Origin of the sequence: Paenimyroides baculatum (assembly GCF_008629655.1) — a bacterium.
Lineage (GTDB): Bacteria > Bacteroidota > Bacteroidia > Flavobacteriales > Flavobacteriaceae > Flavobacterium > Flavobacterium baculatum.
Genome location: NZ_VWSG01000001.1, coordinates 173,015 through 230,685, shown reverse-complemented (window position 1 = coordinate 230,685; position 57,671 = coordinate 173,015). Strand labels below are relative to the sequence as shown.

Sequence of the window (57,671 nt, the reverse complement as noted above, 5' to 3'; positions counted from 1 at the left end):
ATTACGGAGTAAAAGTTGACAAACAACTGCACAAAGAAGTGTTGGAACGAAGCAAAAAATTCAACACGGCACCTTACCGCGGTTTTGTAAATCCGGTATTGGTTCCAATTACGAACGACAAAGGAGAAATCACCGATATTGTGGTAACTTACCCTAAAACGTTTGCAGAACAAATGTTGTATTATTCTAAAAACTACAATTTTCTTCCGTTAGAAAATTAATCATAAAAATACCGCTCATAAAAGCGGTATTTTTTTATTTTATCAAATGAATACTGATGTTTGAACGTTCATCGGCAGGATATTTTCGAGTATAATTATCATCAACAGATAATCCCGAACGTTTTACACATTCTTCAAAAACGTCCAATTCCAAAATATACTGATCCGAAAAACCGTGCGTAGCATCATAAGCTGTGGCGGCTGTTAATCCGATATTTTTGGATGTTATTGCAGAATCTATCGTATGAAGTTCAATCACCAACAATCCGAATTTAGAAATAAAAGGTTGCCATTTTTGTAAATGTTCTACCAAACTTTGTTCCACCCATTCATTCGGTAACAATAGTCCGTTGGTTGCATAAGCTCCGGTTGAAAGACTTTCTTCCAAACCTTCAGTCTTTACGGGTTGCTCCCAAATTCTGTTATGGTCTAAAAAGGTTCGCATATTCAACAAATCGTTCAGTTCAATATTGTACTCGTCTTTTAAATCGGCAGCCAATTGTACCGGATTTCCAATATCGCCCCAAATAACTTTTGCCCAAATATCGTTGGCAATTAAATTAGCACGCGTAATTTTCAAAGCTTCCTGATTATAATCGGCACCAACCAAAAACAACGGATGTGTTTCCAAATGTTTTCCACGCAAGGTTCGGTTTTCAATTGTTTCGAACAAATGTTCCAGCAAAGCACCGTTACCGCAGCCCATATCTAAAATTCCTTTTGGCTGTTCATTTAACGGTTTGTTGAAAATTTCAATGATCAACTCATCAACCGCTTTAAAATAAGTTGCGTGTGCACCACCACTTCCCCAAACATTCATGGCTCTGTCAACATGAATTTCCTGCTGTCCTCCTTTGTCTTGTTTTACTTCTGAAACATTTCCGAACAACAGATGCTGCATTTGAGACAACATTGGCAAATAAGAAACCGTAACGCCGTACGAAGTTGCTCTTCGTGCAAAAAACAAGCCTTGATCTGTGAAACTGTAGTTATTGTTTTTCTTGTTGAACCAACATAAATGCGTCAAAAAATCGAGCAATTTTTCAAAGCTTTCTGGATCTTTATGATATTCTTCTGCCTTAAAACTCGATTCCATAAAATATTTGTGGAACATTCCGTTCATTCCCAAACGAACAATTGTGGGTCCAACCAAACAACCTTCTACATAATAATTCAGCTGTTTGCGAATTTCATTGTCTTCATCATTCAATGCCGAAGGTAAAAGTGTATCGTTCTGATAACTTTCTAACAACGGTTTCAGTTTTAAAAATGGTTCTTTTTCGAACAAACGATTATGAAATCCTTGCGAAAATTGGATCATTTCCATGACCGGTTTCAATGAGTCTGCATAACGCAACATTTGATTGAACTTTGATGTTTTTTCAACAAAAAGCTTCGGTTTAACTTGATAATTCAAGAAACCTTGCGATGCTAATACGCGTAATGCCACATTTAAGTAGCCTTCATTCGCATTAAATTGCGTAGCCAGTTCGCTCAAAGTTACTTTATCATTGTTCGAAATAAACTGTAATATATCAGCATTATGAAGCGTAACCAAAATCGGCAACGTTACAATTCCGTCTAAATGACGAAAAATAACACTTCGTAAATCTTTTTTATCCATAAATATGTAAATCTTCTTTCATTTCACTACTCGAATAAATTTGTAGCGACGACTATTTTTTAATCTTCACAAAATTAATAAACTTTATTTTACAACGATCTTTTTTATGATTTTTTTTAAGGTTGATCCACTCCTAATCTATAACAGCAAGAACAATTTTATTATTTTTGCAAAAAACTAATCATGAAAAACATACTACTTTTACTTTTTGTAATTGTTTTCTCTTTAAAAATAGAAGCACAAACTGTTGAAGCTTCAACAACCATTCCCACAAACGAGTATTTAGATCTATTGGCTGCCAATCTGGAAATTCCTGAAGAAATTAACAAGAAATACCAAAACAGTTCAATTGACATCACTTTTATTCTAACAATTACCAAAGACGGATCAGTTTTTAATCCGAAAATTCAAAATGATTCACTTCAATTAGAATCGAACCTTAAAAAAGCAATTGAAAAATTACCAAAATGGAATCCTAAAACCGAAGATGGTATTACAGTTGTTTCTAGAAAAGCTTTTAATTTGGTTATACCTGTAGATCAAATCATTGAAGAACAACCAATCGCTGGAAAAATTTACACGAAAGCTACACCAAAAGATGGCTTGGAAAAATTCATGAAACGATTTATGGAAGAATTTAAATTTGATAGTAAAAAGGTGGACTATGATATTAAAATGCGATTAAGATTCTTTGTTGAAAAAGACGGCACACTTTCAAACGTAGAAGTAGTACAAGCTAATACTCCATTGTTTCATTCAGAAGCAATAAGCGTAATAAAATCAACTAGATGGAATCCCGCAATTGAAAATGGCAAACCGGTTCGATCAAGTTTTACTATTCCAATTACAATTAAATATCAAAATTAACCATGAAAAACACACTACTTTTACTTTTTACAATTCTTACCAACGTCGTTTCATCTGCTCAAGACTCAAAAGCTACACCACCTTACGAAGCCACACAATACGTTCAAAACATTATTCAGGAACTAAATATACCCGATGAAACTTTTGATAAAATGCGCGGCAAAGACAATATTATTCAGGTAAAATTGTTTTTAAACGATAAAGGCGAAGTTACAAAAGCAAGTATTCCAAAAGATGAATTTGAGCTTGAAGCATTGATCGTTCCTATCATTAAACAACTTCCAAATTTCAATCCTGCAATAGTAGACGGTACAGCTAAAGCGAGTTTATACAACTTATCTTTTGTGATAAACGAATACAATTATTACAAAGCCGTACGCTATAAAGCAACACCAATAAACGGCATGAAAAAGTTTAGTGAAAAAGTTAGCAACAACTTTTATATAACCGATCAGGAACGTTCGAATTTAAGTGTGGCGAAAACTAAAACGACGCTTGATATTGCTATTGATTTTATTATTGAAAAAGACGGATCGGTTTCCAACTTTAAAATGGTTGATCCGGAATTGGAATATTTTCAAAAACGGATAATGCAAGCAGTAAAACGCGCAGCTAAAAAATGGATTCCTGCAACAATAAACGGATCGCCTGTTCGTACAAAATTCACTTATACGCTAACAATCAGAGTTGATTTTCATTCTTTAAACATATAAAACCGATATAAATACTTATTTTTGTAAAAATTTTTCTAACATGAGTACACACGACACACAACAAGCACACAAAGAGGTAAAGCCTATTGCACCGAAAGTAAAAGAATTGGTTGCAAATTCAAAATCGATCATTTTAGGAACGGTTGATGCAGAAGGTAATCCAAATTCAAGCTACGCACCTTTCGTAAAAATAGACAATACGTTCTACATTTTGGTTTCTTTCATGGCGCGCCATACTAAAAACTTAAGAGATCAGAAAAAAGTTTCTATGATGTTTATTGCAGATGAAGATGCTTCTAAACAGATTTATGCTCGCGAGCGTTTAACTTTTGATGCAACTACAACGCAAATTGAAAGAGATTCTGACCAATGGAACACTGTTATTGCGCTTTTAAAAGAAACACACGGAAAAGTTGTTGAAGTAATTGCACCAATGGAAGATTTTATCTTAATCGCTGTAAACCCTTTAAAAGGTGCTTATGTAAACGGTTTTGGTAGTGCTTATTTTGTTGACGAAAACTTGGATGTTTTAGAACACAGAAACGATATTAATCACGGTCAAAAACAAGATTAATCACATATAAAACTCCTTCAAATTGAAGGAGTTTCTTTTTTATAGCACTTTATAAATTACGGGTTTGCTTGGCGATGCATCATTTTCGAACGATGCAATCTGTAGGTTTAAAATGTACGAACCATCTGCAACTTCATTGTCAATAAAAACCAACTCGGTAATCGTACAGTTAAAACGCGCATCGGCATTCACTTCGTCTACATTTTTTACATTCCAAAAGGCTTTGTGAGCCAATAATTTACCTTCGTCAACTTCTTTATCAACACTTGGCAAATCAATAAGCAAATGTTCTACACCTATTTCCCTTATAAAAACAGCCGCTTCTTCTGATAAATAAGCCGGATTTGTATTAGAATAATTTTTATGTTTCTTTTCGTTTGAATTTGGAAGCGTTCTTATGATTAAAGCTTCAGATATTTTACCATTCAATGCCTTTTCAATCTGATTTTTTGTGATAACAAAATCATTATCAATCATTTCAGGTTCAATAGAAATTAATTCGGCTGTAAAAAAGAAGGTTTTTAATGTTTGATTGATTGAATAAAAATCTTTTGTAATATGACCCAAACATTCGGTATGCGTTCCATGTCCGTGCGGATTGAACAAAATATTATTAAAGTTTGTAGATGATTTTCCCGATGCTACACTGCCAACAAAATCGCCCATAACCACCGGATTTATTTCGGGCTGATCTAAATACCACGCAATTGGGTTTTGTTCGTTATTTTGAATAGGTAAAGAAATATCGATTGGTTTCGACAGATCAATTTCGTATGTTGTGTTGTTATGTTGTATGGTTGTTTTCATTTTTATATTTTTTGTTTGCCACAGATGCCCGGATTAAATTATAATTATTTTTTTCTAAAATAATAACTATAATCATCATGTAACAAGCTTTCAAAGTCTAATTTATAAATCTCGTTTACAAAATCAATCATATCCAAATTATATAAATTATTTTCTAAAGTTAAAACTTTACAATATTTAGTTTCTATGCATCTAGAATTAATTATAAGCTTATCATTTCTTTCCGCTAAATTGAATTTATATTGTTTATTACCATTTGTTATTAAAGTAATATCTATTCCAATTGAATATCCATCACCAAATTCATAAAAAAGTATAGCTCCAACTTCATAAATATCATCATCTTTTTTTTCTAGATTTATTCCTCTGCGATCAATTCTTATTTCAAAGTAAGAATTTTTCTGTTTATCATGTATTAAAACGTAACCTCCTGAATTATATCCTCCAAAATCTTTATTTTTTAAATTATGATCTATAATTACGGGAAGAAATATTACAAAATTATCAACATTAGCTAATTCAACAAAACTGAAATTATTTATTGTTATAACATCATTCCCTGAAAAAGTTTTTCCTTTTTTTAAAATCGTTTCAAATCTTCGAAAGGATAAATTTTCTTGACATATTGCATCAAAACTACATAATGTAAATAATACTAAAATAATAAATTTCATCTTTTTAATTTTAAAATCATCCGTGCATCTGTGGGAATTTCATCAATCAATCCAAAATAATTCACTTGCAATTCCGTCACAAAAGAATTTACCTTTTAAAGTCGTTTTTAAAATAGTATTTTCAATAATAAGTTTTTCGTTTGTAAGAAATATGTCGGCATTTTTCAGCAAATAATCTAAATAATCACTTCCAAAATCGGTTTTAATCTTTTCTAACGATACACCCCAAACCGTTCGTAAACCGGTCATTACATATTCGTTGTATCGATCATTTTTTGATAGAACTTCAACTTCGTTTGGTAATTTATCTTGCTGAATGGCGTTTATGTACAGTGAATTATTGGCGATGTTCCAAGATCGGTTTTCGCCGTTAAAACTATGCGCAGACGGACCAATTCCTAAATATTTTTTCCCTAACCAATAGGCAGAATTATTTTTTGAGAAATAATCGAGCTTACCAAAATTAGATAATTCGTAATGAATAAACCCAGCTTTTTCTAGCATTTCAATCATCAACAAAAAATGTTCGTGTGCAATTCCGTCGTCTGGTGTGGGGATTTTTCCGTTTTTAATTAAGGTAGCCAATGCCGTTTTCGGTTCAACCGTTAATGCATAACTCGATATGTGCGGAATATTTAAATTTAACGCTTTTTGTACGTTTTGTTGCCAACGATCAACTGTCATTTCGGGAATTCCGTAAATTAAATCAATCGAAATATTATCAAAATACTTTTTGGCTTCCTGTAAAGAATTCCATGCTTCATTTGCATTGTGCGCCCGATTCATCATTCTTAAATCTTCATCAAAAAACGATTGTATTCCGATACTTAAACGATTTATTTTAGATAGTGAAAGCTCTTTAATTCGATCTGCAGATAAATCATCAGGATTGGCTTCCAACGTAATTTCAGGATTTTCTGCAACATCAAACAACTGATAAATTTCATCAATTAAGAGATTAATTTCATTGTTAGATATAACGCTTGGAGTTCCACCACCAAAATAAATGGTTTCTATTTGGTTCTCGACTCCGCTCGAACTGACAAATTCATCTTTTCGTAAGAAAAGTTCTCGACGCAAAGCCGAAATCATCTCCTCTTTCTTTTTTAACGAGGTAGAAAAATGAAAATCGCAATAATGGCACGCCTGCTTGCAAAAAGGAATATGTAGGTAAATGCCCGCCATTATTTTTTAATTACACGGTCTGTATTTTGACTTACGAAGGCATCCCAACCCGAATAACTTTTGCCAACAACGGTTTTGCCCGAATTAAAAAAGTGACAAACTGCTGCTGCCAAACCATCGGTAGAATCAAGGTTTTTAGGTAGTTCTTTTAAACCCAACAATTGCTGTAACATTTTCGCAACCTGTTCTTTACTGGCGTTTCCGTTACCGGTAATTGCCATTTTAATTTTCTTGGGTTCGTATTCTGTTACTGGAATTTGGCGCGACAATCCGGCTGCCATAGCAACACCTTGTGCCCTACCCAATTTTAACATCGATTGCACATTTTTTCCAAAAAACGGAGCTTCGATCGCAATTTCATCGGGATGATGTGTATCGATCAGTTCAATGGTTCGTTCAAAAATGCGCTGTAATTTTAAGTACGGATCGGTCATTTTGGCAAGATTCAGTTCGTTAAGCTGTATAAATTCCATAGAATTTTTTACAACCTTAATTAAACCAAAACCCATAATTGTAGTTCCGGGATCAATCCCTAATATAATTCGTTCTGCAGCCAAAATAGTCTTTGTTGATTTACATAATGTAAAATTTAAAACATAATCCATTCATTATCAAAAAGATAATAAATTAAATTTTACCAACGAAAGTTACAACTATTATTTAAAGATTTTGCAATGATTTGATTTCTATTTACTGAAAAACCTGTTCATTAACACCATCAAAACTAGCGAAAACCATACTTGGATGCGAATCTTGATGCAGCATATTTCCATTATTATCAATGGCTATTGCACCGGCAAAACCATCGTAAGGTTTTAATTCGGCAAAGGTTTTTTCAAACGCTTTTTCTAATGAAAATCCATCGGTAACGCGGGTTACAATTTTTGCAGCTACGGCTCCGCTTACAATATCTTCACCAACACCCGTTAAACTTACACCACAAAATTCGTTAGCATAATTTCCTGCTACGGTTGCAGAATCGGAGATTCTTCCCGGAATTTCAAAACCTTTTCCGCCAGTTGAAGTCGCTACTGCAATTTTTCCGTCTTTATCTAAAGCAACGCAACCAACGGTTCCTGTTCCTAACGATTTTACTTTTGCTTCGTATTCACTTCTTCGCTGAGGAATTTCAGTTGAAAACGCTTCAAATCCATTTTGTCTGGCAAAGTTTGTAGCTCCGCTTCCACCTAAAATTCGATCGTCAACCTTCATCAACACTTGCGCTACCTGAATCGGATTTTTTACTTCTTCGATATTAATAACACCGCTCATTTTCTGCGATTCGCCATCCATTAAAGAAGCACTCATTCTGATTTTTCCGTCAGATTGAATTTGCGAGCCAATTCCGGCATTAAACAATTCATCGTCTTCTAACTGCGAAACCGCGTAAACCACCGTTTCTAATGCCGAATGATTTAGCAGATACGCATACGAATCTTTCACAATGCGTAAAAGTGCTTGTTGCTTTGCAATTTTTGTTTCTGAACTTGTAGATGATTCAGAAAAAAAACCGCCATGTATAATGATTTTCATTACTTAGTTGTTTGTGATTAGGTGTATTGAGAAGAATGAATGCTCATTTTGTTGGTAGTCAGATCAAATGTATCGTAATGACTCATTACATGCGTAATTAAATGATTGATTGAGATTGGCTGACCTAATTCTACCTGCGTTAAACTGGTATCTTTAACCTCTCGTCCATCTACCAAAATCACCAAACCTGAACCTATTGCTTCCATTTGATTTCCGTTCGTAATCAACAATCCGGTATCTTCACCCAAACCAATACCTAATACTTTTGGATTGCTAACAACCGCCTGAAACAAACGACCGATTCGTCCTCTTTGCACAAAATGCGTATCAATAACTACATTATCAATTAAGCCTAAACCCGATGTAATTTTAACTTCGCCTTTTAGCAATGCTTCAGAACTGCTTCCTTGGTAAATCATATTATTTGAAGCTGCTGCTGCACCTGCCGATGTTCCTGCATAAATAAATTCGGTATTTTTGTATTTCGAAATCAACAAATCAACAAAAGGTGTTCCGCCTAAAATCGACGTTAAACGCAATTGATCACCGCCGGTAAACATAACCACATCTGCCGCATTTAATCGTTCTAAAACTTCGGGATCGTTTGCCTGCTCACGTTTTTCTATATATAAAACATCTGCATTTTCAGCTCCTAAATAACTGAATGCCTTTACATATTCCGGACCAATTTCTCTTGGGATTTTTGAAGCCGTTGTAATGACTTCGATACGAGATTGTTCTTTATGTTTTGATTCTTTAATGATTCTTTTTAGAATTCCTGCTTCAAAAAAATTCAGATTTTTCGATGCATCTTTATCCAAATTGGTCTCTGTAAAACTTCCCTTATCTACAGCGCCACCTATAATTATTAATTTTCCTAATATTTCCATGCGGTAAAAATAACTATTTCTTTAAACTAGACAAATCAAATTGAATAAGAAAACAAGAAAAAAGTTTGCATACTTCTCAAGAAATCATTCAATAAGCAGTAAAATTCTGATAAAAAAACAGCCAAAAGCACATCTTAAAATTTATTTTGTTTTTTTTGATAAAAAAAGTACATATGTAATATTATTTTCTATTTTTAACAAAATAGTTCTTATATTAAAAAAAAATTATTGTTTTATATGAAAATATTAAAAATACAAGCATTAAGAGGGCCAAACATCTGGAGTGTTCGCAGAAAAAAGTTAATCCAGATGCGTTTGGATTTGGAAGAAATGGAACAATTTCCAACAAACAAAATTGAAGGATTCAGAGAACGTATTGAAGCTATGTTCCCAACAATGATCGAACACCGTTGTTCTGAAGGTTGTAGAGGTGGTTTCTTTTCGCGCGTGGAAAGAGGCACTTGGATGGGGCATGTTATAGAACACATTGCTTTGGAAATACAATCATTAGCCGGAATGGAAACTGGTTTTGGTAGAACACGAGAAACCAAAACTCCCGGTGTTTACAATGTGGTTTTCAGTTATACCGAAGAAAGTGTAGGTATGTTTGCTGCCGAAAGTGCCGTAAGAATTGCCGAGGCTTTAATTGCTGGTACTGATTACGATTTTGAAACGGATATTCAGAAAATGAGGGAAATTCGTGAGCGTGTTCGTTTAGGCCCTTCTACAGGAAGCATTGTGGAAGAAGCGGTTGCGAGAGATATTCCTTGGATTCGTTTAGGAACTAATTCGTTGGTGCAGTTGGGTTACGGAATCAATCAAATGCGTTTCCAGGCAACAATAACCTGCAAAACAAGCAATATTGCTGTGGATATCGCATGCAATAAAGAAGAAACCAAACGTATGTTAGAATTAGCTTCGATTCCTGTTGCAAGTGGCGGAATTTGTGTTGATGAAGAAGATTTAGAAGAGGTAATCAAAAAAATAGGCTATCCGATTGTGATTAAACCTTTAGACGGAAATCACGGAAAAGGTGCATCTATCAATGTAAAAAAATGGGAAGATGCAGTTACAGGACTAGCTTACGCAAAAAATTACAGTCGAAGAGTTATTGTAGAAAAATTTATTACCGGATTTGATTTTCGTGTGCTCATCATCGATCATAAACTCGTTGCTGCTGCAAAAAGAGAGCCTGCCCATGTAAAAGGCGACGGCACACAAACCATTCAACAATTAATCGATGAAACCAATAAAGATCCAAGACGCGGTTACGGACATGAAAATGTTTTAACCCAAATTGATGTTGACAGAGATACAACAGATCTATTAGAAAAATTAGGTTATACGTTAGAAACCGTTCCAAACAGAGGAGAAATTGTTTATTTAAAATCGACAGCTAATTTAAGTACCGGCGGAACGTCTGTTGATGTTACCGATATGATGCATCCTGAAAACATTTTTCTTTGCGAACGTATTTCGCGCGTGATTGGTTTAGATGTTTGCGGGGTTGATATTATGGCAGAAAATTTAACGCAGCCTTTAAAAGAAAACGGCGGCTGTATTTTAGAAGTAAACGCAGCTCCCGGCTTTAGAATGCATTTGGCACCAAGTGAAGGTTTACCAAGAAACGTAGCTGCGCCGGTAATCGATATGCTATATCCACCAGGAAAACCAAGCCGTATTCCTATTATTGCAGTAACCGGAACCAACGGAAAAACCACTACTACCCGATTAATCGCTCATATTGTAAAAAACAACGGTTACAAGGTTGGTTTTACAACATCGGATGGAATTTATATTCAGAATCATATGATGGAAAAAGGCGACACCACCGGACCAATTTCTGCAGAATATATTTTGAAAGATCCAACGGTAGAATTTGCTGTTTTAGAAACTGCACGCGGAGGAATTTTACGATCAGGTCTTGGTTTCAGCCGCTGTGATATCGGAATTATCACCAACATTCAGGAAGATCATTTAGGTATAAGCGATATTGATACATTAGCTGACTTGGCGCGTGTAAAAGCAACGGTTGTGCAGAGTGTGAAGAAAGACGGCTGGGCTATTTTAAATGCCGATGATGAATATTGCATGAAACTGGCAAATGATTTAAGTTGTAACATTGCTTATTTCAGTATGGACGAAGATTCTACAATTGTAAAACAATTAAGCAAAGAAGGAAAAATTGTAGCAGTTTACGAAAACGGTTTCATCACCATAAAAAAAGGCGAGTGGAAAATAAGGGTAGACAGAGCCACACAAGTTCCATTGACATTAGGCGGGAAAGCAAAATTCATGATCGCCAACGTATTAGCAGCAACTTTAGCAGCTTATTTACAAGGATTTAAAATTGAAGACATCAGCTTATCGTTACAAACATTTATCCCAAGTGCAGCACAAACTCCGGGAAGAATGAACATTTTCGATTTCAAGAAATTTAAAGTATTGATTGATTTTGCTCACAATCCGTCGGGGTACAAAGGTGTAGAAGAATATTTAAGTACGGTTGAAGCTATCAAAAAAATCGGAATTATCGCTGGTGTGGGCGATCGTAGAGATGAAGATATTAAAGAATGTGCCATGATAGCTGCGAGAATGTTCGATCATATCATTATTCGTCAGGAAAAACATTTGCGTGGAAGAACCGAACAAGAAATTATCGATTTAATTATGGAAGGAATTTCGGCTTCAGAACGAACGGTTACCTACGAAATAATTTCTAAAGAAATCGATGCCATAAAACATGCCATAAACAGTGCCGAAGATGGAACTTTTATTACAGCTTTAAGCGATGTAGTTACCAACGCCATTGACATTGTTCAGGAATATTTGGATAAAGAAAATGAAGAAGTTATTTAAATTCGTTATCAAAATATATTGAAGAAATTCAAAATTATAACAAAAATGCTCCAATTAATTTTGGAGCATTTTTTATTTCATTCAAAGCCAATCGTCAATATAATTCGTTAATTTAGTATGCGTATGCTTAAAAAAATCATTCCTTTGCAATATGAAATTTCTGTCGCCCCAACTTAAAAAAATTTTATTATTGCTGCTTAAGTTCTTGGTAGTAGGCGGCGCTTTTTACTTTATTAAAAATCAGCTTACAGAAAAAGATTTCAATTGGGATATTATTTCGCAAACCTTACAAAAACCAAATGCTTGGATTTTAGTTTCGATACTTTTACTGCTTACGTTTTTAAACCGCTTTTTAGAGATTTTAAAATGGCAGAATTTAGCTAAAGTTGTAAAACCTATAAGCATTTGGGAAAGTACCAAACAGGTTTTAATTGGCATTACATTTGGCATTGTTACACCAAACGGCATTGGCGAATACGCAGGAAAAGCCTGGTTTTACGATAAAAAAAACGCTGTTAAAATTGTTTTTTTAAACGCAGTATGTAACGGAATTCAGGTAATTTTCTCCGTCACTTTTGGATTGATCGGGACGCTTTACATAAATTCTTTACACCAGTTTATTGACGCAAAATATATTTTACTTTTTTTCGGGATTTTAATTGCTGTTATTTTAGTAATACTTCTGGTTAAAAATATTCGAATTAAAGGATATTCTCTACAAACACTGTTTAAAAGTTTAAACGAAATTCCTAAAAAAATCCATAGAAAAAACATCGTTTTGGCGTTGTTAAGATACTTGGTTTTAATACATCAGTACTTTATTCTGTACACACTTTTCAGTGTTGAAATCCCGTATTTTGTATTATTGGCAGTTGTTGCGAGTATTTATTTACTGGCATCGAGCTTACCGAATTTTCAGGCGGTAGATTTTGCGTTGAAAGGAAGTGTGGCTATTTATTTATTCAGCTTTTTTGGTGTAGACGAATGGATCGTAACACTTGTTACCGCTTTAATCTGGCTTTTGAATCTGGTAATTCCTATTTCGATCGGAAGTATCTTTCTGTTGATTTTTAATCCGAAGAAGGATCGAACTTTACATTCAGCACAAACTGGGTTGTAACCGGAATTCCGCGTTTTGTTGCTGGCTGAATTTTAGAGAAATTGTTCTTGTGCTTTTTCATTACAGTGTCTAACATAAACTTTGGCATTAATTTTTCGTTCACAGCTTCCGTTTTAAAATCAATTTCGCTGTTTGATGAAATACTAACCTTAAACTGAACCGAATCGATCGTAGAAATCTTAACCAGAGAATCGGTTTTTAAAACCCGAACCACTTCAAAATTCAATCGATCAAAAAAACATTCCTTATTTTCAATTGCGTCAGTCAATTTCTCACATGAATCGTACGAAGGATATGTATCCACCTTGCTCCAGTCAATTGCATGCAATTCACGTCTTAACAACTCTTGCGAATTGGGTATTTCTTTCTGTACAAAATTGCAGGAAGTAAGCAGAAAAGTAAAAAAAACAAATGCCCAATAATTTTTCATGAAAAATTAAATCGTAAATTTAAAAGCAAAAATACGAAAATAACTATGGAAATCTTAATACTAATTGTAAGTTTATTGTTTGTGCTTGTGGGAATTGCAGGAAGTGTGCTGCCCGCTTTACCCGGACCACCTTTAAGTTGGATTGGTTTGCTGATTTTGTACACCATGCCAAACATTAAATTTGATTACTGGACATTGGGAATTACCTTTGTTTTTACGCTTATTATTGTGATTTTAGACTATGTGATTCCGGCACAAGGAACCAAACGTTTTGGCGGAAGCAAATACGGAATTTGGGGTACAAACATTGGATTGATTGTGGGTATTCTGGCTCCGATCCCGTTTGGCTTTATAATAGGACCATTTGTTGGAGCTTTTATTGGCGAACTGATCTACGATCAAAACGATTCTAAACGAGCCTTAAAAGCCGCAACCGGATCCTTTTTAGGCTTTTTGGCATCTACCTTTATAAAGTTTGTGTTCTGTATGGTTTTATTTGGAATTTACATTCACACTGTTTGGAACTATTGGAGTGTTTGGTTTTAGATTATTTTTTTACATTCTTATTTTTTAATGTAATAGGCAATACGAAACGCGAACGTACAGCTTCGTTATTTTCTTTAGCAGGTTTCCAATTTGGCATCGTTTTTAACACTCGAATGGCTTCTTCTCTATAATTTTCATTACTATTCTCCGCTGTTATATTGCTAAAACTACCATCTTTTTCAATAACAAAAATCATTCTAACTTTAATTTCACTTTCATTAGCCGTTATTACATCATAATTAAACTCTTTAATAAATCTTTTAAAGAAGCTTGCTATTCCTTCAAATGGTGAGGCTTTCTCTTGAACAGCAGAATAGATTTTATCACTCTCTAGTGATACTGATTTTTCTTGTGCTATTGATTGAAATCCTATCAACAGATAGAAGATAATTAAAATTATATTTTTCATAATGAATCTATTTTAATTTAAATATTTGGGGTTAATCGAGCATTATTTTTATTGGTAATGTAAAATGCATTCGAACAATTTTATTTTCAAATTCAGCTGGTTTCCATTTAGGCTTCATATTTATAATATTAAACACATCATTTGCTAAACTCAATTTATCATCTACAATTGTCATGTTCGTTAAAGAGCCATCTTTTTCTACAACAAATCTAATTTTAATTACAATATGCTTTAAAGTTGAAGGACGTTTAATTTTATCTCCTAATTCTTCTTTAATATTAATAGTTAAATCTTTGAAAAACGCATCAAAACCTTCTTGTGGTTGTGCTTTTTTATGAACTAACTTATAAATATAATCTTCTCCTTTAATCAAATCTGCTTTTTTAGTTTTATAATCATATGAAGGATCGCCACATACTTGAATAATCCAGCCTTTTTCTTGTGCAGTCAATTGAAATCTCGCTAAAAGAAAAAATATAATTATTATTAGACTCTTCATTCTTTATCTATTTTTAGCTTAAACGTTTGTTTTAAATCGGCAAAATTAAACTTTGAAATTTGTTCGTTTGTTGAAATCACTGTTATAGTTATTAAATAATTTCCAGCGATAAAGTAGAGCGTGTTGTTGTAAAACTTACTATCGTTACCATTAACAATATAATTACTTTCTAAAGCTCTGTAAGTTTTATAATCAATTTCATTAATTGTTGCGTTTTGCTTTTCGGCATCGGCTTTAATTAAATCGAAATGATTTTCTGTATTGGTTAATAGTATTTCCTTTAAAGTTATGGAGTAAAAAACATTATTATCAGTTGTATTGTACGCAAATTCTTTAACCTTATTGTATTGGTTTGTGCTGCTGTTGATTAGTTTACAATTGCACTCAAACTCAAAAAATTCCGTATTTACTGTTCGTTCTAAAATTGCTTTTTCCAATAAAGTTTTATCAACACTTCGCATAGGAAATCTTAATTTAACCGGAACTACATTAACAGATCGCACAATTTTCCCTTTATTTTCGGCAGGTTGCCAAGCAGGTGCTTTTTTTAAAACTCTGATTATTTCTTCGACATAAGCATAAGCATGCTCATTTTCTTTTATTTCGATATTTGAAAGCATACCGTTTTTTTCAATAACGAATTTTAATTTAAAAGAAATCTCATCAAATTTCGGCGGAATTACTAAAGAGTTAAATTCATTTGTAAAGGCTTGCAAAAATTTAGATATTCCTTGTTTTGGTGCTGCCTTTTTTTGAACAAACTTATACACTTTTTCATCATCTTCAATTGATTCTTGAGCTTGAATTTTAGCTGAAGAAAACAGGGTAAAGATGATGATAAGCAAAATTTTCATTCTTACTTTTTAGCTTTGGAATCAATTAATGTTACAGGAAACACCATTTGCGATCTCACGTTTTCGTTGTTATAAACAGCCGGTTTCCATTTAGGCATTTGTTTGAGTGTCGAAATTACATTTTCGGCATACCCAAAACTAATTCCTTCTACATTGAAATCAGAAAAGCTACCGTCTTTTTCAACCACAAAAAATACTCTGAAATCAACTTTTTCCGCAGGCAGTTTAGCTGGATTAACCACATTAATTTGTTTTGCAACTGTTTGATAAAATAAGGCAATTCCTTCATAAGGTTCGGCAATAACAGCAACTTCGTTATTTTTAAATACTTTATCTTGAGCATTAGCAGCTTTAAAACAAAAAACACATAGAATTATAAGAATCAGTTTTTTCATAAATAGATATTTTATTATAAATATACTTATATTTTTAATTTAAAGTTTCCTTTAAAATGCTCAAATAACAAATCTGCTAATTGTGTTTTATACGAAACTACACTTACAGCTATAACATATTGGTTGTGGTATAAAAACAACATCCTATAATTATCTACATAATCACCATTAGGTATGTTGATTGAAATTTCAGTTGTCTTAATTCCATTAAATTTTGTATTTTTCACTGTAGCTTTTTGCCTTATAGCATCACTTTTTACAGTTTCCAATTCTTTTTGAGCTTGTTGTAAATCCATTTTCCTGAAAGCTATAGTGTAAGAAGCTTTGTTATCTTGAGAATACAACAAGAATTCTTCCGTTTGTAGTTCATCATTTTTTGAACTTTTAGCCAAAGCACAATTACATTCTAAGTTGAAATAATCGGTATCAACAACATTTGCATTCAATGTCTTTAAAAAAGCTTTTTTTTCTTCTTTATTATTAAACTCATTGGAATCAGGATCTTTTACTTTAATTTTTATTGGAAGCGTATAAGAAGACCGAACATATTTTCCTTCGTAAACAGCTGCGTTCCAAATAGGCATTTCTTTTAACACACGAATCGCTTCTTCTGTAATATTTAAGTTGTCATCAACAACCTCTATATTACTAAAGCTACCATCTTTTTCAACAATAAATTTTAGTCTGATTGCTACTTCATAAATTCCTTTTGGCACGGAAGGCAACTTAAATTCGTTTATGAAATTTTTATAAAAAACTTCTAACCCTTCCTTTGGCTGGGCTTTCACTTGAGGCATTATAGGCGTTTCTTGAGCTAATACTGAAAAGTTTTGAATAAGAAGTAATAGTAGTAAAAGTATTTTTCTCATGATAAAATATATCCTTTAATTTTTTTTGATAGTCAAATGAAGTTCGTATTTTGATCTAACAATTTCACTATTCTGTATTGCAGGAGACCATTTCTGCATAGATTTTATCAAACGTATTGCTTCTTTATCAGCTCCGTAAGAAGCCATTTTGGCATTAATTTCCGTTAACGATCCATCCTTCTCAACAAAAAACTCTAATGTGCATTTAGCTTCAATAATATTTGGATGTGATAAAGTGGAAAAATTAAATTTTTCTGAAAATTCAGTATAAAAAGATTCCAATCCATTAATTGGTTCTGCTTTTTTTTCAGGGAATCTATAAGTTCCTTCAGCTAGTATTTCGTAACCTCCATCTTGCTGAGCGTATATTTGAGAAAAACAACAAAAAAGAATCAATAACAATTGATATTTCATAACATGTTTTTATAAAAATAACAATTAAAATCAAAAAAGCCCTCCGATTTGGAAAGCTTTTCATTGGTCTAACTACTAAACCAGGTACTTGCGTACCTAAACAACACAACTATTTTTGATTCTAAAGCGAGAATCTCGCGGTCTGGACGGGACTCGAACCCGCGACCCCATGCGTGACAGGCATGTATTCTAACCAACTGAACTACCAAACCAAAACATTAAAGGGCACAAAAGCCCCTCGTAACCGAAGGGCTATTGTATCTTGGCGGTCTGGACGGGACTCGAACCCGCGACCCCATGCGTGACAGGCATGTATTCTAACCAACTGAACTACCAAACCAAGATAATGTTTTATGTCAAAGAAATTTTACTTTCGCAAAATTGTAAAGAACCGTGTTCTTTGTTTTGCGGTCTGGACGGGACTCGAACCCGCGACCCCATGCGTGACAGGCATGTATTCTAACCAACTGAACTACCAAACCGTTTGTTAACTTAATGTTGCGTTTGCTTCATCATTTCAACGGTGCAAATATACGACCATTTACTAATGGTGCAAACATTTTTTAAAAAAAATGAGATACTGTTTTAAATATTTTTTTCACACTGCTACTTTTCAGTGATTTACAAAAAAAAAATACCAGAACTAATTCTGGTACTTTTATTACTATATTTTGTATTTATTACAACAATTTGGTAAGTTGGTCAACGTAAGTTTGCTTTGGTGCTACACCAACTTGACGACCTACTACTTCTCCGTTTTGGAAAATTAATACTGTTGGTATGTTTCTTACACCGTATTGTGAAGCGAAATCTTGATTAGCATCTACGTCTACTTTTCCTACAACTACTTTTCCGTCAAAATCTCCGGCTAATTCTTCGATTGTTGGACCTAACATTTTACAAGGACCACACCATTCTGCCCAAAAATCTACTACTACCGGTTGAGCTGATTTTAATACTACTTCTTCAAATGTTGCATCTGTTATTTCTAAAGCCATAATTTTAGTTTTTATAAATCTATATATACAAATTTAGTTATTTTTTTAATTGCTACAAGTTAACAACTATAACTAATATCTATAACCGCATAAAGGTTTTTAATTTAAACGGAACGAGACCTGCATACGCTCTAACTCTTCCAATAAATCTGATGATATTTCAATGCGCATATTTTTACTTGGCATTTCTAACAGATTTTTTTTAAGGTACTGAACCTCGGGCACTTCGATTTCTGGTGATTTTTCATCTACTTCTTCCAAAGCGTCGTCTGGGATTTCTTCTTGTGTATCTTCCAACAATTTATGAACTACCTGTGTTTGCAGTCGGTTTTGAACTTCTTCCAATTCAAAAACTTCAAAAACAACCGCTTTGGTTCCCGGATTTTTATCCATAACAAACCTAATTTTATCAATCTGCATTTCTTTCAGTTTACAAACATCGATCTGAATAATCAGTTTTTTTGCAAACGTTGGTATTACTTCGTTCAGCAGCTTTAATTCTACAAACTGCATACGGGCTTCTGATCTTTCGTTGGTATCTTTCTTAATCCAACCTTCTTTTACATAAACTTTAAAATACACAAAAGTATTGTTCAGCAGAAAATGTCGGTTCTTTAAATAATCTTCATTAAACATGCGCATTTCAATGCTTTCGTCGTAGCCTTCTACCGTAAAAATTGCCCAGTCTTTTCCTTTAGACGATGTTTTAAACTGTACGTTAGAAATCATTCCGCCAAAAGTCACAGTTCTACCTACCAAAGGATCCAAATGTTTCAATTGTTCCATTCTTACATTACAGAAATATTTCAGTTCGAACTTAAAATCATCTAACGGATGCCCAGAAATATAAATTCCCACAACATCTTTTTCTTTTGCAAGTTTCTCCATAGTTGTCCATTCTTCACAGCTTGGAATTACAGGCTCTGGAATTTGCACTTCGCTCGATTCACCAAACAAACTAACCTGCGCAGAATTTTCGTTATCTTGATACTTTCCACCATACTTCACGGCTTTTTCTAAAAAGGTAATTCCGTCACCTTCGGTATAAAAATACTGTCCGCGATGTGTATCGGTAAAACAATCGAAACCGCCTGCCAATGCTAGATTTTCAAATGCTTTTTTATTGGCTGATCTTAAATCGATTCGTTTCGCCAGATCGAAAATCGATTTATAATTTCCGTCTTTTCTATGTTCGATAATGGTATTAACAGCACCCTCGCCCACTCCTTTTATCGCACCCATTCCAAAACGAATCTGATAACTCTCGTTCACGGCAAATTTATAGTGCGATTCGTTTACATCAGGTCCCAAAACATCTAACCCCATACGTCGGCATTCTTCCATAAAAAACGTAACCGATTTAATATCGTTCATGTTGTTTGAAAGCACCGCAGCCATATATTCTGCCGGATAATGCGCCTTGAAATAAGCAGTTTGATACGCTATCCACGCATAACAGGTTGAGTGCGATTTATTGAAGGCATAGGATGCAAAAGCTTCCCAGTCTTTCCAAATTTTTTCTAATGTTTTTGGATCGTGCCCTTTTGCAGCTGCTTGTTCTACAAATTTAGGCTTCATTTTATCCAAAACATCTTTTTGTTTTTTACCCATTGCTTTACGCAAAACATCGGCTTCACCTTTAGTAAAATCGGCTAATTTTTGCGACAAAAGCATTACCTGTTCCTGATAAACTGTAATTCCGTAGGTTTCTTTTAAATATTCTTCGCACGCATCTAAATCGTACGTAATATCTTCTTCTCCGTTTTTTCTTCGAACGAACGACGGAATATATTCTAACGGACCCGGGCGATACAAAGCATTCATGGCAATTAAATCGCCAAAAACCGTAGGTTTCAGCTCACGCATGTATTTCTGCATTCCGGGCGATTCGTACTGAAAAACACCAACCGTTTCTCCACGTTGGAATAATTCGTAGGTTTTAACATCGTCAATCGGAATTTCTTCCGGATCGATCTCTAAACCTGTACGTTGTTTTATAATTGCGACAGTATCTTTTATTAAGGTTAGGGTTTTTAAGCCCAAGAAATCCATCTTTAATAAACCGGCACTTTCGGCAACCGAGTTATCGAACTGGGTTACATATAAAGCGGAATCTTTGGCGGTTTGAACAGGTACGAAATTCGTAATATCGTCGGGCGTAATGATTACTCCACACGCATGAATTCCCGTATTACGCATAGATCCTTCGATAATTTTTGCCTGTTGAATGGTTTCTGAAAGCAGATCGTTCTGATTTGCAATACCTATCAGTTCTTTAACCGCATCAAACTCATCAGATCGTAATGCTTTTTTAATAACATCTTCGGGTTCAGATAAAAATCGACGCAAATTCCACTTGCTTGGCATCATTGTCGGTATCATTTTGGCAATTCGTTCCGATTCATATAAAGGTAGATCCAATACACGCGCCGCATCTTTAATTGCCGATTTGGTTGCCATTTTACCGTACGTGATGATTTGCGCCACCTGATTAGATCCGTATTTATTGATTACGTAATCCATTACGCGACCACGACCTTCGTCATCAAAATCGATATCGATATCAGGCATTGATACACGATCGGGATTCAGGAAACGCTCAAAAAGCAAATCGTATTTTATAGGATCCAAATTGGTAATTCCCAAACAATACGCCACTGCAGAACCCGCCGCAGATCCACGACCCGGACCAACCGACACATTCATTTTACGAGCTTCGGCAATGAAATCCTGAACAATTAAGAAATATCCCGGATAACCAGAATTCTCTACTGTTTTTAGTTCAAAATCTAATCGTTCGGTAACAACGTCGTTAATTTCTTTATATCGTCGCTTCGCGCCTTCGTACGTTAAAAAGCGTAAATAAGCATTTTCGCCTCGTTTACCGCCATCCGCATCATCTTCAGCATTTATAAATTCAGCAGGAATATCAAATTTTGGAAGTAAAATATCTCTGTATAACGAGTACACTTCTATTTTATCGACAATCTCCTGAATATTGATAATAGCTTCGGGCAGATCTTTAAAAAGTGCCTTCATTTCATCTTGAGTCTTATAAAAATACTCTTGATTTGGTAAGCCATAACGATAGCCACGGCCACGACCAATAGGCGTTGCCTGTTTTTCACCATCTTTTACACACAGTAAAATATCGTGCGCATTGGCATCAGATTTTTCTAAATAATAGGTATTGTTTGTCGCGATTAATTTTACATTATGCTTTTTAGAAAACACGATCAATGTTTTATTTACACGATCTTCATCTTCCTGATTATGGCGCATGATTTCTAAATAAAAATCATCTTTAAAATGTTCTTTCCACCACAAAAGTGCATCTTCTGCCTGCTTTTCACCAATATTTAAAATTTTACTAGGCACTTCGCCGTATAAATTTCCGGAAAGCACAATAATATCTTCTTTATATTGCAAAAGCACCTGCTTATCGATACGCGGAACGTAGTAAAAACCGTTGATCGATGCTATTGACGATAGTTTTGCAATGTTGTGATATCCTTTTTTATTTTTTGCCAGAAGAACAACTTGGTATCCATTGTCTTTTTTCGATTTATCGGTATGATTTTCACACACAAAAAACTCGCAACCAACAATTGGTTTTAGCTCTGTTTCTGTAGGATCTTCTCCATTTTCAATCGCAGCTTCGTTGACTTTTTTTGCATTTTTATTATGATCTAAAACTGCACTTACAAACTTAAAAGCGCCCATCATGTTCCCGTGATCGGTCATTGATAAAGCCGACATTTTTTCTTTTGCCGATTTTTTGATCATTGCACCAATATCGATAGTCGATTGCAAAACCGAAAACTGCGTATGATTATGTAAATGAGCAAAAACTGCTTCATTGTATGCTTTTTTTACATCATCAGTAATTGTGTTTTTTTCAGCTTCACCTTTAATAACACCGGCAGCTTCTAACTGTTTACGAATTTCTTCGGATGCTTTCTTAAGGTTGATGTGCTTTAACCCGATTAACTGAAAAGGCTGTGGATTTACTTCTTTAAAATGCTGTAAATATCCGGCCGATTGCTGTAATTCTTTTTCATTAAAAACATTTCTGCGAATTAACTCGAAAAAACATCTTGTAGTGGCTTCCACATCGGCAGTTGCATTGTGTGCTTCGCCAAAAGGCACGTCAAATAAATACTCATGCAATTCGGTCAAAGTAGGTAGTTTAAAACGACCGCCACGACCACCGGGAAGTTTCAATAAATTGGCCGTAACTTCGGTACAAGTATCTAAAACCGCCATAGCATTTAAAGGCGTTGCTTTAGACGAACGATGAAATTCAGCACCCATAATATTCAAATCAAAACCAACATTTTGCCCTACAACAAATTTAGCCTTACCCAAAGTAATGTTAAATTTTGCAAGAACTGTATTTATATCAATCCCTTTTTCGGTTGCTAATAACGTAGAAATTCCGTGAATTCGCTCAGAATCATACGGAATATCAAAATCTTCGGGCTTAATCAAATAATCTTCATGCTCAACCAAATTTCCCATTTCATCATGTAACTGCCAGGCAATCTGTATACAGCGCGGCCAGTTATCAACATCGGTAATAGGTGCATTCCAATCTTTAGGCAAACCAGTTGTTTCGGTATCAAAAATTATATACATGGGTAAAATTCAGGTTGATTTTATACAAAGTTACAATAAAAAAAGTCGCTCTTAAAAAAGAACGACTTAAGTATGTGTTAAACAAATTTTTTAAATTTATTATGGATTTGGTGTTTCTAGTTGTGCAGGTGGATAAACCAAAGGAATTCTGAAAAACACTCCTTTATTTAAATTTACTAATGGTGTTTCTGGTAAAACCAAAGCAGGATCAACCGGTACCATTTCTGCATAAAACGTTCCAGAGATTGTTCCTGGCGTTTGTTTTTCAACCGGATCTAATTTAATATATCCTTTACCTGTTGATGACGATGTACTGTATAAATAAACTTTATCTTTTTCTGTTTTAGAATATGTAGCAACGTTGTAATTATCTGTTCCTAATGTATATTCTCCACCCAATTCATAGTTATCTATAAATAAAGTAACATTTTCCGAATCGGTTGCACCAACAATTACTAAATCTCCATTATCAACATTTGCCGTTATTTTTGTAGCTCGCCAAAAGTCATAACTTTTCATGGCTTCAAAGGTTGGTGTGTTTACAGTTAGTTCTTCTTCGCAAGACACTAGTGAAACTGCCATTAATGCAAATAAAAAGTATTTTTTCATATTCTATTTAGATTCTGAATTCAATGTTACCAAACAAAAATAGAATTTTTTCTTTAACACCAAATGTTTTTTTTTAATAATTATTTAACTTTTTTAAAATTTAACAACTTAAGGTTAATTTTTACGGGTTAATAATCAATCATTACGAAAAAATAATTACTTTTGCACTTCAATTTTAATAATTAAGAGGTCGGGAACCTCAATTAAATCATTTAGAGATTATGTCTGTAAAAATTAGATTACAAAGACACGGTAAAAAAGGAAAACCTTTTTACTGGGTAGTAGCTGCTGATGCACGTGCTAAAAGAGATGGTAAATTCTTAGAGAAAATCGGAACTTACAATCCAAACACTAACCCTGCAACAATTGACTTAAACGTTGATGCTGCTGCAAAATGGTTATTTAACGGTGCGCAACCAACAGATACTGCTCGTGCAATTTTATCTTACAAAGGTGCTTTATTAAAACATCACTTAAATGGTGGTGTACGCAAAGGTGCTATAACACAAGATCAAGCTGATGCAAAATTCACTGCTTGGTTAGATGAAAAAGCAAACAAAGTAAACACAAAAGTTTCTGGATTAGCTGATAACAAAGCTGCTGCTAAAACAGCTGCATTAAACGCTGAAAAAGAAGTGAATGCAAAACGTATTGCTGCTGCACAAGAAGCTAAAGCTGCTGCTGAAGCTGCAACTGCAACTGCAGAAGAAGCTACTCCAGAAGTAGAAGAAAATACAGAAGAAACTGAAGCATAATTTGTAAGCGATTTTTAATGCGTAAAAAAGATTGTTTTTATTTAGGAAAAGTCGCTAAGAAATATAGTTTCAAAGGCGAAGTCTTGGTTTATTTAGACACAGACGAGCCAGAATTGTACACAGAATTGGAATCAATGTTCGTTGAAATAAACGGACATTTGGTTCCTTTTTTTATTGAAAGATCATCACTCCACAGAGAAAAATTTCTTCGTACCCAGTTTGAAGATATGGATTCTGAAGAAATTGCAGATACCATTGTAGGCAAAGATGTATACTTACCGCTTACCATGCTGCCTAAATTAGAAGGAAACAGATTTTACTACCACGAGGTTGTTGGTTTTGATGCCATTGACCAGCGATTAGGCAATTTCGGAACTATTTTAAGAATAAGTGACAACGGCGTACAAGCCTTGTTTGAAGTTCAAAAAGATGATGCCGTTATTTTGATTCCTTTAATTGATGAATTCATTATTGAAGTAAATCGCGAAAACAAATCTATTCTTTTCAACACTCCGGAAGGATTGATTGATTTATATATTTAATTACCACTTATTTTCATTTAAAACAGTAATTTTGAAGTAAAATCTACTTCAATGTTCTCATTTAAACAATTCACCATAGAACAAGATCGTTGTGCCATGAAAGTTGGTACAGACGGCGTTTTGTTAGGTGCTTGGACTCCCCTTTTTCACAAACCGTTTAATATATTAGATATTGGCGCTGGCACCGGTCTAATTGCTTTAATGTTAGCCCAAAGAAGCGATGCACAGCAGATTGATGCTGTTGAAATTGAAGAAGAAGCTTACGAACAATGTGTAGAAAATTTTGAGCAGAGCAAATGGAACGATCGTTTGTTTTGCTATCATGCATCAATCTATGAATTTACAAAAGAACTTTTTGAAGAGGAAGAAGAATATGATTTAATTATATCAAACCCACCTTTTTATTCCGAGAATTATTCGTCAGGAAACGACAAACGAGATCAGGCGCGTTTTCAGGAAGCTTTACCTTTTGATGAGTTAATAGAATCGGCACAAGCATTACTCTCAGAAAATGGAATTTTCGCAGTTATTATTCCTTTTAAAGAAGAAGGAAATTTTATAGAATTAGCACAATCTGTAGGTTTATTTCTATTGAAGATAACCCGAGTTAAAGGAAACGAAACATCTGAAATTAAACGCAGTTTACTAGCCTTTTCTCGAATAGAACAAGAGCCAGTTGTTAATGAATTAACCATTGAAACAGATCGCTATAAATACACCGCAGAATATACCGAACTAACAAAAGACTTTTATCTGAAAATGTAAAAAAAACTTTTAAGAAAAAGAATAATTAGTGTTTTTTTTATAAATTATTATTATATGTTATATTTTTTTTATAATTTTATGTAATTAATTAAAAAAATAACATCATGAAAAAATTATTACTTTCTACCCTTTTATTAAGTTCTTTGTTCACGGCAAAGTCACAAACTACTGTTTTTGAAGACAGTTTTGAAACTTACACTAATTTTGCTATTGCAAATGTTGGAAATTGGACTCTTAACGACGTAGACAAATCGACAACCTATGGTTTTCAGGGAGTAACATTCGCTAACACACAGTTAGCGCAAGCCTTTACAGTTTTTAACTCTACAGCTACTACACCTCCGTTAACTGCTTCTGCTACATCTAATTGGAGTGCACGAACTGGATCTAAAGCAATGATATGTTTTGCAGCAACTACCCCTTCAAATAACGATTGGTTAATTTCACCACAAATAATGTTAGGAAGTACTGGCAATGTACTAAAATTTTGGGCAAAATCATGTGATACTAGTTTTGGTGCAGAACGTTTTAAAGTTGGAATATCAACTACAGGAACAGCTCCTGCAAATTTCACCATTATTACAGCTTCACCATATATAACAAACCCAGCTACAGCTCAATGGGTTGAATATACATTCAATTTAGACCCATCTTACGATGCGAAACAAGTATATATTGCAATAAATTGTGTTTCAAATGATCAGTTTGGTTTTGCAATTGATGATTTCAAAGTTACCACAACAGGCACTGTATCAAACGAAAAATTCTTCACAGAAAACTTTAATTTATATCCTAACCCAACTTCAGATGTTTTAAACATTTCATCTAAAAGCGGTTTAGAAATGAAAGAAATTAAAATTACCGATTTATCTGGAAGAATTGTAAAAACATTAAACAACGCTACAACAATTAATGTATCTGACCTTTCCGCTGGTACTTATTTAATTGACATTACAACAAATGAAGGAAAAGTTTCTTCTAAATTTGTTAAGAAATAATATTATTTGAATTTCATTTATAAAAACTCAATCTGTTAAGGTTGAGTTTTTGTCTTTAAAGACGACATTTAATGCCTTATCAGCCTATTACTTTTATGGCATACAACAATCGTTATAATGAAAAAGGAACTTATAAAAGGACAAGGAGCCGTAGAAAATATTCACAATCGGTTTTTTAAGAACAGATATGAAACTTCAATCTATCAAGATGATTATGAAGAGGATATTGCTAAAACCCAGATATTAGAGGTTTTTCCAAAAACAATCGTCAATAAAGTAAAAGGCAACAGTTTGCCTTTTCTGTATTCTGTAAATCCGTATCAGGGTTGCGAACACGGTTGCGCGTATTGTTACGCTCGCCCGACACACCAATATTGGGGATTTAGCGCCGGTGTAGACTTTGAACGCGTTATTTTGGTAAAGAAAAACGCTCCGGAACTTTTAGAACAGTTCTTTTTAAAACGAGGTTATAAAGCATCAACCATTCAACTTTCGGGCAATACCGACTGTTATCAACCAATTGAACGCAAATTAGAAATTACTCGAAAAATATTGCAGTTATGTTTAGATTACCACCACCCGGTGAGTATCATTACAAAAAACGCATTGATACTTCGCGATTTGGATATTTTAAAGCAACTAGCAGCTAAAAATCTGGTAAATGTATCGTTAAGTATTCCAACTATTAACGAAGATTTGCGCAGGGTGTTAGAACCCAGAACATCATCGATAAAAACAAAATTGAAAGCTTTGCAAACTTTATCGCAAAACAACATTCCTACTCACGTAATGGTTGCGCCGATAATTCCCGGATTAAACAGTATGGAAATTCTACCGATATTAAAAACAATTGAAGAAAACGGAGCGAACTCTTTTGGATATACTTTAATAGGTTTGAACGACGAAGTGGAACCTGTTTTTAAAGATTGGCTGGAAACGTATTATCCCGACCGAAAAGAAAAGGTTTTAAACCAGATAGCATCGCTACATAAAGGAAATTTGGCTGAAAAGAATATTGCCAAAAGAAATACCGGAAACGGAAATTTTGCTGATATGATTCACAAAACTTTTGAAATCGGAAGAAAGAAATTTTTCAGTCAATCCAAATTTCCTGCGTTATCAACCGATTTGTTTGATGGAACCAAAGGCGAACAGTTGTGTTTGTTCTAATAAGTAAAATTTTATCGAGCGTTTAATGATATTCTGCTTTGGTTTTCTTTGTTACCAAAACGTGCATTGTAAACATCGGTATGTTTGTAAATATCCACACTTTCAACATCGTTCTGATTTAACGAACGAAATGTTTCTTCGCTAACACGCACACCATCTACAATATAAGTATAATGACCATTTCGTGTTAAATTCTCTACATCTTTTAAAATGGTTTCGGGATTTCTGTAAACTTCTGACGGTCTCATATCGACATTGAAAACTAATGGGAATGCAACATCTACAATATGATTTTTATTAAGTTCAGTTTTTTTAACACTAACTGTATCAATAGTACATCCTGTTGCTGAATGATAATTGAAAGAAATTATAACATCAGGCAAATCCGTATCGTCTTGTTTCATCTTAATATTCAAAATATTACTCTTACGAACAGTTGCCAAACTTGTTTTATATCCTCTATAAATAAACTGAATTTTATCGCCTTTTTTCACTTTAAACTTGTATCTCCCTTCAGCATCAGTTACTGTTTCAACGTTAGTTCCTGCCAACTTTACAACAACACCCAGAATCGGTTCCCCATCTTGGGTTCTAACAACACCAGTTATTTCTTTATAAAGATTTTGCTGTAACACTTGTTTAGTCGAATTTACTAGAGGTGCTGATTTTACAGTCCAAGTAGAAAGCAAAATCACTCCAAAAATAACAGCAATATATCTGCAAACATTAAATGGATTATTCAATTTTTTCTGATTATTCACGTCATTATTTGCCATATCATAATTGCTTTATTTTCATTTATCAATAACAAACAGCAAGTTACTACATTTTATTCTAAAAATTCAATCATAAAATATTTTGCCTTTCTTCTTAAAAAATAAGTATTTTTGTGACAACTAAACAATTGTAGATATGAAACCGGATTTATTTCAGGCACCAGATTATTATTTATTAGACGATTTACTTACAGACGAACATAAATTAGTGCGCGATTCGGCACGGGCATGGGTTAAAAAAGAAGTATCACCAATTATTGAAGAATACGCGCAACGTGCAGAATTTCCTCATCAAATTGTAAAAGGTTTGGGCGAAATTGGCGGTTTTGGACCATATATTCCTGTGGAATACGGTGGTGCAGGATTAGATCAAATTTCGTACGGATTAATTATGCAGGAAATTGAGCGAGGCGATTCAGGTGTACGTTCAACCTCATCGGTTCAATCATCTTTAGTAATGTATCCAATTTGGAAATACGGAAACGAAGAGCAACGCATGAAATACCTTCCGAAATTAGCAACAGGCGAAATGATCGGATGTTTTGGTTTAACTGAACCTGATTTTGGATCAAACCCAGGCGGAATGGTTACCAACTTTAAAGATAAAGGTGATCATTATTTATTGAATGGTGCAAAAATGTGGATTTCGAACGCACCGTTTGCAGATATTGCCGTTGTTTGGGCTAAAGACGAAAGCGGACGTATTCACGGATTGATTGTTGAACGCGGTATGGAAGGTTTTACAACTCCTGAAACACACAACAAATGGTCGTTACGTGCATCGGCAACCGGCGAATTAATTTTTGATAACGTTAAAGTTCCTAAAGAAAATTTATTACCAAACAAATCTGGATTAGGCGCACCACTTGGCTGTTTAGATTCGGCTCGTTACGGTATTGCTTGGGGAGCGATTGGTGCTGCGATGGATTGTTACGATACGGCTTTAAGATATTCAAAAGAACGCATACAGTTTGACAAGCCAATCGGAGCTTTTCAATTACAACAAAAAAAATTAGCCGAAATGATTACCGAAATCACCAAAGCACAGTTATTAACTTGGCGTTTGGGTGTTTTACGTAATGAAGGTAAAGCAACATCGGCACAAATATCTATGGCGAAACGTAATAACGTGGATATGGCGTTAACCATTGCGCGTGATGCACGCCAAATGTTAGGCGGAATGGGTATTACCGGCGAATATTCTATTATGCGTCACATGATGAATTTAGAATCGGTTGTTACTTATGAAGGTACACACGACATTCACTTGTTAATTACAGGTATGGATGTGACCGGATTCCCGGCTTTTAAATAAGATCAACTTTTTTATAAATTAAGAAATCCCGAACAATGTTCAGGATTTTTTTTATTTTAGTATCAACTAATACTCTTTAGTATTTTCGTGATCCAGATAAGTTTTGCTGTATTTTTTGTACCAATACCACAACCCGAAGATAGACAAAAACACTACTAATAATGTTTGATCGATCTTTTTCCAGCGGTCAAACAACTGGCTGCTCCACACAACAAACAATGCACTTAACGAAGCCGCAAGATGCACCAACTGAATAATCATATAGATACGGTATTTTTCGTTCATATAAAAAACCGTGTCGTGGAATAAAAATATTCCCAATATGTATCCAACCAACAAAACAGTCAGTACAATTAACAACCATTTTATAACTTTTAATAAAGTTTTCATAGAGGATGATAATTAAAATGGAGCAAAATTAATTAAATATTCCGTTCAACAAACGTTTGTGCAAAAATAAGTTATCGGTAAAAAGAAAAACGAAGGAATCCCTCGTTTTTCAATAAAAATAATCCAATAAAATAAATCTATAATTTAATATTTTTTATAAAATTTTCATAAAGATAATAAAATTATATATAAAAAACACATTTGTTTAAATATTTACTAAACTTCAGGTGCTAGCTCAATTCGCAAGCCTTCAATTTCTGGAGTTATAGAAATCTGGCAACCTAAACGGCTGTTTTCTTTTACGTTAAAAGCCTCCCAAAGCATGGCTTCTTCATCCGGATTTTTCTCAACCAAGTTAACCTCTTCCTCGTTTAAAACATAGCATTGGCACGACGCGCACATTGCCATACCGCCACAAATACCAATGGTTCCTTCTTCGGCTAATTCGTAAGCACGTACCAGTTCCATTACATTCATGTTCATATCGGTAGGCGCATCAACCGTATGCTCTGCTCCTTCTCTATCTATAATTGTTATTTTAATATCGCTCATAATCTGCATTTTTGCAAAGATACTAATTAAAAAAAGCATTCAGAATTTTAGCAAGATTAATTAAGATGTATACATTTACAAAAAAAATGTTAACCTAAATTCTTGTTATGAAAAATTACTTATTAGGGCTTTGTAGTTTTTTGTCGGTAGCTGTTTGGGCACAAAATGTGTCATGCGAAGAAAAAGTAAAAACGCTACTGATTGATAAAATTAAAGACTATCTTTCAAACCAATTGATTCCTTATTATTCTGAAGACGATAGTAAATGGGGATATTTCGATAGAAAATCAAAAAGAAAGATTACCGAACCTATTTTACGAGATGCTGCTTTTTTTCATCCGCATATAAATTTGTACTATAGTTTAGAAACCAACGGACAAGAAAACGGTTGTACCGGCAAAATTATGGGCAGTAAGGAAAACTACCAACTCGAAAATATTTATGAAAGCGATTACCAAATTTACGAAGCAATGATACCACCCGAAAGTATGGTTAAAAAGTCTTTTAAAGATAAGGTTGATAGTGCAATTGGTGGTTTTGAAGTTGATGAAAAGGGAAAACTAACGACTTTTAATCCAAAATTTTACAATGCTGAAAAAGATCAACCTAATATTTTTGATATTTTTCAGTTTAAGAACAACCATTATGCAACTGTAAGTATTAAAGATAACAATGAATCTTTTTACCAAGTAATCAACCAAAAAGGAGAAACTTTTTCTGGGTTTGAAAGGTTAAAGAATTATCCCCATAGAAAACAAAGCTACTCTCACGAAAACGATTTGTGGTTTTTGATTGCAACAAGTGAAAATCAATTTGTATTTAAGTCTTTATTTGAAGGAAAACAGTTTGCCGATACTTTTGACAATACCGATAATTGGGAAAATTTTGCTCAAACTATTGGCTACGCTGTTATGAGTACCAATAACAAAAAGGGAGTTTTAGATCTAACAACCATGAAATGGAAAGTTAAACCTGTAGCAAGTAATGATTTTTGGTATTTAAACTATTCATCGTTGGAACCATTGGCAATTAATTACGATAAAGATGAATATTCGTACAACCCAACCATCATTATTCCTACAGAAATGATTAAAAAGAATAGGAAAAACACCCACATCTACCTTCAAAATTCTAAAAATTCTTTTTATGATTTGAAGATGAAGCTATATGAACCAAAAGATTAAAACAAAAATAAAGAGCTTTATAAAAAGCTCTTTATTTTATTAAACTACCACATCGAAAAAAGAAGTTAATTCTTCGAACGAATATTGTTTGGTGTCAATATCTTTAATAATTCTACCGCGTTCAAAACAAACAATTCTGTCCGAAATTTCAAACGTATGATTTAAATCGTGGCTTGAAACCAATAAAGTTGTCTGTTTGGTATCGGCTATATTTCTTAAAATCTTTTTTAAACGAATTTGTGTTGTTGGATCTAAATTAGCAAAAGGCTCATCTAAAATCACTACTTTAGGATTTCCGATTAACGTTCCAATAATCCCTACTTTCTTTTGATTTCCTTTTGAAAGATCGCGGATAAATTTGTTTTTACCCAGAATTTCGTTGTTAAAGAAATCGGCATACGTCAGTAAAAAAGCATCAACCTGCTGTTTTGCCTGGTTACGCAATTCACCTAAAAAGTAAAAATATTCTTCGCAGGTTAAATATCCAATTAAAAAACTATCATCTAAAAATGCAGTGGTAAAGGTTTTCCAGTCTTCGTTTTTATTTACAATAACGTTGTTATTTTTAATGAAACCCTGGGTTGGTTCAATTAAATCTAACAGCAGACTGAAAAAAGTGGTTTTTCCGGCACCGTTGTTACCTACCAAACCAAAACTTTCGCCAATCGGAATTTCTAATCCCTGTATATCTAAAACAGTATTTCCGTCGTATATCTTTTTTAAATTTTCAACTTGTATCATAACTATTTGTAAGCTTTTATGGTTTTATATTTTTGTGATTTGTATAGATTTTCTATTAAATTGAACATTGGTTTTTTAAGTAAAATTCCTGCTAAACCAATTGCTACAAAAACGATCATTGCTGTATTAAAAGGTAATAATTTTGTTAGAACAAAATACAATAACATAGGAATTGCAATGGTTGGAATACTTAAAAGTAAGGTTTGAACGTTGAATGCCTTGGTATCGCCAAATGCGTTTTTATTGCTTGATAAATCGATTTTTGAACGAACAAATGCCCCTGTAATTAATGACAAATAGCAATTCCAACCGATGTTGTAAAAGCCAACTGCAACGATAATCAAATAGGTTTGCAATCCAAAAAACAGATAAAAACTTGCCAGTATGATTGAAACCAATGTTCCTAAAACCATAACCAACCATTTAGATTCTAAATACGTTCGGTACGGAATATTCTGCGTCATCATTAACGGATAATAACTACTGTCCCAACTTGGCACATACTGCCCGAAAAGCATCATAAATCCGCCGGTAATCATTATGGCTGCCACTATGGTAAAAAAGGTGTTGGATTTGTACATATCCACTGTAAAGAATATCAAACCATATAGTAAAAACATTGCGCTCATCATTAAAACCATACGGGTTCGTTTGTTACGCGTAAGCAGTTTTAAATCTAACTTTAAAAACGGAGCCAATGTTCCAAAACGGTTTAAAAAGTTTAAGTCGTAGTATTTGTAAGTTTCCTTTTTTACAACAACGGCACTGTCTAACGATAAATTTTTAAAATAAAAACGATAACATGCTACAAGCAACGCTATCAGGTAAGCAGCTACAGCAACTATCAAAAACGGATAATTGTAAAGTGCTTCAAAGAAATATTTGGTGTAAGCGGTAACTTCTACGTATTTAAAGAAATCTAATGCCAGAACAGCGGCAAAAACCACTAAAAAAGGCAATGCAAATTTAGTTACATGGTTTAAAAGTTGCACCAAAAAATTATTTGCCAACAGAAACAATGTAAACGTTAACGCAAACAGAAAACTTGTTCCAAAACCTACTTTATAATCTAAAGCCAGTACTAAAAAGAGAGCACCGCCCATAAATAGGTTTACAAAGTTAAAAAACGATAAGGACGATTTAGTAAGACAGTAATTTACAATTGTTTTTTTACGAACATTCTGTATCAGCAAAGGTTTTACCAAAGTGGTTGGCATTTTTTGAAAGAAGTAACGAATTACCAGATCACCCAACCATAAATAAACAGCGTATTTAAAAAAGCCCTGAAAAGGATCCATTCCTTCTTCTTCGGCTAGTTTAAATAAACCGGCACTCATTGCGGTCATTATAATTAAATAGCAAAGCCCGAAATAGCCTTTACCAATTGCCATTATTATACTTTGCGCCATGCCGCCTTTACGCTTCATGCCTTTCCATTCTAAATTGGCGAGTTGTTTAAATGTCATACTGCTTTTTATTTAGTAAGTACTGTTTTTAACGAAATGTTACAAAAAAAAGAGTATGCTTTTTGAACATACTCTTTTATCTTTTATATTGATCGACTAATCAATTGCTTTTACAACTGCTTTTTCGGCTTCTTTACGTGTTCCGTCGAAACCGTCGATACCAGAAACAGTGGTGTATTTCAACACATATTTTTTACCGGGATTTATTCGGTTATAAACACTTTGGCACATTAAAGTCGCTTCGTGAAATCCGCATAAAATCAATTTTAATTTACCCGGATACGTATTAATATCGCCAATGGCATAAACACCTTCTATATTGGTTTGATAATCTAACGCGTTGTTTACTTTAATAGCATTTTTTTCGATCTCTAATCCCCAGTTTGCAATAGGCCCCAGCTTTGGAGTTAAACCAAACAACGGAATAAAATAATCGGTTTTAATAATTCGGGTAGATATACCGCCGTCAAAAGACAAGGTAACCGCTTCTACATGCTCATTCCCGTGAATTTCGGTCACCTCGGCAGGCGTTATCAAATTGATTTTCCCCTGATGTTTTAATTCCTGCGCTTTTTCTACAGAATCTAATGCTCCGCGAAACTCGTTTCTTCTGTGAACCAATGTTACGCTTTTAGCAACATCGCTTAAAAAGATACTCCAATCTAAAGCAGAATCGCCACCACCGCTTATCACAATGTTTTTATCTCTAAATTGTTCTGGATTTTTAACGAAATATTCTACACCTTTATCTTCATAAAAACTCAACCCTTCAATAATAGGTTTTCTTGGTTCAAAACTACCCAAACCACCTGCAATTGCAACGGCTTTAGCGTGATGTTTTGTTCCTTTGTTTGTAGTTACGATAAAAGTACCGTCTTCTAACTTATCAATACTTTCGGCAACTTCGTTTAAAGTGAAACCAGGTTCAAACTGCTTGATCTGTTCCATTAAATTATCGATCAATTCGGCAGCGCCAACCGAAGGATAGCCCGGAATATCGAAAATTGGTTTTTTGGGATATAACTCTGTTAATTGTCCGCCGGGTTGCGGAAGTCCGTCAATTATATGACAGCGTAATTTTAATAATCCGGCTTCGAACACAGCAAAAAGTCCTGTTGGTCCGGCACCGATTATTAATATATCAGTTTCAATCATAAAAGTAAAATTTATATAAAATTAAAGAGCTATAAGCACAAAAAAAGTGATAAATATCATTCATCACTAATTTGCTTATAGTTTATTAAAACACCGAAATGTTTTCTACCGTTTCAATTTCGGGAGCGTATTTTTTAATGGTAGTTTCTACACCTGCTTTCAACGTCATTTGGTTGATTTTGCACGATGTACAAGCACCTTCTAAACGCACTTTCACGTATTTGTCGTCTTCAATAGAAATTAAGCTGATGTCACCACCGTCTGATTTTAAGAACGGGCGGATTTCCTCTAACGCTTTTTCTACATTTTGTCTTATTGTTTCTGAAGCCATATTTTTTAAAATTGATGTAAAACAATCAATATTTTAGTAATTATTTTTTTGCAGGAGAACAACCTGCCATTGTGGTAATCTTAACTGCTTCGGTTGGTGGAAGCGATTCGTTTCTTAAAACGGTTTGCGATACTACATTTTTAGCAATTTCTACGAAAGCATCAGCTACAACCGATTTTTCCTGCAATGCTGCCGGACGACCATAATCACCTGCTTCGCGAATGCTTTGTACAATTGGCACTTCGCCTAAAAACGGAACATCTAAGTCTAATGCTAAATTTTTCGCACCTTCTTGTCCGAAAATGTAATATTTGTTTTCCGGTAATTCTTCCGGAGTAAAATACGCCATGTTTTCAATAATACCCAAAACCGGCACATTGATACTTTCTGCCATAAACATCGATACTCCTTTTCTTGCATCTGCCAAAGCAACTGCCTGTGGTGTACTTACTACAACCGCACCTGTAATTGGCAACGACTGTAATAATGATAAGTGAATATCGCCCGTTCCCGGTGGTAAATCTAAAAGTAAGAAATCTAATTCGCCCCAATCTGCATCAAAAATCATTTGGTTTAATGCTTTAGAAGCCATTGGTCCGCGCCAGATTACTGCCTGATCAGGACTTGTAAAAAATCCGATCGATAATAACTCCACTCCGTAACTTACAATTGGTTTCATTTTCGATTTTCCATCCACATCAACCGAAACAGGTTTCGATTTTTCAACATCGAACATAATCGGCATCGATGGTCCGTAAATATCGGCATCCAAAACACCAACTTTAAAGCCCATATTAGCTAAAGTAACCGCCAAATTTGCTGTTATTGTAGATTTACCTACACCACCTTTACCTGAAGATACTGCTATAATATTACTTATTCCCGGAATTGATTTTCCTTTGATTTCCGGTTTCTCCGGAGTTTCAACCTTAATATTTACTTTTACTTTCGCCTTGTCATAGATTTTTTCATGAATAACTTTCATAATATCCACTTCGGCACGTTTTTTAATATGTAAAGCCGGTGTGTGTAAGGTAACATCAACCACCACTTCGTCACCAAAAGTCATTACGTTCTGTACCGCACCGCTTTCAACCATATTTTTACCTTCGCCTGCAACAGAAATAGTTTCTAAAGCAGTTAATATCTCTTTTCTGTCTAATTTCATTTTTTGTATCTTAATAAAGCTGTTTAAAAACCTGTTGGTAAACAACTTATGTAGAATTATTTTAAATTACAAAGATAACACGAATTTATGATACTTTAAAGTTAATGATTTAATAAATTATATTGGATGTTTGATGCCAGATGAAGGATGTTAATTAAATAAAAAGTTTTACAGGCAGTATAGTCTTTATTTAAAAATAGCTGTAATTTTATAGAAACAAAAATTGAAATTATGGCACAGATAACATTTAAAGGAAACCAAATTCATACAGCAGGAAATTTACCTGAAATTGGTGCAACAGCTCCGGATTTTAAATTAACAAGTAGCGATTTATCTGAAAAATCGTTAAGCGATTACAAAGGAAAAAATGTGGTTTTAAACATTTTTCCAAGTGTTGACACAGGTGTTTGTGCACAATCGGTACGCACATTTAACAAAGAAGTTTCAGCAGTAGATAATACGGTTGTTTTATGTATTTCTAAAGATTTACCGTTTGCATTAAACCGTTTTTGCGCGGCAGAAGGTTTACAGAATGTTGAAACATTATCGGATTTTAAAAGTAACGATTTCACGAATGCTTACGGCGTACAAATGACCGATGGACCTTTAAACGGATTAATGAGTCGTGCAGTAGTTGTTATTAACCCAGAAGGAAAAGTAGTTTACAACGAGCAAGTTCCTGAAATTACTCAAGAACCAGATTACAACCATGCAATTAATGCGTTAAAGTAAAAAACTGCTTTTTTATATAAAAACATCGCCAAAGTTTGAAACTTTGGCGATGTTTTTTTTCACTATTCTTTTCAAGGTTCCCAAAAATACTCATTAAAATTCTGAACCGTATTTTCTTTGATTTCCACTCCTTCATTTTCCAATAACTGCTGCATTAAATTTGTTCCTTGGAAATGATGTTTTCCAGTAAGCAATCCTTTTCGGTTTACCACTCTATGTGCCGGAACATCTTCGTGCATAGCAGAAGCATTCAAGGCATAACCTACCATTCGTGCAGATTTTGGCGCACCTATCTTCTTTGCAATAGCTCCGTAAGTTGTAATTTTTCCGTAGGGAATCTGTTGTACAACTTCATAAACTCGCTGAAAAAAATCCTTCTCTATCATTTATAAAACAGTTTGCAAAGGTTTATAAGTGTGATGACTCCCGTAATACAACCCAGTATTTTATTGATATTTTTTAAGACAAAATTATCTTTAACTGTTTTGTTTTTAAACAGGTTTATATAAAACATAAAGGCTAAAAACGCACCAATTAAAACACCAACTGTAAATAAAATATTACTTATATAGTTTACGGTGTACAAATTATTGTTTAAAACGGCAATGGTTATAAACACATAATAAAATACAGGAAAAACGTTTATAAGTGACAATAATATTCCTTGAGTAAATCGTTTTCTTTTTCGGGTAATCTCTACCGAAATATCTTTCTTTTTCTTTGGTTTCGCAACAAAAAAATAAATAGTTAGCACCAGAAAAACCACAAAACCAATTTCGCGCAGAATGTTTGTTATAAAAACACTTTGATCGATAATTTTTGCAAAAAAAACTGCCAGATACGTTTGCAGGGCAATAATAATAAATGTGCCCAACATAAAGCTGTAGGCGTTTTTCATTCCTTCCTTTTTAGAAATTTTTACTACCGTGGCATTTAAAATACCAGGCAGCAAAGTTCCAAACACAGAAGCACCAAGCCCTGTTAAAAAAGGAAGAAGATAATTCATTTATTTAAGCTGAAATTTTATGTACGTAATTGGTTTGTTTTGCTCTAAATACTGCGACTCGTAAAAAGTTTGAATAGCAGTAACAACCTCCGGAGCACCTTCGTTTCTATACACATTGTGGTTTGCATATAAAACTTTATGACCTGCACCGTGAAGTAATCCTAAAGTGTAACCGTGCATAAACTCACTATCGGTTTTAAGGTTTACAACACCTTCTGGTTTTAAGATGTTTTTGTATCGAGCCAAAAACTCGGCGTTAGTTAAACGGTGTTTGGTACGTTTGTATTTAATTTGCGGATCGGGAAAAGTAATCCAGATTTCATCGACTTCATTTGTTCCAAAACAGTTTTCAATCAATTCGATCTGTGTGCGTAAAAATGCCACATTAGGAATATTTTCTTCAACAGCCGTTTTAGCACCACGCCAAAAACGAGATCCTTTTATATCAACCCCAATAAAATTTGTATTTGGATAACGACGCGCCAATTCTACAGAATATTCGCCTTTACCGCAGCCTAATTCTAAAACAATAGGATTATCGTTTTTAAAAACTTCTTTATTCCAGTTTCCTTTTAGGCTGAACGTGTTGTTTAAAACATCTTCTCTACCCGGCTGATACACATTTGAAAACGTTTCGTTTTCTCTGAAGCGTCTCAATTTATTCTTACTTCCCACTTTTGTAAATTTTGGTAAAAATACAACAATTGGTGGTTAGTTTAAATTTACAAAAACAAAAAAAGCTGTTATTTTTTAACAGCTTTTTCTATAGTAAACGAAAATTCGGAACCTACACCTATTTTACTTTCAACGTAAATATGTTCGTTGTGGGCTTCTATAATATGCTTTACAATTGACAGACCCAAACCGGAACCACCAATATCACGCGATCGGCTGGAATCGGTTCTGTAAAAACGTTCGAACAAACGGGAAATATGTTTTTTTTCGATTCCGTAACCGTTATCGGTTATACGAATTAAGAGTTTTTTATCGGTTAAACTTTCTATTGATACTTCGGTTGTACCATTATCTTTACCGTATTTTATGGAATTATCGACCAAATTTAAAACCACCTGATTGATTTTTTCACGATCACCGTTTACAAAAATTGATCTGTAATGATCTTTATCAAACATTAAGGTGATGTCTTTTTTATCGGCTTTCATTTCCAAAAGATCAAAAACATTCTGAAAAAGTTCAATAATATCAAAGGTTTGAATATTGACTTTTAATTCGTTTGTTTCTAACTTGGTAATCATATCCAAATCGTTCACAATATCAATAAGGCGTTCAATACCTTTATCGGCACGTTCCAAATATTTTTTACGGATTAATTTGTCTTTCACACCACCGTCTAACAACGTAGAAACGTATCCTTGCACCGTAAACAAAGGTGTTTTAAGTTCGTGTGCTACGTTACCAATAAATTCACGACGGTATTCTTCTTGTACTTTCAGTGATTCAATTTCTACTTTTTTGTCGGTAGCAAATTTATTCACTTCGTACATCAGCGTCTGCATGTCAGTTGTTACCGGCTGGTTTCGCAAAACCGATTCGTCTAGAATACTTACTTCTTTATATATTTTTTGAATGCGACGGTAAATAAAGCGTTCTACCCTGTACTGCAATACAAAAAAGCTAAACGCAAAAAACAGTAACGTGAATGTTACTGTAAATAATACGTTTATTTGAAAGAATAAATGTTGCAACACTAGTAGTAGAACCGAACTGAAAATGGTTATTACGGCTGCCGATTTTGCTGCAAACTTATAAGATTTACGGTATTTTACCCCCATTAAACTTCTAATTTATAACCCACGCCTTTTATGGTTTTAAACAACTCGTCGCCAATTTTTTCGCGTAGTTTTCTTATATGTACATCTATTGTACGGCCGCCAACTATTACTTCGTTACCCCATACTTTGTCTAAAATTTCTTCGCGTTTAAACACTTTTCCGGGTTTTGATGCCAAAAGGTAAAACAATTCAAACTCTTTACGCGGTAAAATAATTTCAACTTTATCTTTAATGATTTTATATTCTTCGCGATTAATTTCAATGTTACCAATTTTTAAAACATCTTCCACCGAAATGTCTTCTTTAACTCGGCGTAACAATGCTTTAACTTTACTAACCAGCAATTTTGGCTTAATTGGTTTGGTTATGTAATCATCGGCACCTACATCAAAACCTGCTACCTGCGAATAATCTTCACCACGTGCGGTTAAAAAGGTAATAATGGTACTGTTAAGCCCTGATAGCTTGCGCATGTTTTCACAAGTTTCAATACCATCCATTTCGGGCATCATAACATCAAGAATCACCAAATTAGGAATTTCCTTTTTAGCAATTGTTAAAGCTTCTTTACCATTTTTTGCGGTGAATACCTGGTAATTTTCAGCTTCCAGATTAAATCCTACAATTTCTAAAATATCCGCATCGTCATCAACCAGCAAGATTTTAATGTCCTTATTTTTCATTTGTTTTGTGTTGTTTCGCTTGTAAAATTAAAGATAAATAAAAAACAAACAACCGCTTAACAATTATTTAATGTAGTAACAATTAATTTACAAAAACCCAACACTTTCATAAACCGCGCATAACCTTACAATAACTTTTAGGTAATTCCTTTGCAACGAAAATTTATAACACAAACGATAAATGAAATTAAATTTTTTGGCAGCAGCGTTATTATTTGGAGTGGTGACTTATGCGCAGGATACTAAAACGATTAAAGGCCACATTTACGATACAGCTAACAACAACGAACCTTTGGCATACGCAACAATTATGCTACAGAATACCGAGTTTGGTGCAGAAACCGACGAAAACGGTTATTTTGAAATTGAATGCGAGCAAGGTTCTTATTTGATAGAAGCATCGTACACCGGTTACCAGACTTTTGTAATGCAGTATGAAACGGGAAGTACAGATGAGGTAAATATAAACCTGACTCCGGAAGCTTCAAACTTAGATGAACTGGTTATTACGGTTAACAACAGGAAATCATCGGAAACCGCTTTATTAAACGAACAACGCAAATCTTTAGAAATAAAACAGCAAATTGGTGCACAAGAACTTTCTCGTAAAGGTGTGGGCGATGTTGCTGCGGCAGTTGCTAAAACAGCAGGTATTTCTCAACAAGAAGGCAGCAACAACGTTTATGTTCGTGGTTTGGGTGATCGCTACAACTCTACAAGTTTAAACGGTTTGCCGGTTCCATCAAACGATCCAGAGAAAAAGAACATTAATCTAGAATTGTTTTCTACTGATATTGTGGAATATATTTCGATCGATAAAACTTTCAATTCAAGAAATACGGGAGATTTTGGTGGTGGAAATGTGGATATTTCATCAAAAGATTTTAAAGATAGTGGTTTGTTCGAAATTGAATTGGGAGGAAATGCAAATACCAATGCGTTAAGCAAAGGCAGCGATTTTGTACTTCCACAAGGTCCAAGTAAAATGGGTTACGCATCTTACGGAAAACCAAACAACGCTTTAAATGGATACAACTTTGAAAACAGCTTACAACCACAAAGCGCAGGGCCAATTGGCGGAAACTTTGGTTTAAAAGCAGGAAAATCATTCAACATTGGAGAAACTGGTAAATTAAATTTATTTGCAACAGCAAGTTTTGATAACGGTTTTACTTTTAGAGAAGGTATCAACCAAAGTGCAAGTGCACAAGGTGCAAAATTAAAATCGTTCTATCAAGAAAAATTCTCGCAAACTACCAATACAACGGGTATGTTTAATGCCAATTATCACTTAAACGACAATCACCGTTTGGGTTATAATATGCTTTACATTAACTCATCTGATTTATCAAGAGATATTTACACCGGTAGTGACCGTGATTTTGAAGGAGATCATGATGAATTATTAGTTCAACGTGGTACGTTCACTCAAAATACTGTGTTAATTAATCAGTTGTTAGGTAATCACAAATTAAGCGAGAAATTAGGTTTCGATTGGGCTGTTTCTTACAACACCATTGAAAGCGATATGCCGGACAGAACACAGAATAAAATGTTTTACTGGAAAGATACTAACACTTACACTTTAGCTCAACGAACAATTACAGATAACCACCGTTACTTTCAAAACCTTAAAGAAGATGAAATTGCAGCGAACCTTGCATTAAGTTACAAGTTAGGAACCGATGAAAACGGTAATGAAAGAGGTAAAGTAACTTTTGGTTATAACGGGCGTGTAAAGAAAAGAGATTTTGAAGCGATACAATACAACTTCCGTATTTCGGGTGATGCTTTAACAAGTGCTGTAAATCCGAACAATTTGGATACCTTTTTTAATCAGCAAAACTATGCTGGCGGATTGTTTGGTATTGAAGCTTTTGCAGGCGATACCCCACAAACATACACAGGTGAACAAAACATACATGCCGGTTTTGGTAATTTAGAATACCGTTTAACCGATAAATTCAGTGCGGTTGTTGGTTTACGTTACGAAAAAATAGATCAAACGGTGCAATGGAGAACGCAATTAGATGCTATAGAACAAACAAACAAATTTAACCGTAACGAATTTTTACCAAATTTATCGTTGAAATACGAATTAAGCGGTACACAAAACTTACGTTTGGCAGCAAGTAAAACCTATACATTGCCTCAGTTTAAAGAACGTGCACGATTTATTTACGAAGACGTAACCGAAATTAAAGTAGGTAACCCTTACTTATATCCGTCTCAAAACTACAACTTAGATTTAAAATGGGAAATTTTCCCAATGAACGATGAAGTAATTTCGGTAGCTGCATTTGGTAAATATATCCAAGATCCTATCAACGAAATCACCATGGCATCATCTACCAACGATATCACTTGGGTTAATATTGGTGATAAGGGATATGTGTACGGAGCAGAATTCGAAATCAAGAAAAGACTTTTTGATTTTGGCAGAACTAACACCAACAACCTTTTTGGCGGATTGAATATATCGTATATGAAAACTGATCAGGAAGTAGACAAGGATAAAATTCAACGCGAAACAAAGGGATTGATTAATACCAATTTTGATTTTGACCGTTCATCTTTTACCGGAGCTTCTGATTTATTGTTAAACGCAGATCTTTCTTATGTAACAGAATGGAACGAAGGTAGAGGAATGACTGCTACTGTTGCATATACCCATTATTCTGACCGTTTGTACGCTTTAGGTGTAGAGAAAAAAGGAAACTTAATCGACAAAGGAATGGGAAGTTTAGATTTTATATTAAAGACAAAAATCCATAAAAACTTTGCACTTGATTTCGCAGCACGCAATATTTTAAATCCAGAATTCCGCAGAATACAAGACAACGCATTGGGCGCAATAGATGCTGTTACCTATAAAAGAGGAGCCTTCTTTAGTTTGGGTGCAAAATATACATTTTAACAACATATTCATTACATACGCTTAACACACATTAAAGTATTAATACACAACTTTGTATCAAATAAAAATAACTAATTTTTAAAGAAAATGAAAAAGCCAATTTCAAAATTATTTAGCTTAACATTATTATCATTAACATTAGCAGCAACAGCTATTTCTTGCTCTAGTGACGATTCAACTCCAGTTGTAGAAGAGCCAATCAAAGAACCAGGTGAAGAATCTTCATTCAAAGTTGATCGCAACGCATTAACAGGAGAAATTAAAGACGGACACGTAACATTAACAGACGGAACTTATAAATTAACCGGAAAACTAATCGTAGCTAACGGTGCAAAATTAACCATTAAAGCAGGTGTTAAAATTGAAGCTACAGCATTAGGATCAGGTCAGTTTGATGCAGTAAGATACATCGCAGTATCACAAGGAGGGCAAATTTTTGTTGAGGGAACTTCATCTAACCCAGTAATAATGACTGCAGAAGAAAAAGCACCAGGTAAGTGGGGTGGATTGGTAATCTGTGGTAAAGCACCAATTAATAAAGGTACAACTGCAACAGCTGAGGTTTCTGAATTAACTTATGGTGGATCTGATGCTAACGATAATTCAGGATCAATTAAATATTTAAGAATCGAATATTCTGGATATTCTTACAACGCAGATAAAGAATTCAACGGTCTTTCTATGTTTGGTGTTGGTAAAGGAACAACAATTGATTATGTACAAATTCATGACGGATCAGATGATGGTTTTGAGTGGTTTGGTGGTACAGTAGATGCTAAACATTTAGTTGTTACAAATTTCCACGCTGAAGTAGGTGATGATTTATTCGACTGGACAGAAGGTTGGAACGGTTTAGGGGAAAACTGGTACGGAAAAAGAACAAACGGCGGTAACCGCGGTATCGAAGCAGACAACAACTCTAACAACCACACTGCTGCACCAATTGCTAACCCAACAATTAAAAACTTAACGTTAATTGGTAATAACGGTGGTAGTGAAAACCAAGCTATGAAATTACGTGTAGGTACAAAAGGATCTTTTGACAATGTTGTTTTAAGCAATTTTGGAACAGGTTTCGATGTAGAGCATGACGAAGGTATCGGTTATGTTGCAAGTGGCGAATTAAAAGCTACCCGCGTTAAATTTGATAACATTGCTACAAAATCTAAAGGTAAGAAAACCGACGGTACTGCTGCAGATGTAAGCAAAATCTTTACAGAAGATGCTAATGCTACAGGTGCAGGTAACGGTACAGCTACACCAACATGGGCAGCTGGTTGGACAGTAGGTTTATAATAAATTTCAAATAGTTTACTGTCACAATTTAAGTCAGTCTGTCATACCAAGCAAAATCAAGGTATGTAACAACTTAAACAAACAGTAAATCAGTTAAAATCTTCATAAATAACCTCAATTTTTTATTGAGGTTATTTTTTTGGTATTTTATTTGATATTTATTTTATATATTTACTTATTAAAATTAAAGTTATGAAAGAAAAATACCTATATATACTTCTAATGTTAATTATAACAAGCTTTTCTGCGCAAGCACAAACAGCTAAAAACAGTGGAGTAGCAGACCAAGTAAAAACCGAAAATACGCTAGATAAGGTTCAAATTTACCCGAACCCGGTTACCAGCGGAAAAATATATATTAATGCCGAAACCAATTCTGTAAAAGCAATAGAACTTTACGATATGCTGGGCAAACGCATTTTAACTACCGAAATGAACGGCTACCAAAAAGAACTAAATGTAGCCAACTTAAAAGCCGGTGTTTATATTTTAAAACTGTCCGAAAAAAATAACAGCATTACACGAAAAATTGTAATAAAATAACCATTAAGCCCACAATATATGTGGGCTTTTTTAATGGAAACAATTTAGTAACATACACATTTTTACGGTTTAAAAAATTACCGTAACTTTGCATAGTAAAATTTAAAAACAATTTAGAGATGAAAAAAATTTACACTTTAGTTACAATTATTGCAGCTTCTTTTGCTGCTAATGCACAAACCTCAGATAGTTTTAATTACACGGGATCTTTAAATGCAAATGGTTGGGTTTCACATAGTGGGCAAACTCCTGGCGAAGTGGTTACCACTGCAGGTAGCTTAACTTATACAGGGATTACTTCTACAGGAGATAAAGTTCTTTTAGACAGTAATGTACTTTTTGAAGATATCAACAAGGCTTCAACAAGTCCTATTACAACTACAGCATATTTATCTGCTATTATAAACTATGTTGATGCTACAGATTTAGCTGCAGCTGGTGATTATTTTACTGGTTTTGGAGATATAGCTGCAGCAACAGGTTACTCTAAAATGTTTGCTCAGGTTCATGCTAAGCCAGGTACTACAGCTACAACATTTAATTTAGGACTACGTAACACTGCAGGTAATGGAGGTACTGTAAACTTTGATACTACCGATTTACCATTTGGAACACCTGTATTTATAGTAGCAAAATATGATGTCGCTACTGGAGCTGCATCATTATGGATTAACCCTACTGTTGGGGTTTCTACTGAACCAACTGCTACTTTAACAAATAACACTAGTACTCCACCAACATTACCCCCATCAATCTTATCTATATTTTTAAGAAATGGTTCAGGTACGGGAAAAGTTGAAGTTGATGAAATGATTTTAGCGAATAATTGGGGAGCTGTAAATTATGTGAACGCTTCTACTAAAGAAAATAACATCGAAGGTTTAAACATTTTCCCTAACCCGGTAAACGATGTTTTAAACATTACTTCAAACAGTACTGCTGATAAAAACGTACAGTTATTTGATTTAACAGGTAAAAAAGTATTAGATGTTACAACTGTTTATCAGGTAAACGTTTCTACATTAAAAGCAGGTATTTATGTAGCAAAAATAAACGAAGCTGGTAAAACAGCTACACGTAAAGTTATTATCAAATAATTTTCACTCAATATAACTTAAAAGCATCTCAATTATGAGATGCTTTTTTATTTTACAAGTATTTCTACAGTTTAGTTAGAGTTTGTGTCACTTCTGGCGAAGTTGAGAACTCATTTTAAATAATTGTAAAATAACATATTTATGCCGTTTTTAATTAACATAATTTAACTATTTTTAAAACACACTAATCTTAAAAATTTTAAATTATGAAAAAAAATTTATTATCGTTAATCTTTATTGCTGCAACACTTTCAGCACAGGCACAAAACGTAGCATCAACCGCAAATGTAACAAGTGGTGGATTACAAGCTGGAAATGCGGGTGTATACAACACCTTTTATGGGACTTATTCAGGGAAAGCAACCACAGGCAGTAATAATACTTTCATTGGATATCAAACAGCTAGATATAATTCTTCTGGCTCAGAAAACACAATCATAGGCAGTAATAGTGGCGGTTCAATCACTACAGGAATTAATAATACCTTTTTAGGTTCAAATGCAGGTGGGTCTAATCCTGGCTCTAACAACACTTTTTTAGGCAAAGGTAGTGGATTCGAGAATTGGGGAAGTAATAATATTTTTATTGGAACTGACACTGGTTTTGACACAGGTAACGGATCTAATAATATATTAATTGGAAATAACTGCTCTGCAACTATTGAAGAGAATAACACTTTATGGATTGAAAATAGCTGGTCAGACAAACCATTAATTTGGGGAGATTTTGCAAACGACAAATTAAAATTTAACGGCAAAGTAGGTATTGGTTATGCTTTTGGTACTTTCCCAACAACCGCGGGTGGCGTAAATGTTTCGGTCTACAATTTATTTGTAAACGGTGGTATTTTAACCGAAGAAGTACGTGTTATACTAAAAGCACAATGGGCAGATTATGTTTTTGCAGATAACTACAATTTAAAAAGCCTAAAAGAAGTAGAACAGTTTATTAAACAAAACGGGCATTTGCCTAATGTACCGTCTGCAGCACAGGTTAAAGAAAACGGTATTGAAGTGGGCGAAATAATTACCATACAACAAGAAAAAATAGAAGAATTAACCTTACACCTAATAAACCAAGAAAAACAACTGGAAGAATTAAAAGCACAGGTAAAACAACTTTTAAAAGCACAAAACTAATATTCAAAACATAAAGATTATGAAAAATAAATTTTTACTTTGGTTTTGGATATTGTTTCCTTTACTTGCGTTTTCGCAGGGCGAAAACGACAACTGGTATTTTGGGAATAAGGCAGCCGTTAATTTTTTGACAGCTACACCTACCGTACTCACAAACAGCCAAATAGATACTTTTTAAGCCGTTGGTACGGCAAGTGATAGTAATGGTAATTTGTTATTTTATACAGATGGGATAACGGTATGGAATAGGCAGCACCAAATCATGCAAAACGGCACAGGATTAGCAGGTAATGATTCCAGCCAGCAACTAGCTATTGTAAAAGACCCTTCTAACTCTAACAAGTACTATGTTTTTACTACAGCAATGGCATTATCCAACCCGCCAACTTCTTTTATAGCTTATACTATCATTGATATGTCTTTAGGCCCCATAGGTTCAAATGGCTTGAATTTAGGAGCTGTTGTACCTGCTTCTAAAAATATTCCTGTTCTTGATCCTGGCGGTAATATTATGCAAACTGAAGCGATAACTGCATTACCTCACGCAGACGGTAGTTCTTACTGGATTTTAATACCTAACGGAAATTATTTGTACTCTTATTTATTAGACAGTAATGGTTTAAGTTCTACACCTGTTGCTAATTCTTTAAATTATGTTTTTAATTATGTGGGCAGTATAAGAGTTTCTCCAAAAATTAATACAAATTTAAATTTCACCCACTTAATTTCAATTAACAGATGGTCAACTTACACAGGTAATAATGTATTTTCATTTAATAATGCAACTGGTAATATTACTAATGATTATTTTATAAATATAAATTCTGTTAATACGTTCTCATCTGAATTCAACAAAGATGGCTCCATATTATATTTATGTGGTTATGGTCTTAATAAGCTATTCGCAATAGATATAGCTAATTCTCAAAGCTCACTAATTATAAATACAATTTATACAGGAAGCAATGCTTTTAATTCACCCACAATGATTCAAAGGAATATGCATAATGACATATATGCTATTATAGGATCAGGTAATTATTTGGGGAAAATAATAAATCCTGACATATATGGAAGCAGCTATTTAGATATAAGCAATACATATCTAAATGGTAAAAATGGCAGATTGGGATTACCACAATTAATCCCACTACATAATAATTGCATACCAGACATTACATTATCAGCTCCAGAAACTAACACTAATTATGTTTATCAAGTAGGAAATAATATTACTACGCAATTAAATTATAATACAAATAACAAAAATATTATAATGAATGCAGGTAATAGTATTACTTTATTACCTGATACTGAAATTACAGCAGGATCAAGTTATTTAGCAGCAATAAAAAAATGCCCCGCAATGAAACCTTCTACAACAAGATTTCCTTTACAAATTGTAGAATTATATTATGATCTTGACAAAGAGGAAAATTATCAAAATAGTTTAGTCAATAATATGATTTCTGTTTATCCAAACCCTACTACTTCACAGTTTACTATAAATAATCAAAATAATGAATTAGAAAAGTGGGAATTATTTGATTTATCAGGTAAATTAGTATCACAAGGGAACACTATTTTTGGTTCAATTGAAAATCTAACATCAGCAACTTATGTTTTAAAAGTTCATTTAAAAAATAAAACAGTGAATAGTATTAAATTAATTAAAAAATAGATTTTCTATAAAAGCATCTCCTAACCGAGATGCTTTTTTTATTCGTAATTTTGTACATTAAAACAAAAATCGTGTTTACTCCAGAAGACATCATTTCCATACATACCACAAAAGAATTTCACAAAACGGCTATGAAGGTTTTCCGCTTTCAGTTTCAGCATAACGAAGTGTATCAAAAATACTGTTTGCTGTTAAAGAAAAGTCCGGAGAATATAAAGCATCTTACCGAGATTCCTTTTTTACCGATCGAATTTTTTAAATCGAAAGATATATTAAGTTCGATAGATGCTGTGCAAACAACTTTTACAAGCAGCGGAACCACCGGTATGATCACCTCAAAACACCACGTAACCGATTTAGGATTTTATGAAGCCAGTTTTCGCAGTGCGTTTTCAAAATTTTACGGAAATATTGAAAATTATGCTGTTTTAGCTCTGCTTCCCTCCTATTTGGAACGTGAAGGGTCGTCGTTAATTTATATGGCAAAAGATTTTATCGAAGGATCAAATCATCCAGATTCTGGTTTTTATCTGCATAATTACAACGAACTTGCACAGAAATTAGTCGAATTAGATAACAGCGGACAAAATGTGCTTTTAATTGGTGTTACTTACGCTCTTTTGGATTTAATTGAACTACAAAAGTTCAACCTTAAAAACACCATTATTATGGAAACTGGTGGTATGAAAGGCAAGCGTAAAGAAATGATTCGCGAAGAACTGCATACTATTTTAGCTGAAGGTTTTGGAGTGGAAAAAATTCATTCAGAATACGGAATGACCGAATTGCTATCTCAAGCTTATTCATTAGGCGATGGTATTTTTGAATGTCCGCCTTGGATGGATATTTTAATTCGAGACACCGAAGATCCCTTAACTATTATTGATGAAGGCAAAACAGGGGGAATCAACATCATTGATTTGGCAAATATTAATTCGTGTTCGTTTATTGCTACACAAGATTTAGGTAAAAAATATTCTAACTTTTCGTTTGAAGTTTTGGGAAGATTTGATAATTCGGATATTCGAGGTTGTAATTTAATGGTTTACTAGATTTCATCTTTCGTCGAAATATCAAACTTTATTTCAAAATAAAAAACCTCAGCTTTCACTGAGGTTTTATTCTTATTTCACGTTTAAAATAAAATAATTTTTCTTACCTTTTTGCAGTAACACAAATTGATTGTTTATTAAATCGTTTGTTGATAAACTAAAGTCTTCCTGAACTTTTTCACGGTTTACAGAGATCGAATTTTCTGTTAAAGCTCTTCTTGCTTCTCCATTCGATTTCATAAAGCCAGATTTCGCATTTAAAACCTCAACGATATCAATTCCTGCTTTTAAATCTTCCATTGAAATTTCTGCTTGCGGAACGCCATCGAAAACTTCTAAAAAGGTTTTAGCGTCTAATGCTTTTAAATCTTCTGCCGATGCATTTCCAAACAAAATTCCTGATGCTTTTACAGCGTTTTCAAAATCTTCGCGCGAATGAACCATTACGGTTACTTCTTCTGCCAAACGTTTTTGTAACGGACGTAAATGTGGTGCTTCGTTATGTTCTGCTATTATTTTTTCGATTTCTTCTTTCGTTAAAAAAGTAAAAATCTTGATGTATTTTTCTGCATCGGCATCTGCTGTATTCAACCAATATTGGTAAAATTTATATACCGAAGTTTTATCTGCTGTTAACCAGATATTTCCACCTTCTGATTTTCCAAATTTTGTTCCATCAGCTTTTGTTATCAACGGACAAGTCATTGCATAAGCTTTCGCTCGCTCTTCACTGTCAACATTCATACGGCGTACCAATTCGGTTCCCGTAGTAATATTTCCCCACTGATCACTTCCGCCCATCTGTAACAAACAGTTGTATTTTTTATTTAAATGGTAAAAATCGTACCCTTGAATTAATTGATAGGTAAACTCGGTAAAACTCATTCCGGCACCATCGCTTTCAAAACGTTTTTTTACTGAATCTTTTGCCATCATGTAATTTACGGTAATACGCTTACCTACATCGCGCGCAAATTCAATGAACGAAAAATCTTTCATCCAATCGTAGTTATTTACTAAAATAGGAGCGTTTTCATCTTTCGCATCAAAATCTAAAAAACGAGATAACAAAGCTTTTATTCCGTTTACGTTTTTAGTAAGCGTAGCTTCGTCTAACAAATTTCTTTCGTCTGATTTTCCTGATGGATCGCCAATCATACCAGTAGCACCACCAACCAAAGCGATTGGCTTGTGTCCGAAATCTCTTAAATGCTTTAATATAATAATAGGCACTAAACTACCTATGTGTAATGAATCGGATGTTGGATCGAAACCAATATATGCTGTAGTAGATTCTTTTGTTAATTGTTCTTCTGTTCCAGGCATCATGTCATGAACAAGCCCGCGCCAGCGTAATTCTTCTACTAAATTTTTCATCTTTAAAATATTTTGTGCAAATATAGTATTTTCAGAAATAAAGAAAGCCACAAAAAATGTGACTTTGCTAAATTATTATTCTCTGCGACGTGAGAACGGAACGTCTTTAATACTTATAACCGGATTGAGTTTTTCTTCGGTTGAATCCAATTTGGTTGCGCGAACTTCTTCTAACTTTTTCTGAAGACGTTTTTGAACTGAATCATAAATTACTGCATACACATCGGGATCTTGCTGATAGACTTTTTGTGCTTTGATAAACTTTAAACTGTCTATACCGTGCTTTTTCAAAATCTGCTTATAATCTACAACGTATTGAATTGTATCGCGTCTGTTGGCGGTACTTCGCGCACTTGATGATACGGTTAAATCATACAAAACATCGACCATTTTTTCTTGAGAAACTTCGGCTTTTTCTGTGTTTGAACAAGCAACCAGAATGATTAAAAAGAATACTGAAACTAAATTTTTCATACTTTTATATATGTGTATTTAAACTTCTTTACACGTTTTCGTCAGTTCGGGCTTGTCGAGAACTTAACTTCTCGATACGCTCCACTTTGTTACGCTACTCGAAGTGACGAATTATTATCTGTTGAATAACAATCGTTGACCAAAACGTTCTTCGCTGATAACGCCGTTTTCCATAACAACCTTTCCGTTTAAAACAGTCGATTGTACTTTTGTTGTAAAATCAACGCCCTCTAAAGGCGACCAACCGCATTTTGCCAATACGTTTTCTTTGGTAACCGTCCAATTTTCGCTGTTTAAATCAACCAAAACCAAATCGGCAAAGAAACCTTCTTTTACAAAACCGCGTTTTTCTATTTTAAACAGAATCGCTGGGTTGTGCATCATTTTTTGAACGACTTTTTCTAACGTTATTTTTCCTGCTTTTGCAAATTCCAACATAGTAATCAACGAATGCTGAACTAACGGTCCGCCAGAAGGAGCTTGAGAATATTTTTGAGATTTTTCTTCCAATGTATGTGGAGCATGGTCGGTTGCAATAACATCAATGCGATCATCTAACAATGCTTCCCATATTTTTTCTCGATCAGTTGCCGATTTCACCGCAGGATTCCATTTTATGAAATTACCTTTGGTTTTATAATCTTCGTCTGAAAAATACAAGTGATGCACGCAAACTTCGGCAGTAATCATTTTCTCTTCTAACGGAATATCGTTTCTGAACAAATCGGTTTCAATTCCCGTGCTAATATGGAAAATATGCAGACGTGCGCCCGTTTTCTTCGCTAATTCAATTGCTTTTGATGATGATTTATAACATGCTTCGGCACTACGAATTACTGGATGTTGTGTTACCGGAATATCGTCGCCAAACTGTTCTTTCGCTTTTTCAAGATTTTCGCGAATGGTTTGTTCGTCTTCGCAATGAACGGCAATCAGCATTTTTGTCGACGAGAATATTTTCTCTAAAACCTCTTCGTTATCAACCAACATATTTCCTGTTGATGATCCTAAAAACAACTTAATTCCGGCTACATTGCGTGGATTTGTCTTTAAAACTTCTTCTAAATTATCATTGGTTCCGCCCATCATAAACGAATAATTCGCATAAGATGTATTGGCTGCAATCTGATATTTCTCTTCTAAAATTTCTTGTGTAACGGCATTTGGAACGGTGTTTGGCTGTTCAATGAACGATGTAACTCCGCCTGCAATTGCCGCTTTAGATTCTGTTGCAATGTTGCCTTTGTGTGTTAAACCTGGTTCACGAAAATGCACCTGATCATCAATTACACCGGGAAAAATATGCAGTCCCGAAGCATCGATCACTTTATCGGCAGCAACCGTAATTTGTGTATCTATTTTAGAAATGATTTCGTTTTCGATAAAAATATCGGCTTTAAAAACTTTTCCTTCGTTAACTATGGTTCCGTTTTTAATTAAAAGAGTACTCATTTATAATTTATTAAATAGTTTTTTAAATCGTAATTGTAGAACGCCAAAAACGGCTTCTTTAATAATACTGCCCGACATTTTTGATTTTCCTTTCGTTCTATCCGTAAAAATAATGGGAACTTCCACCAGCTTAAAGTTACGTGAAAATGCGCGATATTTCATTTCGATCTGAAAGGCGTATCCCACAAATTTAATTTTATCGAGATTGATCTGCTCTAAAACCGAACGATGGTAGCAAATAAAACCTGCCGTGGTATCCATAATATTCATGCTGGTAACAAACCGCACGTAAACCGACGCAAAATACGATAACAATACACGGCTTAAAGGCCAGTTCACCACGTTTACACCTCTTACGTAGCGCGAGCCTATAGAGACATCGGCTACATTTTTACACACTTCCAACAACTTTGACAAATCATTCGGGTTGTGCGAAAAATCGGCATCCATTTCAAAAATGTATTCGTAATTATGCTTTAACGCCCATTTAAAGCCGGCAACATAGGCTGTTCCCAATCCGTTTTTCTTTAATCTTTTCTTCAAAAAAATTCTGTCGGGAAATTCTTCTGCAATTTGTAATACTTTTTCCGAAGTTCCGTCGGGCGAATTATCATCAACCACCAAAACATCAATGGGTGTTTCCAAATTCATAACCGCACGTAAAATATCTTCGATATTCTCTATTTCGTTAAAAGTAGGTATTACAACTATATTTTGCTTCATAAAAAAATATTGCTCAAATGTAGCTTTTTTTAAATGTAGTTTTCTTAATAAAATTAAAAGGTTTTATTCCGCATAAAATTAGTATTTTTACAGCGTTTATGGAAATAGATTTTTTAGATAGAAACAATTTTTCTCTTGATTGGGCAACGGTTTTATTTACAATAACCTTTGCCACAATTGTTATTACCCGAATTACGTTTCCAAACCGTTTTGAAGATTTTATAAAACTGGCTTTCTCCAATAAATATCTTTCTACGTATCGCGACAGCAATAATATGAAAAGCGGCTTTACTATTAGTATGTTTTTTGTGCAAATGGTTTCGTTAAGTCTTTTTGTGCATTATATTATAAGCCTTGCGGGATTTTCTAACCTAAATTATTCCCCAACTTATCTGCGTATTTTAAGCATTTTGTTGTTTTTTGTGCTGGTAAAATATTTTGTAGAAAAAATAATTGCGGTTTGTTTTAATATGGAAGAATTTGCCGAACAGTACAATTTGGTAAAGGTTAGTTACCGATCTTATTTAGGATTATTACTGCTACCTGTTGTTGCCATTTTATTTTATAACCGTTTTTCTTTTGATTATTTTATATGGGTAGTATCGGGAGTTTTCGTGCTATTTAACACAATTTTGTTTATTCTTCTCTTAAAAAGTTATCAAAAAGTATTTAGTCAGTTTTTGTTTTATTTTATTTTGTATCTTTGCACCTTTGAAATAGCACCCTACGTTATATTATATAACTGGTTTGTTTTTTCTAAGACCTAAAGCACAAATGCCATGAAAGTGAAATCAATTTTGGTGTCGCAACCAGAACCTAAAGTGGAGAATTCTCCGTATTTCGACATACAGCAGAAATACAAAGTAAAAATTGACTTTAGACCTTTCATTCACGTTGAAGGTGTAAACGCCAAAGAAGTGCGTCAACAAAAAATTGACCTGAACAACTATACCTCTATTATTCTTACAAGCAAGAACTCTGTAGATCATTATTTCAGAGTTGCAGAAGAAATGCGTTTTAAAGTTCCTGAAACAATGAAATATTTTTGTCAGTCTGAAGCGATTGCTTATTACCTGCAGAAATATGTTGTTTACCGTAAACGTAAAATATATGTTGGTCAGAAAGATTTTATTGATTTATCGCCACTTATCAAAAAATTTAAAGACGACAAGTTTTTATTACCGGCATCGGACAAATTAAACGATGATGTACCCCAAACGCTGAACGATTTAGGTGTAAACTGGACACAAGGAATATTTTTCCGTACCGCAATGAGTGATTTATCTGATTTAGCAGATGTAAAATACGATGTTTTATGCTTTTTCAGTCCAACAGGAATAAATTCGCTGTTTAAAAACTTCCCCGATTTTGTTCAAGACAATACAAGAATTGGTGTTTTTGGAAGCACAACGAAAAAAGAAGCCGAGCTTTTTGGTTTACGTGTCGACATTATGGCACCAACACCTGAAGCTCCATCTATGACAATGGCTATCGATCAATATCTAGCAAAAGTTAACAAATAACATACAGAACCTCTTTTAACGAAGAGGTTTTTTTATACTGATAATTTCCTTCAACAAAAATTGGCATGGTTCATGAAAAAGCTCTTTAAAATATAATGTTATAAATCATGAAAAAAATAATTACTCTTTGCTTGTTAACCTTAAGCACGCTGGCTTTTGCACAAGAAGCCGGTAAAAAAGGAGAACTGTTAAAAAATGAAGCATCGTCTACCGAAATGAAAACGCAACGTGGCACAGATTTACCTCGCACTACATCATCATCAAATCAATCTGGAAACCGTTCACTGACAAGAAGCGATAACAGAAATACCAAAACCCGATATAACTGGAATCAGAATACAGGTTATTCCGAAGTATTTTTACGAATTCCCGAATATGGTTATTATACTGTTGAGATAGACGATCAGGTAATCAGTTCAGCTTCGGGAAAATATCGGTTTTTCGATTTGAAATCAGGTAGAATGATGCTTTCGATCTATCAAGACCGTTATTTGGTTTACAGAACTTCATTAAATGTTCGAAACAATACGCGTATGGTGTTAGATTTTTTCAATAATTATGGGTTGTATTTGTTAGATTCGTATCGAGTTCAAGGACAAATGTATGGTTTTAACGAGTGGGACGATGTTTGGAATAATCCTTATAACAACTCGCCAAACTACAACAATCAACCGGGCTATAACCAATCTAAAGAAGTTATGGACAACCGTTCGTTTGATAATTTTGTGCAAACATTAAAACGAAACGCTACTTTTGATAAAGACAAAATGGCTTACATTGAACAACAGGTAAAATCGGCATTGTTTACATCGCAACAGATCAATACGTTGTTAAGCACTTTTTCTTTTGATGATACGCGTTTGCAAGCCGGAAAATTACTGTATGATTATTGTATCGATACCAAAAACTTTTATATAGTTTACGAAAGTTTCGATTTCGACAAAAACAAAAAAGAATTAATGAACTACGTTTCAAAAAGAAGATAAGAGAAGGCAACTTCTCTTTTTTTGAGGATTTTACCTAAAATTTAGAGTCAGTCTAAAATCATATTTCAGTATTTTTACGCCACTAAATAACAATTCAGCAAAAATGATTGATTTTCTATATCAGGATTCGTATCCTGTACAAAAAGATGATACACAGTATC

Annotated in this window: 61 protein-coding genes and 3 tRNA genes (2 of these 64 running past the window's edge); 27 read left to right on the top strand and 37 right to left on the bottom strand. The window is 34.0% G+C overall.

Annotated features, from left to right (window positions below; translation table 11 throughout):
• Positions 1–221: the 3' portion of a dipeptidyl-peptidase 3 family protein gene (locus F0460_RS01180; protein WP_150009484.1), read on the top strand. 1,819 nt of this gene lie to the left of the window's left edge; the window shows 221 of its 2,040 coding nt (coding positions 1,820–2,040); its start codon lies off the left edge, out of view; it ends in the stop codon at positions 219–221.
• A 34-nt stretch (positions 222–255) separates the two neighbouring features.
• On the opposite strand, the gene F0460_RS01175 is transcribed toward F0460_RS01180, so the two are convergent.
• Entirely contained in the window at positions 256–1,845 is a 1,590-nt protein-coding gene (locus F0460_RS01175; protein ID WP_150009483.1) for a class I SAM-dependent methyltransferase, read from the bottom strand.
• A gap of 183 nt (positions 1,846–2,028) precedes the next feature.
• Between F0460_RS01175 and F0460_RS01170 the strand changes: the two genes are divergently transcribed.
• Genes F0460_RS01170 through F0460_RS01160 form a run of 3 tightly spaced genes read left to right on the top strand, consistent with a single transcriptional unit; the run spans position 2,029 to position 3,999 of the window.
• A complete protein-coding gene (locus F0460_RS01170; RefSeq protein ID WP_150009482.1) occupies positions 2,029–2,712 on the top strand; it encodes an energy transducer TonB in 684 nt (227 codons plus the stop codon).
• 2 nt (positions 2,713–2,714) lie between these two features.
• A complete protein-coding gene (locus tag F0460_RS01165; RefSeq protein WP_150009481.1) occupies positions 2,715–3,425 on the top strand; it encodes an energy transducer TonB in 711 nt (236 codons plus the stop codon).
• Between the two features lie 40 nt (positions 3,426–3,465).
• Positions 3,466–3,999 (top strand): pyridoxamine 5'-phosphate oxidase family protein, encoded by a 534-nt coding sequence (locus tag F0460_RS01160; protein ID WP_150009480.1) that lies wholly within the window; start codon positions 3,466–3,468, stop codon positions 3,997–3,999.
• A 39-nt stretch (positions 4,000–4,038) separates the two neighbouring features.
• On the opposite strand, the gene F0460_RS01155 is transcribed toward F0460_RS01160, so the two are convergent.
• The 6 genes from F0460_RS01155 to F0460_RS01130 form a co-directional block, all read right to left on the bottom strand.
• The gene (locus F0460_RS01155; protein WP_150009479.1) at positions 4,039–4,806 is read right to left on the bottom strand and encodes a cyclase family protein; all 768 of its coding nucleotides are present in this window, start codon (positions 4,804–4,806) and stop codon (positions 4,039–4,041) included.
• Positions 4,807–4,850: 44 nt separating this feature from the next.
• The gene (locus tag F0460_RS01150) at positions 4,851–5,480 is read right to left on the bottom strand and encodes a hypothetical protein (protein WP_150009478.1); all 630 of its coding nucleotides are present in this window, start codon (positions 5,478–5,480) and stop codon (positions 4,851–4,853) included.
• Between the two features lie 42 nt (positions 5,481–5,522).
• On the bottom strand, positions 5,523–6,665 hold the full coding sequence (hemW, locus tag F0460_RS01145; protein WP_150009477.1) for a radical SAM family heme chaperone HemW: 1,143 nt from the start codon (positions 6,663–6,665) through the stop codon (positions 5,523–5,525).
• Positions 6,665–7,222, bottom strand: coding sequence for a crossover junction endodeoxyribonuclease RuvC (gene ruvC, locus F0460_RS01140; RefSeq protein WP_150009918.1), 558 nt, complete (start codon positions 7,220–7,222; stop codon positions 6,665–6,667). Before ruvC ends, hemW begins: the two co-directional genes overlap by 1 nt.
• A gap of 133 nt (positions 7,223–7,355) precedes the next feature.
• A complete protein-coding gene (locus F0460_RS01135) occupies positions 7,356–8,198 on the bottom strand; it encodes an isoaspartyl peptidase/L-asparaginase (protein ID WP_150009476.1) in 843 nt (280 codons plus the stop codon).
• 17 nt (positions 8,199–8,215) lie between these two features.
• A complete protein-coding gene (locus F0460_RS01130) occupies positions 8,216–9,088 on the bottom strand; it encodes a cyanophycinase (protein WP_150009475.1) in 873 nt (290 codons plus the stop codon).
• A gap of 237 nt (positions 9,089–9,325) precedes the next feature.
• Here F0460_RS01130 and cphA point away from each other — a divergent pair, with 237 nt between their 5' ends.
• Together cphA and F0460_RS01120 are read left to right on the top strand one after the other, a co-directional pair.
• Positions 9,326–11,947: a cyanophycin synthetase gene (gene cphA / locus F0460_RS01125; protein WP_150009474.1), complete on the top strand. Its 2,622-nt coding sequence runs from the start codon at positions 9,326–9,328 to the stop codon at positions 11,945–11,947.
• Positions 11,948–12,098: 151 nt separating this feature from the next.
• Entirely contained in the window at positions 12,099–13,067 is a 969-nt protein-coding gene (locus tag F0460_RS01120) for a lysylphosphatidylglycerol synthase domain-containing protein (protein ID WP_150009473.1), read from the top strand.
• On the opposite strand, the gene F0460_RS01115 is transcribed toward F0460_RS01120, so the two are convergent.
• Entirely contained in the window at positions 13,018–13,497 is a 480-nt protein-coding gene (locus F0460_RS01115; protein WP_150009472.1) for a hypothetical protein, read from the bottom strand. The genes F0460_RS01120 and F0460_RS01115 overlap by 50 nt on opposite strands.
• Before the next feature lie 45 nt (positions 13,498–13,542).
• Here F0460_RS01115 and F0460_RS01110 point away from each other — a divergent pair, with 45 nt between their 5' ends.
• Complete coding sequence (locus tag F0460_RS01110; RefSeq protein ID WP_150009471.1) at positions 13,543–14,043, top strand: DUF456 domain-containing protein; 501 nt, start codon at positions 13,543–13,545, stop codon at positions 14,041–14,043.
• A 1-nt stretch (position 14,044) separates the two neighbouring features.
• Here the strand turns inward: F0460_RS01110 and F0460_RS01105 are convergent, their stop codons facing one another.
• From F0460_RS01105 to F0460_RS01050, 12 genes are all read right to left on the bottom strand, one after another.
• Complete coding sequence (locus tag F0460_RS01105) at positions 14,045–14,452, bottom strand: energy transducer TonB (protein ID WP_150009470.1); 408 nt, start codon at positions 14,450–14,452, stop codon at positions 14,045–14,047.
• A gap of 31 nt (positions 14,453–14,483) precedes the next feature.
• Positions 14,484–14,951, bottom strand: a complete 468-nt coding sequence (locus F0460_RS01100; protein WP_150009469.1) for an energy transducer TonB — start codon at positions 14,949–14,951, stop codon at positions 14,484–14,486.
• Entirely contained in the window at positions 14,948–15,805 is an 858-nt protein-coding gene (locus tag F0460_RS01095; RefSeq protein ID WP_150009468.1) for an energy transducer TonB, read from the bottom strand. The genes F0460_RS01100 and F0460_RS01095 overlap by 4 nt, the downstream gene beginning before the upstream one ends.
• Before the next feature lie 2 nt (positions 15,806–15,807).
• A complete protein-coding gene (locus tag F0460_RS01090; RefSeq protein ID WP_150009467.1) occupies positions 15,808–16,200 on the bottom strand; it encodes a hypothetical protein in 393 nt (130 codons plus the stop codon).
• Between the two features lie 26 nt (positions 16,201–16,226).
• Complete coding sequence (locus F0460_RS01085) at positions 16,227–17,069, bottom strand: energy transducer TonB (protein ID WP_150009466.1); 843 nt, start codon at positions 17,067–17,069, stop codon at positions 16,227–16,229.
• Between the two features lie 15 nt (positions 17,070–17,084).
• Positions 17,085–17,483, bottom strand: a complete 399-nt coding sequence (locus F0460_RS01080; RefSeq protein ID WP_150009465.1) for an energy transducer TonB — start codon at positions 17,481–17,483, stop codon at positions 17,085–17,087.
• Between the two features lie 138 nt (positions 17,484–17,621).
• A tRNA-Asp gene (locus F0460_RS01075) sits at positions 17,622–17,695 on the bottom strand.
• Between the two features lie 51 nt (positions 17,696–17,746).
• Positions 17,747–17,823: transfer RNA gene (locus tag F0460_RS01070), tRNA-Asp, on the bottom strand.
• 68 nt (positions 17,824–17,891) lie between these two features.
• Positions 17,892–17,965, bottom strand: a tRNA-Asp gene (locus tag F0460_RS01065).
• A 198-nt stretch (positions 17,966–18,163) separates the two neighbouring features.
• Positions 18,164–18,481 (bottom strand): thioredoxin, encoded by a 318-nt coding sequence (gene trxA, locus F0460_RS01060; protein WP_150009464.1) that lies wholly within the window; start codon positions 18,479–18,481, stop codon positions 18,164–18,166.
• Between the two features lie 99 nt (positions 18,482–18,580).
• On the bottom strand, positions 18,581–23,119 hold the full coding sequence (gene dnaE, locus F0460_RS01055) for a DNA polymerase III subunit alpha (protein ID WP_150009463.1): 4,539 nt from the start codon (positions 23,117–23,119) through the stop codon (positions 18,581–18,583).
• Between the two features lie 99 nt (positions 23,120–23,218).
• Complete coding sequence (locus tag F0460_RS01050; protein WP_150009462.1) at positions 23,219–23,728, bottom strand: DUF6252 family protein; 510 nt, start codon at positions 23,726–23,728, stop codon at positions 23,219–23,221.
• Between the two features lie 221 nt (positions 23,729–23,949).
• Between F0460_RS01050 and F0460_RS01045 the strand changes: the two genes are divergently transcribed.
• The 5 genes from F0460_RS01045 to F0460_RS01025 all read left to right on the top strand — a co-directional run bounded on the left by F0460_RS01045 (position 23,950) and on the right by F0460_RS01025 (position 27,958).
• A complete protein-coding gene (locus F0460_RS01045; RefSeq protein ID WP_150009461.1) occupies positions 23,950–24,483 on the top strand; it encodes a 30S ribosomal protein S16 in 534 nt (177 codons plus the stop codon).
• 17 nt (positions 24,484–24,500) lie between these two features.
• Positions 24,501–25,025: a ribosome maturation factor RimM gene (rimM, locus tag F0460_RS01040; RefSeq protein ID WP_150009460.1), complete on the top strand. Its 525-nt coding sequence runs from the start codon at positions 24,501–24,503 to the stop codon at positions 25,023–25,025.
• 51 nt (positions 25,026–25,076) lie between these two features.
• Positions 25,077–25,790, top strand: coding sequence for a tRNA1(Val) (adenine(37)-N6)-methyltransferase (locus F0460_RS01035; RefSeq protein ID WP_150009459.1), 714 nt, complete (start codon positions 25,077–25,079; stop codon positions 25,788–25,790).
• Positions 25,791–25,894: 104 nt separating this feature from the next.
• Positions 25,895–26,788 carry a T9SS type A sorting domain-containing protein gene (locus F0460_RS01030; RefSeq protein WP_150009458.1) on the top strand — a complete coding sequence of 298 codons (894 nt, stop codon included), beginning with the start codon at positions 25,895–25,897 and terminating at the stop codon, positions 26,786–26,788.
• Between the two features lie 117 nt (positions 26,789–26,905).
• Entirely contained in the window at positions 26,906–27,958 is a 1,053-nt protein-coding gene (locus F0460_RS01025; RefSeq protein WP_190304059.1) for a PA0069 family radical SAM protein, read from the top strand.
• A gap of 11 nt (positions 27,959–27,969) precedes the next feature.
• Here the strand turns inward: F0460_RS01025 and F0460_RS01020 are convergent, their stop codons facing one another.
• Positions 27,970–28,734: a carboxypeptidase-like regulatory domain-containing protein gene (locus F0460_RS01020; protein ID WP_150009456.1), complete on the bottom strand. Its 765-nt coding sequence runs from the start codon at positions 28,732–28,734 to the stop codon at positions 27,970–27,972.
• 136 nt (positions 28,735–28,870) lie between these two features.
• Between F0460_RS01020 and F0460_RS01015 the strand changes: the two genes are divergently transcribed.
• The gene (locus tag F0460_RS01015) at positions 28,871–30,049 is read left to right on the top strand and encodes an acyl-CoA dehydrogenase family protein (RefSeq protein WP_150009455.1); all 1,179 of its coding nucleotides are present in this window, start codon (positions 28,871–28,873) and stop codon (positions 30,047–30,049) included.
• Positions 30,050–30,115: 66 nt separating this feature from the next.
• On the opposite strand, the gene F0460_RS01010 is transcribed toward F0460_RS01015, so the two are convergent.
• Positions 30,116–30,439: a hypothetical protein gene (locus tag F0460_RS01010; RefSeq protein WP_150009454.1), complete on the bottom strand. Its 324-nt coding sequence runs from the start codon at positions 30,437–30,439 to the stop codon at positions 30,116–30,118.
• A gap of 216 nt (positions 30,440–30,655) precedes the next feature.
• Entirely contained in the window at positions 30,656–30,991 is a 336-nt protein-coding gene (locus tag F0460_RS01005) for a 2Fe-2S iron-sulfur cluster-binding family protein (protein ID WP_190304058.1), read from the bottom strand.
• A 107-nt stretch (positions 30,992–31,098) separates the two neighbouring features.
• Here F0460_RS01005 and F0460_RS01000 point away from each other — a divergent pair, with 107 nt between their 5' ends.
• A complete protein-coding gene (locus F0460_RS01000) occupies positions 31,099–32,175 on the top strand; it encodes a hypothetical protein (RefSeq protein ID WP_150009453.1) in 1,077 nt (358 codons plus the stop codon).
• 39 nt (positions 32,176–32,214) lie between these two features.
• Here F0460_RS01000 and F0460_RS00995 read toward each other — a convergent pair whose 3' ends face one another.
• The 5 genes from F0460_RS00995 to F0460_RS00975 form a co-directional block, all read right to left on the bottom strand.
• Complete coding sequence (locus tag F0460_RS00995) at positions 32,215–32,916, bottom strand: ATP-binding cassette domain-containing protein (protein ID WP_150009452.1); 702 nt, start codon at positions 32,914–32,916, stop codon at positions 32,215–32,217.
• A 2-nt stretch (positions 32,917–32,918) separates the two neighbouring features.
• Positions 32,919–34,382 carry a DUF5687 family protein gene (locus tag F0460_RS00990; RefSeq protein WP_150009451.1) on the bottom strand — a complete coding sequence of 488 codons (1,464 nt, stop codon included), beginning with the start codon at positions 34,380–34,382 and terminating at the stop codon, positions 32,919–32,921.
• 96 nt (positions 34,383–34,478) lie between these two features.
• On the bottom strand, positions 34,479–35,537 hold the full coding sequence (locus tag F0460_RS00985) for an NAD(P)/FAD-dependent oxidoreductase (RefSeq protein WP_150009450.1): 1,059 nt from the start codon (positions 35,535–35,537) through the stop codon (positions 34,479–34,481).
• Positions 35,538–35,622: 85 nt separating this feature from the next.
• Positions 35,623–35,868, bottom strand: coding sequence for a NifU family protein (locus F0460_RS00980; protein ID WP_150009449.1), 246 nt, complete (start codon positions 35,866–35,868; stop codon positions 35,623–35,625).
• A gap of 40 nt (positions 35,869–35,908) precedes the next feature.
• Entirely contained in the window at positions 35,909–37,036 is a 1,128-nt protein-coding gene (locus F0460_RS00975) for an Mrp/NBP35 family ATP-binding protein (RefSeq protein ID WP_150009448.1), read from the bottom strand.
• 231 nt (positions 37,037–37,267) lie between these two features.
• Here F0460_RS00975 and tpx point away from each other — a divergent pair, with 231 nt between their 5' ends.
• Positions 37,268–37,768: a thiol peroxidase gene (tpx, locus tag F0460_RS00970; RefSeq protein WP_150009447.1), complete on the top strand. Its 501-nt coding sequence runs from the start codon at positions 37,268–37,270 to the stop codon at positions 37,766–37,768.
• 71 nt (positions 37,769–37,839) lie between these two features.
• Here tpx and F0460_RS00965 read toward each other — a convergent pair whose 3' ends face one another.
• From F0460_RS00965 to F0460_RS00945, 5 genes are all read right to left on the bottom strand, one after another.
• On the bottom strand, positions 37,840–38,154 hold the full coding sequence (locus F0460_RS00965) for an MGMT family protein (RefSeq protein ID WP_150009446.1): 315 nt from the start codon (positions 38,152–38,154) through the stop codon (positions 37,840–37,842).
• Positions 38,151–38,774 carry a LysE family translocator gene (locus tag F0460_RS00960; protein ID WP_150009445.1) on the bottom strand — a complete coding sequence of 208 codons (624 nt, stop codon included), beginning with the start codon at positions 38,772–38,774 and terminating at the stop codon, positions 38,151–38,153. The genes F0460_RS00965 and F0460_RS00960 overlap by 4 nt, the downstream gene beginning before the upstream one ends.
• A complete protein-coding gene (gene trmB, locus F0460_RS00955) occupies positions 38,775–39,449 on the bottom strand; it encodes a tRNA (guanosine(46)-N7)-methyltransferase TrmB (RefSeq protein ID WP_150009444.1) in 675 nt (224 codons plus the stop codon). It abuts the gene before it with no gap.
• A gap of 68 nt (positions 39,450–39,517) precedes the next feature.
• Entirely contained in the window at positions 39,518–40,567 is a 1,050-nt protein-coding gene (locus F0460_RS00950; protein WP_150009443.1) for a sensor histidine kinase, read from the bottom strand.
• A complete protein-coding gene (locus tag F0460_RS00945; protein WP_150009442.1) occupies positions 40,567–41,250 on the bottom strand; it encodes a response regulator transcription factor in 684 nt (227 codons plus the stop codon). The genes F0460_RS00950 and F0460_RS00945 overlap by 1 nt, the downstream gene beginning before the upstream one ends.
• 181 nt (positions 41,251–41,431) lie before the next feature.
• Here F0460_RS00945 and F0460_RS00940 point away from each other — a divergent pair, with 181 nt between their 5' ends.
• The 8 genes from F0460_RS00940 to F0460_RS00910 all read left to right on the top strand — a co-directional run bounded on the left by F0460_RS00940 (position 41,432) and on the right by F0460_RS00910 (position 50,975).
• Positions 41,432–44,167: a TonB-dependent receptor gene (locus F0460_RS00940; RefSeq protein WP_150009441.1), complete on the top strand. Its 2,736-nt coding sequence runs from the start codon at positions 41,432–41,434 to the stop codon at positions 44,165–44,167.
• An 87-nt stretch (positions 44,168–44,254) separates the two neighbouring features.
• Positions 44,255–45,463 (top strand): hypothetical protein, encoded by a 1,209-nt coding sequence (locus F0460_RS00935; protein WP_150009440.1) that lies wholly within the window; start codon positions 44,255–44,257, stop codon positions 45,461–45,463.
• Positions 45,464–45,655: 192 nt separating this feature from the next.
• Positions 45,656–46,006 (top strand): T9SS type A sorting domain-containing protein, encoded by a 351-nt coding sequence (locus tag F0460_RS00930; protein ID WP_150009439.1) that lies wholly within the window; start codon positions 45,656–45,658, stop codon positions 46,004–46,006.
• A 119-nt stretch (positions 46,007–46,125) separates the two neighbouring features.
• Positions 46,126–47,103: a T9SS type A sorting domain-containing protein gene (locus F0460_RS00925; RefSeq protein WP_150009438.1), complete on the top strand. Its 978-nt coding sequence runs from the start codon at positions 46,126–46,128 to the stop codon at positions 47,101–47,103.
• Positions 47,104–47,309: 206 nt separating this feature from the next.
• On the top strand, positions 47,310–48,242 hold the full coding sequence (locus F0460_RS00920) for a hypothetical protein (RefSeq protein WP_150009437.1): 933 nt from the start codon (positions 47,310–47,312) through the stop codon (positions 48,240–48,242).
• A 19-nt stretch (positions 48,243–48,261) separates the two neighbouring features.
• On the top strand, positions 48,262–48,420 hold the full coding sequence (locus F0460_RS16080; RefSeq protein WP_190304057.1) for a hypothetical protein: 159 nt from the start codon (positions 48,262–48,264) through the stop codon (positions 48,418–48,420).
• Positions 48,421–48,504: 84 nt separating this feature from the next.
• Positions 48,505–49,923: a T9SS type A sorting domain-containing protein gene (locus F0460_RS00915; RefSeq protein WP_150009436.1), complete on the top strand. Its 1,419-nt coding sequence runs from the start codon at positions 48,505–48,507 to the stop codon at positions 49,921–49,923.
• Positions 49,924–49,994: 71 nt separating this feature from the next.
• On the top strand, positions 49,995–50,975 hold the full coding sequence (locus tag F0460_RS00910) for a LuxE/PaaK family acyltransferase (RefSeq protein ID WP_150009435.1): 981 nt from the start codon (positions 49,995–49,997) through the stop codon (positions 50,973–50,975).
• Between the two features lie 72 nt (positions 50,976–51,047).
• On the opposite strand, the gene tyrS is transcribed toward F0460_RS00910, so the two are convergent.
• The 4 genes from tyrS to F0460_RS00890 form a co-directional block, all read right to left on the bottom strand.
• Positions 51,048–52,352 (bottom strand): tyrosine--tRNA ligase, encoded by a 1,305-nt coding sequence (tyrS, locus tag F0460_RS00905; protein WP_150009434.1) that lies wholly within the window; start codon positions 52,350–52,352, stop codon positions 51,048–51,050.
• A gap of 75 nt (positions 52,353–52,427) precedes the next feature.
• Positions 52,428–52,826, bottom strand: a complete 399-nt coding sequence (locus F0460_RS00900; protein ID WP_150009433.1) for a DUF4296 domain-containing protein — start codon at positions 52,824–52,826, stop codon at positions 52,428–52,430.
• 114 nt (positions 52,827–52,940) lie between these two features.
• Positions 52,941–54,278, bottom strand: coding sequence for a dihydroorotase (locus F0460_RS00895; RefSeq protein ID WP_150009432.1), 1,338 nt, complete (start codon positions 54,276–54,278; stop codon positions 52,941–52,943).
• A complete protein-coding gene (locus F0460_RS00890) occupies positions 54,279–55,001 on the bottom strand; it encodes a polyprenol monophosphomannose synthase (protein WP_150009431.1) in 723 nt (240 codons plus the stop codon).
• 98 nt (positions 55,002–55,099) lie between these two features.
• On the opposite strand from F0460_RS00890, the gene F0460_RS00885 reads away from it, so the two are divergent.
• From F0460_RS00885 to F0460_RS00870, 4 genes are all read left to right on the top strand, one after another.
• On the top strand, positions 55,100–55,768 hold the full coding sequence (locus F0460_RS00885; protein WP_150009430.1) for a DUF4271 domain-containing protein: 669 nt from the start codon (positions 55,100–55,102) through the stop codon (positions 55,766–55,768).
• Positions 55,769–55,780: 12 nt separating this feature from the next.
• Complete coding sequence (locus tag F0460_RS00880; RefSeq protein ID WP_150009429.1) at positions 55,781–56,524, top strand: uroporphyrinogen-III synthase; 744 nt, start codon at positions 55,781–55,783, stop codon at positions 56,522–56,524.
• Between the two features lie 107 nt (positions 56,525–56,631).
• Entirely contained in the window at positions 56,632–57,510 is an 879-nt protein-coding gene (locus F0460_RS00875; protein ID WP_150009428.1) for a DUF4476 domain-containing protein, read from the top strand.
• 106 nt (positions 57,511–57,616) lie between these two features.
• Positions 57,617–57,671 carry the 5' end (the start) of a fumarate hydratase gene (locus F0460_RS00870; protein ID WP_150009914.1) on the top strand. The gene runs 1,547 nt beyond the window's last position, so the window shows 55 of its 1,602 coding nt (coding positions 1–55); the start codon lies at positions 57,617–57,619; its stop codon lies beyond the right edge, outside the window.

Coding starts and splice junctions, on each gene's coding strand:
- F0460_RS01175 (WP_150009483.1), bottom strand. CDS start 1,845: ATGGATAAAAAAGATTTACGAAGTGTTATTTTTCGTCATTTAGACGGA.
- F0460_RS01170 (WP_150009482.1), top strand. CDS start 2,029: ATGAAAAACATACTACTTTTACTTTTTGTAATTGTTTTCTCTTTAAAA.
- F0460_RS01165 (WP_150009481.1), top strand. CDS start 2,715: ATGAAAAACACACTACTTTTACTTTTTACAATTCTTACCAACGTCGTT.
- F0460_RS01160 (WP_150009480.1), top strand. CDS start 3,466: ATGAGTACACACGACACACAACAAGCACACAAAGAGGTAAAGCCTATT.
- F0460_RS01155 (WP_150009479.1), bottom strand. CDS start 4,806: ATGAAAACAACCATACAACATAACAACACAACATACGAAATTGATCTG.
- F0460_RS01150 (WP_150009478.1), bottom strand. CDS start 5,480: ATGAAATTTATTATTTTAGTATTATTTACATTATGTAGTTTTGATGCA.
- hemW (WP_150009477.1), bottom strand. CDS start 6,665: ATGGCGGGCATTTACCTACATATTCCTTTTTGCAAGCAGGCGTGCCAT.
- F0460_RS01135 (WP_150009476.1), bottom strand. CDS start 8,198: ATGAAAATCATTATACATGGCGGTTTTTTTTCTGAATCATCTACAAGT.
- F0460_RS01130 (WP_150009475.1), bottom strand. CDS start 9,088: ATGGAAATATTAGGAAAATTAATAATTATAGGTGGCGCTGTAGATAAG.
- cphA (WP_150009474.1), top strand. CDS start 9,326: ATGAAAATATTAAAAATACAAGCATTAAGAGGGCCAAACATCTGGAGT.
- F0460_RS01120 (WP_150009473.1), top strand. CDS start 12,099: ATGAAATTTCTGTCGCCCCAACTTAAAAAAATTTTATTATTGCTGCTT.
- F0460_RS01115 (WP_150009472.1), bottom strand. CDS start 13,497: ATGAAAAATTATTGGGCATTTGTTTTTTTTACTTTTCTGCTTACTTCC.
- F0460_RS01110 (WP_150009471.1), top strand. CDS start 13,543: ATGGAAATCTTAATACTAATTGTAAGTTTATTGTTTGTGCTTGTGGGA.
- F0460_RS01105 (WP_150009470.1), bottom strand. CDS start 14,452: ATGAAAAATATAATTTTAATTATCTTCTATCTGTTGATAGGATTTCAA.
- F0460_RS01100 (WP_150009469.1), bottom strand. CDS start 14,951: ATGAAGAGTCTAATAATAATTATATTTTTTCTTTTAGCGAGATTTCAA.
- F0460_RS01095 (WP_150009468.1), bottom strand. CDS start 15,805: ATGAAAATTTTGCTTATCATCATCTTTACCCTGTTTTCTTCAGCTAAA.
- F0460_RS01090 (WP_150009467.1), bottom strand. CDS start 16,200: ATGAAAAAACTGATTCTTATAATTCTATGTGTTTTTTGTTTTAAAGCT.
- F0460_RS01085 (WP_150009466.1), bottom strand. CDS start 17,069: ATGAGAAAAATACTTTTACTACTATTACTTCTTATTCAAAACTTTTCA.
- F0460_RS01080 (WP_150009465.1), bottom strand. CDS start 17,483: ATGAAATATCAATTGTTATTGATTCTTTTTTGTTGTTTTTCTCAAATA.
- trxA (WP_150009464.1), bottom strand. CDS start 18,481: ATGGCTTTAGAAATAACAGATGCAACATTTGAAGAAGTAGTATTAAAA.
- dnaE (WP_150009463.1), bottom strand. CDS start 23,119: ATGTATATAATTTTTGATACCGAAACAACTGGTTTGCCTAAAGATTGG.
- F0460_RS01050 (WP_150009462.1), bottom strand. CDS start 23,728: ATGAAAAAATACTTTTTATTTGCATTAATGGCAGTTTCACTAGTGTCT.
- F0460_RS01045 (WP_150009461.1), top strand. CDS start 23,950: ATGTCTGTAAAAATTAGATTACAAAGACACGGTAAAAAAGGAAAACCT.
- rimM (WP_150009460.1), top strand. CDS start 24,501: ATGCGTAAAAAAGATTGTTTTTATTTAGGAAAAGTCGCTAAGAAATAT.
- F0460_RS01035 (WP_150009459.1), top strand. CDS start 25,077: ATGTTCTCATTTAAACAATTCACCATAGAACAAGATCGTTGTGCCATG.
- F0460_RS01030 (WP_150009458.1), top strand. CDS start 25,895: ATGAAAAAATTATTACTTTCTACCCTTTTATTAAGTTCTTTGTTCACG.
- F0460_RS01025 (WP_190304059.1), top strand. CDS start 26,906: ATGAAAAAGGAACTTATAAAAGGACAAGGAGCCGTAGAAAATATTCAC.
- F0460_RS01020 (WP_150009456.1), bottom strand. CDS start 28,734: ATGGCAAATAATGACGTGAATAATCAGAAAAAATTGAATAATCCATTT.
- F0460_RS01015 (WP_150009455.1), top strand. CDS start 28,871: ATGAAACCGGATTTATTTCAGGCACCAGATTATTATTTATTAGACGAT.
- F0460_RS01010 (WP_150009454.1), bottom strand. CDS start 30,439: ATGAAAACTTTATTAAAAGTTATAAAATGGTTGTTAATTGTACTGACT.
- F0460_RS01005 (WP_190304058.1), bottom strand. CDS start 30,991: ATGAGCGATATTAAAATAACAATTATAGATAGAGAAGGAGCAGAGCAT.
- F0460_RS01000 (WP_150009453.1), top strand. CDS start 31,099: ATGAAAAATTACTTATTAGGGCTTTGTAGTTTTTTGTCGGTAGCTGTT.
- F0460_RS00995 (WP_150009452.1), bottom strand. CDS start 32,916: ATGATACAAGTTGAAAATTTAAAAAAGATATACGACGGAAATACTGTT.
- F0460_RS00990 (WP_150009451.1), bottom strand. CDS start 34,382: ATGACATTTAAACAACTCGCCAATTTAGAATGGAAAGGCATGAAGCGT.
- F0460_RS00985 (WP_150009450.1), bottom strand. CDS start 35,537: ATGATTGAAACTGATATATTAATAATCGGTGCCGGACCAACAGGACTT.
- F0460_RS00980 (WP_150009449.1), bottom strand. CDS start 35,868: ATGGCTTCAGAAACAATAAGACAAAATGTAGAAAAAGCGTTAGAGGAA.
- F0460_RS00975 (WP_150009448.1), bottom strand. CDS start 37,036: ATGAAATTAGACAGAAAAGAGATATTAACTGCTTTAGAAACTATTTCT.
- tpx (WP_150009447.1), top strand. CDS start 37,268: ATGGCACAGATAACATTTAAAGGAAACCAAATTCATACAGCAGGAAAT.
- F0460_RS00965 (WP_150009446.1), bottom strand. CDS start 38,154: ATGATAGAGAAGGATTTTTTTCAGCGAGTTTATGAAGTTGTACAACAG.
- F0460_RS00960 (WP_150009445.1), bottom strand. CDS start 38,774: ATGAATTATCTTCTTCCTTTTTTAACAGGGCTTGGTGCTTCTGTGTTT.
- F0460_RS00950 (WP_150009443.1), bottom strand. CDS start 40,567: ATGGGGGTAAAATACCGTAAATCTTATAAGTTTGCAGCAAAATCGGCA.
- F0460_RS00945 (WP_150009442.1), bottom strand. CDS start 41,250: ATGAAAAATAAGGACATTAAAATCTTGCTGGTTGATGACGATGCGGAT.
- F0460_RS00940 (WP_150009441.1), top strand. CDS start 41,432: ATGAAATTAAATTTTTTGGCAGCAGCGTTATTATTTGGAGTGGTGACT.
- F0460_RS00935 (WP_150009440.1), top strand. CDS start 44,255: ATGAAAAAGCCAATTTCAAAATTATTTAGCTTAACATTATTATCATTA.
- F0460_RS00930 (WP_150009439.1), top strand. CDS start 45,656: ATGAAAGAAAAATACCTATATATACTTCTAATGTTAATTATAACAAGC.
- F0460_RS00925 (WP_150009438.1), top strand. CDS start 46,126: ATGAAAAAAATTTACACTTTAGTTACAATTATTGCAGCTTCTTTTGCT.
- F0460_RS00920 (WP_150009437.1), top strand. CDS start 47,310: ATGAAAAAAAATTTATTATCGTTAATCTTTATTGCTGCAACACTTTCA.
- F0460_RS16080 (WP_190304057.1), top strand. CDS start 48,262: ATGAAAAATAAATTTTTACTTTGGTTTTGGATATTGTTTCCTTTACTT.
- F0460_RS00915 (WP_150009436.1), top strand. CDS start 48,505: ATGCAAAACGGCACAGGATTAGCAGGTAATGATTCCAGCCAGCAACTA.
- tyrS (WP_150009434.1), bottom strand. CDS start 52,352: ATGAAAAATTTAGTAGAAGAATTACGCTGGCGCGGGCTTGTTCATGAC.
- F0460_RS00900 (WP_150009433.1), bottom strand. CDS start 52,826: ATGAAAAATTTAGTTTCAGTATTCTTTTTAATCATTCTGGTTGCTTGT.
- F0460_RS00895 (WP_150009432.1), bottom strand. CDS start 54,278: ATGAGTACTCTTTTAATTAAAAACGGAACCATAGTTAACGAAGGAAAA.
- F0460_RS00890 (WP_150009431.1), bottom strand. CDS start 55,001: ATGAAGCAAAATATAGTTGTAATACCTACTTTTAACGAAATAGAGAAT.
- F0460_RS00885 (WP_150009430.1), top strand. CDS start 55,100: ATGGAAATAGATTTTTTAGATAGAAACAATTTTTCTCTTGATTGGGCA.
- F0460_RS00880 (WP_150009429.1), top strand. CDS start 55,781: ATGAAAGTGAAATCAATTTTGGTGTCGCAACCAGAACCTAAAGTGGAG.
- F0460_RS00875 (WP_150009428.1), top strand. CDS start 56,632: ATGAAAAAAATAATTACTCTTTGCTTGTTAACCTTAAGCACGCTGGCT.